The sequence below is a fragment of the Streptomyces sp. NPDC052016 genome (assembly GCF_044548445.1).
GTDB lineage: Bacteria > Actinomycetota > Actinomycetes > Streptomycetales > Streptomycetaceae > Streptomyces.
This window is the reverse complement of the sequence record NZ_JBIUBX010000011.1, coordinates 200,534-249,629: the sequence shown is the minus strand read 5'-3', so window position 1 is coordinate 249,629 and position 49,096 is coordinate 200,534. Positions and strand designations below refer to the sequence as shown.

Sequence of the window (49,096 nt, the reverse complement as noted above, 5' to 3'; positions counted from 1 at the left end):
GGATACCCGCCCGGCTCACCCAACTTCTCCACCGGATCCCAGCCCTCCAGGGCGGCAGGACCGTACACCGGCTCGATGGGCAATCCGGACTCCGACTCGCGTGCCATGGTGTGATGCCTCCTGCTTCGTGGATCGTCGAGTTGTTCGCCGGACACTTTCGTGCTCGTCCCGTTGCTCCTCCTGCTCGTCCAACGATGCCCGCCCGTTCGGGAGCCGTCATCCGCGGGGAACATCTCGGGCATGACCAGCTTGCGAAGATCATTCGCCGCCGTGACGGGTGCGGCGGCCCTGGTGACGGCGTGCGGCTGCACCGTGCAGACCACCGGCCCGGAGGGCAAGGGACGCCCGCCCGTCCACATCGACGTCGGTCCCACGGCTACCCGGGGGAAGCCGGCGTCTCCCGCCTCCACGGCCTCCGCGACTCCCGCCGACGGCAAGCCGCCGAGCACCGCCCCCACCACTCCCGAGCCGGCCGGGCCGCCCCCCGTCGTCCTCTGGTCGCGCGGCGACAGCGGGCGGGACGTCCGCGAACTCCAGGCGCGGCTGCGGCAGGTGGCCTGGCTGTTCGACGGGCCGACGGGGACGTACGACGAGCGCACCGAGCAGGCGGTGAAGGGGTTCCAGGGCAAGCGCGGGCTGCCCAGGACCGGCCGGACGGACACCGTCACCTGGGAACGGCTGCTGGGGATGACGCGCGAACCCGGCGAGTGGGAGCTGTATCTGATGGGCGGTCAGCCGGCCGCCGCGCCGGACCCCCGCTGTCTGACCGGGCGGGTGCTGTGCATCGACAAGACGAGCCGGACGCTGCGCTGGATGATGGACGGGCAGACGGTGTCGACGATGGCGGTCCGCTTCGGCTCGCAGTACACGCCCACGCGGGAGGGTGTGTTCCACGTCTACTGGAAGTCCCGCCACCACGTGTCCACGCTCTACGACTCGCCGATGCCGTACGCCATGTTCTTCAGCGGTGGACAGGCGGTGCACTACTCGTCGGACTTCGCGGCCCGCGGGTACGCCGGGGCCTCGCACGGCTGTGTGAACGTACGGGACGAGACGGCGATCGCGAACCTCTTCGCACAGGTGAGGAACGGCGACAAGGTCGTCGTCTCCTGGTGAGGCGGAGTGAGGGCGTTCGGGGCGCGGGCGGGACCGGGGGAACGTGTCCCGCCCGCGCCAGGTGCACGAGCCACGGGTACGGGGGGAACCCCGGCTCAGTGCGAGGGCCGATGACCAGTCGGCTCACTAGTTACTGCGTCGCGGCCGCCGAAAACGTCACACCCACCGCCAAAAAAATTTGGCGGCTTACGAAGTCGCAGGTCAGCGGGGGTCGGCGGACGGGCTGAGCGGTGCGCCCACGACTCCGCTCGAGCGGTGGACGCTTCGGCCGGAGGTGGTGGACGCCGAGTCGCCGCGTCCGGTGCCACCGCCGGAGACGGCGCCCTTGTCGCCGCTGTCACCCCCCTTGCCGGTGTTTCCACCTCTTCCACCCTTGTCGCCCCCTTCGCCCTTGCCGCCGCCTTTGCCGCCCTCGTCGCCCTTGCCGCCGTCGTCGCCCTTGCCGTCCTTGCCGCCGTTGCCGTCCTGCGCGTCCGTGCCGCCCTGTCCGCTCCCGCCGTCGGAGCCCTGGCCGGTGGACGAGCCGAGGAGCCGGGTGCAGTACGACGGCACGCGCGAACGGCCGCCCGCCGCGCCCTCCAGGGTGCGGCGGCGCTCGGTCTCCAGCGTCTTGCCGTCGAGGACGTCACGACAGGCCGAGGTGACGCCGCTCGGCCGGCCGCCGGAGTCGCGGGCGGCCGGGTCGTCGGCGCCTTTCGCGCTGCCCTCGGTGTTCGGGGCCGGGGTGCCGCTCTCGCCGCCGGGGGTCGCCTTTCCCGCTCCTCCTCCGCCCGGGGTCGTGCCGGTCGGGGGCGAGGCGAGCGGGCGGTCCGGGCCGGGCGTCGCGGCGGCGGAGACGGAGGCGGCGGGGCCCGGCTCGGCGTTGTCGAAGGGGGTCGGAAGGACGCCCGTACCGGCGGCGACGGCGACTCCGCCGGTGATGCCGACGGCCAGCGCGGCGGCCAGGGCCAGCCGGGCGGGGCGGTGCCGGCGGGGGCGGCCGGCCGCCGTACCCCGCCCACCACCGATGCGCACCAGCCCGGCGTCGGCGGACCGCGCCGTCCCGGGGCCGGCGGACGTCGCCGCCACGGCCGTACGGTCCCCGGGCTCGTCACGCTCGGCGGGGGCCAGGGGGAACGCGGACGGGGCGGCCGTGTCGCCGAAGCGCGTCTCGCTGAGGTCCGCCGAAGCCGTCGGCTCGACCGCGCGCTCGGCGCGGGCCTTGCGGAACGCGGCGAGGGCGGCGGCTTCGCCGGGGAGTTCCTCGTCGGCCGGGGCCGGTTCGGCGGAGAGCGCGGCGAGGGCGCCGAGGGTGCGGGTGAGGCGTTCGGCCTCGTCACGGTGGGAGGAGTCGACAGCGTTGTCGGGTGTCTCTCCGCTCAGCAGGCGCTCCGCCGTCCTCCGGTCCAGCCAGTGGCCGGGCCGGCGGCCGGGGCCGCGGCCTCCGGCGGAACCGCGGGGGGATTCCGCATCCCCCGGGAAGACACAGCGCTCGTCGGCCATCACATGTCCTTCTGCGTCCGCGCGCACGCATGCGTCACACCGGCGGACGTCACCGCGCGCGAGCGCGGTCCTGGCTGGGGCGGCAGGGCGTCGAGCACGCCGGTCGTCTCCGGATCGTCGCCGAGCAGCTCGGCGAGCTTCTTCAGTCCGCGGTGCGCCGCCGTGCGTACGGCACCCGGCCGTTTGCCGAGCGTCTCGGCGGCGGTCTTGGCGTCGAGGCCCACGACGACCCGCAGGACGACGGCTTCGGCCTGGTCCTGCGGCAGCCGGGCGATGAGGTCGAGGGTGCGTCCGGTGGCGAGCGCCTCGATGGCCTCGCCGGCGGTGTCGGACTCGGCGGCCCGGCCGGTCAGCTCCGTCTCGTCCCCGCCGATCGCGGGCCGGCGTCCCCGCATCCGGACGTGGTCCAGCGCGCGGTTGCGGGCGATTCGGGCGGCCCAGCCGCGGAAGCGGTCGGCGTCGCCGCTGAACCGCTCCAGGTCGCGGGCGATCTGGAGCCAGGCCTCGGAGGCCACGTCCTCGGCGTCGGGATCGCCGACGAGCGTGCGGACATACCCGAGCAGCCGCGGGTGCACCGCGCGGTACACAGCCCGGAACGCCGTCTCGTCCCCGTCCTGTGCCGCGAGCACCGCGGCTGTCAGCTCCGCGTCGTCCCCCACGTCGTGGTCCTCGGTTGATGGTTGCGGTGTCACCGACCGCAGTCGGTCGCGGCCCACGGGAGGTCACGGTGGTCCAGCCGCTCCGCCGTCCGGCGCGAAAGGCACGTTACGACCTGAAACCACAGGTCGTCCACGTCCGTACAAGATGCAACTAACTCGTGACGCGGTATGCGGGCGCGGGGTGTGACAGAAAACGCCCCCATGGCGCTGTAGGAAGCACGGGCCGCCGCGCGGCCCGTGCCGCGCGACGGCCGGGGCCTCTCCTGTGGGGGGTGGCGGCCCCGGCCGTTGCCTCGGCGAGCGCCCCCACCGGGCTCCTACTCGTTCCTGCCCTGGTCCTTGGAGGGCTTCTCCGCCGTCTGCGGGGCGTTCTCCGTGGCTCGCGGCGCCCTCTCGGCACCCTCCGGGGCCCTCTCGGTGACCTCCGGAGCCTTCTGCGTGGCCTGCGGGGCCTTCTCGGCGGACTGCTCCTCGCCCTTCCTCGCCGCGCAGTAGGCGGCTACGTTCCTCTCACCTCCCGCGGCGGTGACGAGCCGCTGCCACGCCGTGGCGTCCATCGCCTTGCCCCGGCCCTCGACGTCTTCGTACGCGCGGCACCGGGCCTCGGTGTCCGCGGCGGTCACCGGCCGGTCCCGGTCGGCCGGGGAGGCGGAGGGAGCCGACGCGGCCGGGGACGTCGGCACGGAGGGCGCGGCCTCCCGCTTCCCGCCCGGGCTCGCCGCCTGCCGCGGCCGCGCGTCGGCGGCGGAACCGGAGGAGGAACCGCCGGAACCGATCGCGGCGACCGCGACCCCGCCCAGGGTGAGGCTCGCGGCCAGCACCGACAGCGTGGCCTTCAGCGAGAGCGAGGCGTGCCGCCGGCCGCGCGGCCGCCAGTCGTCCCGCCGCCGGGTACGGCCGGATCGGTGCGCGCCGGCGTCCCGCGCGGCCCGGAAGGCGGCGACGGCCCGCCGCTCGCCCTCGTCGGCGTCCGCGGAGACGCCGGCCCCCAGGGCGGCCGCGAGCAGCGCCTCCACGCCGGTGTCGGCGCCGTGCGGTCCCGCGGTCGTGCGGGCAGGGTGCGCGCGCCGACGGCCACTGTCCGCGCCGCCGCTCATCCGTTCACCCATGTGCGTGTCCGCCTGTCGCTTCGTTCATGCCGTGGCCCCGGCGACGCCCGTTCGCCGCCCCTTGTTCATACGGAGCGCGGCCGTTTCCGTTCATTTCGACTCCCCCAGCGTCCGGGAGCCGTCATCCGTCACACTTTCGACGCCGAGCCGCCGGGCGAGCCGCTTCAGCCCGCGGTGGGCCGCGGTGCGCACCGCTCCGGGCCGCTTGCCGAGGACGCGCGCGGCGGCGGGGCCGTCCAGCCCGACCACGACCCGCAGCAGCACCGCCTCAGCTTGGTCCCGGGGCAGCTCGCGCACCAGTTCCAGGGCCCGTTCGGTGGAGAGCGCCTCCATGGCCTGGTCGGCGGTGCTGTGCGGGCCGGGCAGGTCGAGTACGTCCTGTTCCAGGGCCGTCGACCGGGGCCGTACCCGGAGCCTGCGCAGGTGGTCGAGGGCCCGGTGCCGGGCGATGGTGGCGGTCCACCCCCGGAACCCCGCGCCGTCCCCCTTGAACCGCCCGAGGTCCCGGGCGATCTCCAGCCAGGCCTCGGAGGCGACGTCCTCGGCGTCGTCACCGACGATCCCGCGCAGGTAGCCGAGCAGTCCCGGTTGCACGATCCGGTAGGCGGTCGCGAACGCGGCCTCGTCGCCGTCCTGGGCCCGTGCCACGGCCGCACCCAGTTCGCCGTCGTACGCGTGCGCGCGCCGCGGCTCCCCTCCCTGGCCCAAGACATTCCTCGTTCGTACGGAGTTCCTGGCAGGTGCGTGACTCCCGCCGCGTGCACACGTCCGTCAGGGTCCACGCCCCCATGGTCATCAGCGTCACGCCTCACAGATCTGTCACAGGGCGGCGGGACGACGCCCGGCCGACGGCCCGCGCCACGGCGGGCGACGTCCTCGCCGCCGGCCTCGGCAGGCCCGGCGCCCGGGCTTCGCACGGTCGCCCGGCTCCGCCAGACCGTCCGGCGCAGGCGGAGGGGCAGGCGGCAGGCGGACGAAGAGTGAGGCACCGCGAAGGAGGCGGCCGGGCAGCCGGCCGGCATCGGCCGGCGCCGAGCTGGACGCCTCCCGAGCGGCGGCACCGGCCTCGGCTACACCCAGACGCTGTCGATGACCCGGACCGCTCTGGGCACCCCAGCGTCGGCCCGGCTGGGCCAGCTGCTGACGCCGTAACCCCCGGCACCGGACACGGAGAGGGCCCCCGCGCATCCCGCGCGGGGGCCCTCCGCTCATCTCCGTCCCGGGCCGGTCGCGTCCCGGCACAGCAGCCGCAGCGAGCCGTGGCCGGTGAAGCAGCGGCGGGCCTCCTCGACCGGGTCCCACAGACGGCCGTCGGGCGTGCGGACCCAGTGGTCGCCGCCCGTCGCCCACCACTCCCCGCCGCTGTGCCGGACGATCACCTCACCGGCGTACGCGCCGAGCCCCCGCAGCACGGTGTCCACGGCGGCGGGCGGGGTGTCCTCGCGCCGCAGGTCCTCGATGAGCCGGTCGACGCGCCACAGGCTCTGCGCCGAGTAGTCGAGGCGCAGGCGCGCGCCCTCGCGCAGGGTGGTCACGGCGTCCGTGGCCCATCGCACCGGCTTCGCGGCGGCTTGGGGCCGCCCCTCCTCGGTCTGCCGGGTCTGCTGGATTCGGGTCCTCGCACTGGTGGTCATGTAAGGAAGAGCGGCGTGCGCCCGTCATCCATCACGCCTGCTGCGGGTGCTTCCCGGGAACGGTGCAGGACCGCCCCACCTCCCCCGCACCCCGGGCACAGGAAGGACACCCTCCGGGGATCGCGCCGGCGCGTCTCACCCGCGTCCGCGGGCCCGCCGTGACACCACCGCCCGCAGCACCCGCCGCCCTTCCGTGGAGACCTCCAGGGCCCGGCGCAGCCCGCCCGCGCCGTGCCCGGCGAGGATCTCCAGGACGGTGACCTGACGGCGCAGCTCGGCCGCGACCAGCGGTGGCATGCCCTCCGTGCGGCCGGCCCGGCGGGAGTCGAGCGGGGAGGGGTCTTCGGCGGGGTCGAGGAGCCGGTGGATCTGCAGCGAGGCGACCGAGCAGGCGTCGGCCCAGACCCGTAGCTCCGCGGCGGACCACTGGGCGGGTACCGCCCCGAGCATGCGCCGGGCCAGCACGACGGCCTCGTCACCGTCCTCGGAGCCGTCCCCGGCGGACGGCAGCTTGCCGCGCACCTGTTCCAGGAGTTCGCCCCAGGCGGCCGTGTCGAAGCCGTCCGTGAGGTTCCCCCACAACGGGCGCAGGATCTCGTCGTCGCCTCCGAGGAGCGGCACGCACCGATCCAAACAAGCCAGTCCGCTCGCAGCCAGTCCGCGTTCGTCGGCCTTGGCGATGAGGTCCACCAGGCTCATTCACGCCTCCCTGTCCGGGGCGCCATCCTTACGGAGCCCGCACTTCCCCTTACTGCGTGCGACAGCCGGGGAGTGTCACAGGGTGCACGGTGCCGGAGGCGAGCGCAAGATTCCGGCCAACATCCCGACGTCAGTCCAACCGGTCCGCGAGCGCCCTGAACTGCGCCCAGGACAGTGACGGCGTGCCCGGGTCCCACAGCTTCTGCACGGTCGCCCGCAGCGGCATCCGGATGCCGGCCGCCACTTGGCCCTGGGTCTGGGAGTTGGCGAGGTCGCACCAGACCGCGAAGGTCCCGCCGAGGATCTGGGCGTCGTACCGCGCCGGGACGGCGGTCGTGCCGCGCAGGACCCGCGGGGTCCACTGCTCGTAGATGCGCTGACCGGTCGGGTAGACGAAGGTCTGCGGTTCGCCGAGGACGTAGTACAGGAACTCGTCGTTGTAGTTGATCACCTTGCGGCCCGCGCTCAGGTACTCCGCCGGCGGGCGGGCGCCGATCTCCTTGCCCGTCCAGTAGGCGACCACCAGGTCGGCGGCGGGTTTCACCGACGTCCCCCGGAAGAAGCCGTCGTTCCAGGCCCGCATGGTGCGGTCGTGGGCGCGGACGGTGTCGGCGCGGTCGTTGATCCAGCCGGTGGCCAGGTCGGCGACGGTGGCGCCGGAGCCGTGGGCCTCGCGGGCGGCGGTGGCGAGCTGCGGGTAGGAGGCCTCCGGGTCGGACACGGTCAGGGCCTGGTACTCGTCGCCGCCGAGATGCCACTGGCTGCCGGGGAACAGTCCGGCGAACTCGTCCAGCAGGTCGTCCAGGAGGGCCGCGGAGGCGTCCTTGGAGATGTCGACCGCGCCCCGCGTCGCCACCCCCTGGGCGTTGCGCAGCTGCAGCTCGGGGTGGGCGGCGAGCACGGAGCCCAGGTGCCCCGGCGAGTCGATCTCGGGCACGACGGTGATGTGCCGGCTGGCCGCCAGCGCGACGATCTCCTTCACCTGCGCCTTGGTCAGGTGCGGCGAGGAGACGATCTCCGGGTGGGTGTCGGACTCGATCCGGAAGGCCTGGTCGTCGGAGAAGTGCAGTCCGAGCTGGTTGAACTTCAGGTCCCCGAGCTCGCGCACGCGGTCCTGTATCCAGTCGGCCGTGAAGTGCTTGCGCGCGATGTCGAGCATGAAGCCGCGCTGCGGCTTGGCCGGCTCGTCCCGCACCACGCCCTCCGGCGCCGTGCCCCCGCCGTGCACCTCCTGCTTCAGGGTGCGGGTCCCGTAGAACACCCCCGCGTCGGACGGCCCGCTGACGGTGACCCGGCCGCCGCGCACGGTCATGGTGTACGACTCCGGGTTCGCGCCCTCGTCGTCGTTCAGCGCGAGCCGCAGGTCCCCGGCCCGCACGTCGTCCTTCTCGCCCGCGTAGGACATCCCGAGCTCACCGGCGATCAGCCGCCCCTCGTCGGCGAGCCCGGCATCGCTCACGACCACCCGGTGACCGTCGGCCGGGCGCCACCCGGGACCACGGGCGGGGGTGTGGGAGCGGACGGCCGGAATGGTCCGCGGGGTCTGTGAGAGGGCGTACGAGCGGGTGGGTGTCGGACTGGCCGCCGTGCCGGTGCCCGCGGCGTCGCCCCGTGCGGCGGCGGAACCCGCCTCGCCGCTCCGCCACGTCGCCGATCCGGCCGGCGCTCCGTCGCCCCCGGACGCCCACACGCCGACGCCCGCGCCGAGAACCACGACGAGACCGCCGGCCAGCAGGGCCCTCCGCACCACCTTCTGCTGCGGGTTCCTCTCCGGCGCCCGGCGCCGGTGCCTGTGCCTGCTCACCCCGCCAACCTACGACCCCCGCCTGGTCGAAGCGCGCGGAAGGGGTCCACCGCGTCCTGCGAAACTCTCTCTTTCGAGTGAAATTCGGGCAAGCGTCGGACACGTCATGACCACTCTCGATAACGTGGCGTCACACATTTCACTGCATCCCCTGCCACATCACACGTGACGCGAGGATCCACGCTGCCTGCGCACCGTCTCTCCCACCTCTCCGGCCGAGTCGCCATACCGACACTCCCGGAGCAGACCCGGAACACTCCCTCCGCGCCCTGGCTGGAGGGGTTCAACACCGCATCCGCCGAAGAGGCGCACGCCACCCTTCTCGCCTGCCTCAGCAGCCGCCGCTGGGCCCACCGCGTCACGGCCCACCGCCCCTACCCCACCCCGGACGCCCTCCTCGCCGCCTCCGACGAGGCGGCCTACGACCTCTCCGCGGGCGACCTGGCGGAGGCCCTGGCCGGGGAGCCCCTCCCGGCACTACCGGCGGACGCGTACGGCGCGGCCCACATGGCCCTGGACGCCGCCCACGCCGCCTACGAGGCCCGCTTCGGCCACGCCTTCGTCCTCTACCTCGGCGACACGCCCCGCGAAGAGACCCTCGACCACATCCTGGAAGCCATCCGGTCACGATTGACGAACGATCCGGACAAGGAGCGGGAGGTCGTGGCGGAGGAACTCCGGCGCCTGGCGAGGGAACGCCTGATGACCTACTTCAGGGGCGCGGGCAACGGCGCGACCAGGCACGACGCACCCGCCGACGGCACATAACCGGACAGACCACCACGGTCCCCTCCGGCGCTCACCCGAACGCGTGCCACTTTGATCACACCGCGAGACCCCCGCTGAGCCCAGCGGCGGCGCGTCGCTACGATGCTGGGGGCCGGTGGACCGTACCCGGCCGGGCCCGTCCGACACCGAAGCCGGCAGGCCCCAGTCCCCGCTCCCGGAGGGTTCTTCCGTGCCGGCTGGAACGCTGTACCGCGGCCGGGAAGGAATGTGGTCCTGGGTGGCTCACCGAGTCACCGGCGTCCTCATCTTCTTCTTCCTGTTCGTACACGTGCTGGACACCGCACTCGTGCGTGTCTCCCCCGAGGACTACGACAAGGTCGTAGCCACGTACAAGACCCCGATCGTCGCCGTGCTGGAGTACGGCCTCGTCGCCGCCATCCTCTTCCACGCGCTCAACGGCCTGCGCGTCATCGCCGTCGACTTCTGGTCGCAGGGCCCGCGCTACCAGAAGCAGATGTTCTGGGCCGTGGCCGGCATCTGGGTCGTGCTGATGCTCGGGGCGATCTACCCCGTGCTCGGCCACGCCGCTCGTGAACTGTTCGGGAGCTGAGACAGATGGCCACCACTGAAACCACCGCGTCCGGGATCGGCCCCGTCGAGGGCGGTTCCGTCTACAGCGCCGACAACCCGGCGCCCGTCATCGAGGCCCCGCGCAAGCGCACCAAGAAGTCCCCGAAGTCCACCCGGGGCAACTTCGAGATGGCCGCCTGGCTGTTCATGCGCCTGTCGGGCATCGTGCTGGTCGTCCTGGTCATCGGCCACCTGCTGATCCAGCTCGTCCTGGACGGCGGCGTCTCCAAGATCGGCTTCGCCTTCGTGGCCGGCCGCTGGGCGTCCCCGTTCTGGCAGGTCTGGGACCTGCTGATGCTGTGGCTCGCGATGCTGCACGGCGCCAACGGCCTGCGCACGGTCATCAACGACTACGCGGAGCGCGCGAACACCCGGCTGTGGCTGAAGGGCCTGCTCTACACCGCCACGGTGTTCACCATCCTCTTGGGCACGCTGGTGATCTTCACCTTCGACCCGAACATCCGCTAGGCACGGGGCTGCGAGAATCATGAAGATCCACAAGTACGACACCGTCATCGTCGGCGCCGGTGGCGCCGGTATGCGCGCCGCCATCGAGTCGACGAAGCGCAGCCGCACCGCCGTGCTGACCAAGCTGTACCCCACCCGCTCCCACACGGGCGCCGCGCAGGGCGGCATGGCCGCCGCGCTGGCCAACGTGGAGGAGGACAACTGGGAGTGGCACACCTTCGACACGGTCAAGGGCGGTGACTACCTGGTCGACCAGGACGCCGCCGAGATCCTGGCGAAGGAGGCCATCGACTCCGTCCTCGACCTGGAGAAGATGGGCCTGCCGTTCAACCGGACGCCCGACGGGACGATCGACCAGCGCCGCTTCGGCGGTCACTCCCGCAACCACGGCGAGGCCCCGGTCCGCCGCTCCTGCTACGCGGCCGACCGCACCGGCCACATGATCCTCCAGACGCTGTACCAGAACTGCGTCAAGGAGGGCGTGGAGTTCTTCAACGAGTTCTACGTCCTCGACCAGCTGATCACCGAGGTGGACGGCGTCAAGAAGTCCGCCGGTGTGGTCGCCTACGAGCTGGCCACCGGTGAGATCCACGTCTTCCAGGCGAAGGCCGTGATCTACGCCTCCGGCGGCTGCGGCAAGTTCTTCAAGGTGACGTCCAACGCGCACACGCTCACCGGTGACGGCCAGGCGGCCGTGTACCGGCGCGGGCTGCCGCTGGAGGACATGGAGTTCTTCCAGTTCCACCCGACCGGCATCTGGCGCATGGGCATCCTGCTGACGGAGGGCGCCCGCGGTGAGGGCGGCATCCTCCGCAACAAGGACGGCGAGCGCTTCATGGAGAAGTACGCGCCGGTCATGAAGGACCTCGCCTCGCGTGACGTCGTCTCCCGCTCCATCTACACGGAGATCCGCGAGGGCCGCGGCTGCGGTCCCGAGGGCGACCACGTCTACCTGGACCTGACCCACCTGCCGCCGGAGCAGCTGGACGCCAAGCTCCCGGACATCACCGAGTTCGCCCGCACCTACCTGGGCATCGAGCCGTACACCGACCCGATCCCGATCCAGCCCACCGCGCACTACGCGATGGGCGGCATCCCGACGAACGTCGAGGGTGAGGTGCTCGCCGACAACACCACGGTCGTCCCGGGCCTGTACGCGGCCGGCGAGGTCGCCTGCGTGTCCGTGCACGGCGCCAACCGTCTGGGCACCAACTCGCTGCTGGACATCAACGTGTTCGGCCGCCGCGCGGGCATCGCCGCCGCCGAGTACTCCCAGAAGGCCGACTTCGTCGAGCTGCCGGAGAACCCGGCGTCCCTCGTGGAGGAGCAGATCGAGCGTCTGCGCAGCTCGACGGGGACCGAGCGGGTGTCGACGCTCCGTCGCGAGCTGCAGGAGACCATGGACGCGAACGTCATGGTGTTCCGCACCGAGCAGACGATCAAGACGGCCGTCGAGAAGATCGCCGAGCTGCGCGAGCGCTACCGGAACGTGGCGATCCAGGACAAGGGCAAGCGGTTCAACACCGACCTGCTGGAGGCCATCGAGCTGGGCAACCTGCTCGACCTGGCCGAGGTCATGGCCGTGTCGGCGCTCGCCCGCAAGGAGTCCCGCGGCGGTCACTACCGCGAGGACTACCCGAACCGCGACGACGTCAACTTCATGCGCCACACCATGGCGTACCGCGAGGTCGGCGACGACGGCACCGAGACCGTCCGCCTCGACTACAAGCCGGTCGTCCAGACCCGCTACCAGCCGATGGAGCGTAAGTACTGATGGCAACTCCCGTTCTGGACAAGGCGGAGACCCCCGACTCGGCGTCTGCGGCCTCTCCGTACATCACCGTCACCTTCCGGGTCCGCCGGTTCAACCCGGAGGTCTCGGCGGAGGCGACCTGGGAAGACTTCCAGCTGGAGATCGACCCCAAGGAGCGCGTCCTCGACGGCCTCCACAAGATCAAGTGGGACGTCGACGGCACGCTGACCTTCCGCCGCTCCTGCGCCCACGGCATCTGCGGCTCCGACGCGATGCGGATCAACGGCAAGAACCGCCTCGCCTGCAAGACGCTGATCAAGGACATCAACCCTGAGAAGCCGATCACGATCGAGCCCATCAAGGGCCTCACGGTCCTGAAGGACCTGGTCGTGGACATGGAGCCGTTCTTCCAGGCGTACCGCGACGTCATGCCCTTCCTCATCACGAAGGACACCAACGAGCCGACGCGCGAGCGTCTGCAGTCCGCCGAGGACCGCGAGCGCTTCGACGACACCACCAAGTGCATCCTCTGCGCCGCCTGCACGTCCTCGTGCCCGGTCTTCTGGAACGACGGCCAGTACTTCGGCCCGGCGGCCATCGTCAACGCGCACCGCTTCATCTTCGACTCGCGCGACGAGGCCGGCGAGCAGCGCCTGGAGATCCTGAACGACCGTGACGGCGTGTGGCGTTGCCGCACGACCTTCAACTGCACGGACGCCTGCCCGCGCGGTATCGAGGTCACGAAGGCGATCCAGGAGGTGAAGCGGGCGCTGATCACGCGCCGCTTCTGAGATCCGGCAGCTTCGGAACACGCCGAGGGCCCCGCTCCGTGACGGAGTGGGGCCCTCGGCGTGTGTGACGGGCGCTCAGCCGCGGAGGACGCGGCCCTGCTTGTCGGTGCGGTCGTTGCTCGTCAGGAACAGGATGCCGTCGATCAGCGCCCAGAAGCCGAGGCCACCGCAGGTGAGGAGCTGCGCGACGCCCACGCCGACGGAGCCGACGTAGAAGCGGCCGATGCCGAGGGTGCCGAGGAAGAGCTGGAGGATGCCCGCGACGATCTTCGACTTGTCGGAGTACGGGCGGCCCTGCGGGTCGTAGCCGAAGGGTGCGTCAGGGGTGGGGACGGTCATGTGAACTGCTCCTGGTTACTTCGAATGGGGAGTCCAGGAGGGATGCGTCGAGTGGATCACATACGTCCGACCGTGCATGGACATGTCGGAACGCCCCCCTGTGAGCCGTGAGCCTAGAGAGGCAAGGGGGGTGAAAGGGAGTGGGAACGAACGATCGTTCCTATTCCGTGATCAAATCCCGCCAGGGCAAGGGACCTTTCGGACGGGTGTGCGGGCCTAGAAGAGGTTGCGCGCGACGGTCCAGGTGACGGCGAGGCCGAGGACGAGGGCCTGGGCGGGGCGGCTCAGGCGCGGCTGCCAGCGCCTGCCGTGCAGCCCTTCCCAGATCCACCGCCCCAGCAGGGCGAGGGCCCACGGCGCGGCGAGCAGCAGGGCACGGTTGTCGAGCCAGGCCTCGGCGACGTGACCGTGCATCAGGTCGTAGACCATGCGGGTGCCGCCGCAGGCGGGGCAGAGCAGGCCGGTGACGAGCCGGAAGGGGCACTGGGGCAGAAGGTGCCCGGGCTGGTGCGGGTCGGTGACGTAGAGGTAGGCGGAGCCGGCCGCGCCGGCGGCGAGCACCGCGAGGGGTGCCGCCGCCGGGTGCCGCAGCAGGGATGCGCGTTCCCCGCCCACCGTGTCAGCCACGCAGGATCCGGCCCTGGCCGTCGGTCTTGTCGTTGCTCGTCAGCAGGATGATGCCGTCGACGAGCGCCCAGATGCCGAGGCCGCCACAGGTGAACAGCTGGGCGAGGCCCATCCCGACGTTGCCGATGTAGAAGCGGCCGACGCCGAAGCTGCCGAGGAAGAGCTGGAGGATGCCCGCGACGATCTTCGACTTGTCGGAGTAGGGACGCCCGTAGGGGTCGTAGCCGTAAGGGGCGTTGGGGTCCCCGGCGTAGCCGGGCGGCGGGTAGCCGGCCTGCTGGTAGCCCGGCTGCTGGTAGGCCTGCTGCTGATAGCCGTCCTGGGGGTAGCCGTAGGGGCCGGCCTGGCCGCCCGCGTACGGCCCTTGCCCGGCGTTCGGATACCCGTACCCCGGCTGAGGGGGCTGCTGCGGCTGCTGCGGCTGTTCGGACACGGTGACTTCTCTCCCCGAGGCCAGATGATCGGATGGGACGTACAAGTGAGTTCAGGTCATCTTGCACGAAGAATCCGGTGCCGGAGAAGTCAGGGTCCGGACGCACGGGTTTCGGCGCTCCGCCGGTGCGCCGACGGCAATCCCGGCTCGACGGCTGCCGCGGACCTATTCTGACGACATGTCAGATGACCTGTTGTCCTACGACCTGCTCGGGTTCGACAACGTGCTGCTGCCCGTGGGGAACCTCGGGCAGGCCGTGGGTTTCTACGAGCGGGCCGGGTTCGCGGTGAAGTTCCGTTTCGACGAGGCCGGGATCGCCCTGCTGGAGTGCGGCGGCGAGACGCCCGGGATCCTGCTGCGGGAGGAGGAGGCGCTGGGCCACCGGCCGCCGCCGTGGGGCTCCCCGCGCCTCTGGCTGGAGGTGCCCGACGCCCGTGCGACGGCCCGCCGGCTGGCGTCCGCCGGCATCCCGCCGCTCGACGAACCGTTCGCGGTGGCCACCGGCTGGACCGTCGAGGTCGCCGACCCCTGGGGGAACGTCCTGGGCTTCACCGACTACTCCAAACGACCGGAGCTGGGCCGCGCCCCGGGCGCCGCCACCGGGCGCCCGGCCCGCCGCGCCAGGTGACACCCGCGTCAGGTGCCCCCCCCCCGAAGCGAGTTGAACGCGTTCAAAAGGAGGTCTACAGTCGCCTCACGACAGCGTTTTGAACGCGTTCAGAAAGGGTGGGGAGCATGGACCGCACGGTCATCGCCTACGTCATCTACCTGGTCGTCAGCATCGGGCTGACCGTCTGGGTGGCCCGGACCCTCAGCCGCAACGGGCGGGTCTTCCTCGCCGACGTCCTGCACGGCAACGAGAAGCTCGCCGACGCCGTCAACCACCTCCTGGTGGTCGGCTTCTACCTCGTCAACCTCGGCTTCGTCGCGCTGTACCTGAGCGGGGACGGGACGATCCACGACACCCGTGGCGTCTTCGAGGCCCTGTCGACCAAGCTGGGCGTGGTGCTGCTGGTGCTCGGCGTGATGCACCTGGCCAACGTGTACCTGCTCAACCGGATCCGGCGGCGCGGCGTCATGGAGCGGGAGCAGGTCCCGCCGGTCGCCCCGCAGGGCTGGGCCGCCCCGACGGCCGGGGCGTGAGCGGCGTGCGGGCCGACCGGGTGGCCCCGGCCACCGCCGCCGACCGGGACGCCGCCCGCGTCCCGGTCCGCCGGCTCACCGTCCTCTACGACGGCGACTGCTCCCTGTGCGTCTTCCTCAGCGACTGGCTGCGCCGCCGGCCGCAACTGGTGCCGCTGGAGACGGTCCCCGCGGGCTCCGCCGAGGCGGCCGCCCGCTTCCCCGGCCTCGACCACCGCGCCACGCTCGACGAGATCACCGTCGTCGGCGACGCGGGCCAGGTCTACCGCGGCGCGGCCGCCTGGATCGTCATCCTGTGGGCGCTGCGCGAGCACCGCCCCCTCGCCCACCGCCTGAGCACCCCCGCCGGGGCGCGGCTCGCCAGGGGCGCCGTTCTCGCCGCCGCCAAGTGGCGCGGGACGCAGGGGAGCGGAGACCGGGGGCAGGGGGCGTACCGGCGCGACGACCGGGGGCGGGGCGCGCAGTGGGGCGGACGCGCGTACCGCCGCGCCGACGGATGGTCGTACGACCCGGCGCGGGGATGGAGCCACACCCCGCCCGCGTGTGACGGCGGCGCCTGCGGCACTGGTTAGGCTCTGTTCCCGTGTCCGCGAACCACGACGGCCCCGCCGAGGCCGATTCCCCGACCGAGTCCCACGGGGCCGCTGCGCGCTCCAAGTCCGAGCAGACCCGGGCGCTGATCCTGGAGACGGCGATGCGGCTGTTCCAGGAGCGCGGGTACGACAAGACCACCATGCGGGCCATCGCCCAGGAGGCCGGTGTCTCCGTCGGCAACGCCTACTACTACTTCGCCGGCAAGGAGCACCTGATCCAGGGCTTCTACGACCGCCTCGCCGCCGAGCACCGGCAGGCGGTCCGGGCCGTCCTGGACCGGGAGACCGACCTGGAGGCGCGGCTGTCGGGGGTCCTGCGGACCTGGCTGGACGTGGCCGCGCCGTACCACGAGTTCGCCGTCCAGTTCTTCAAGAACGCCGCCGACCCCGACAGCCCGCTCAGCCCCTTCTCCCCCGAGTCGGAGCACGCGCGCCTGGAGGCGATCTCCGTCCAGCGCGAGGTCCTGGCCGGATCGAAGGCGAAGGTCCCGGAGGAACTGCGGGACGTGCTGCCCGAGCTGATGTGGCTCGCCCAGATGGGTCTCGTCCTGTACTGGATCTTCGACCGGACCGAGGGCCGTGAGCGCAGCTACCGGCTCGCCGAGCGGGGTGCACGGCTGACCGCGCGGGGCGTGGCCCTGGCCCGCTTCCGGGTGCTGCGGCCGCTCGTCCACGAGGTGCACGAGCTGTTCACGGACTTCCTGCCCGGTATGACGAGGGCCCTGCCGGACCCGGGCAGGAAGCGCAGCGCGCCGGATCCGGCGGACCGACAGGAGCGGTCCTGACGCCAGGGGCTCCCCCTGGCGTCAGGAGACCCAGGGCTCTCCCCCTAGTTGACCGCGTCCACCTCGTCCCCCGAGAGCTCCGTCAGCTCCACGTCGTGGACCAGCGCCTCGTCGGCGACCATCACCTGGCGCGCCGCGGAGGCGTACGAGCGGGCCGTCGTCGCCAGCAGGTACGTCCCCGGCGCCGGGACCGAGAGGATGTAGGAGCCGTCGGCGAGGGAGACGACGCGGTCCAGCTGGCGTCCGCCCTTGGACATCAGGGTGACCGCCGCGCCCTCGACGGGGTCGCCGGCCGCGTCCCGCACGAAGCCGTGCACCGCCGAGGCGGGGCCGTCCGACGCGGGCGTCCGCACGGGTGCCGCCGCCTCTTCCCTCGGCTCCACCGCCAGGTGCGGCAGCCGCTTCTCCAGCCACCGCGGCAGCCACCAGTTGGAGGTGCCGAGCAGGTGCATCGCGGCCGGGACCAGGGCCGTACGCAGGACGAAGGCGTCCAGGGCGACCGCGGCCGCCAGACCCACGCCCGCCATCGCCGCGCCCGAGTCGCCGCTCAGCACGAACGCCAGGAACACGCAGACCATGATCAGCGCCGCCGAGTTGATGACACGGCTGGTCTCGGCCAGGCCCACGCGGACCGCTCGCGCGTTGTCCTTCGTGTGCACCCACTCCTCGTGCATCCGGCTGACCAGGAACACCTGGTAGTCCATCGACAGGCCGAACAGCAGGGACAGCATGATGACCGGCAGGAAGGCGTTGATCGGGCCCTCCTTGCCGAGGCCGAGCAGCTCCAGGCCCCAGCCCCACTGGAAGATCGCGACGAGGACGCCGAAGGAGGCCGCCGCCGCGATCAGGTTCATCACCGCGGCGGTCAGCGGCACCACCAGGGAGCGGAAGGCGACCAGCAGGAGCAGGAAGCCCAGGCCGATGATCGTCGCGACGAACAGGGGCAGCCGGTCGCCGGTGACCGTCGCGAAGTCCTTGGAGACGGCGGTGACCCCGCCGACGTGCGCCTCCGTCCCGGCCTGCGGGATGACGTCCTCACGGAGGCGGTCGATGAGGGTGTCGGTCTCCTCGGACTGGGGCGAGGTCGTGGGGATCACCTGGACGACGGTGACGCCCTGGGCGGGGGGCATGGCGGCGACCCGGGCGACCCCCGGGGTGTCCTCGATGCCCGTGACGAGGGCTGCCGCGTCACCGTTCGCCACGACCACCTGGAGGGGGCCGTTGAAGCCCGGCCCGAAGCCCTCGGCGAGCAGGTCGTAGGCCTGCCGGGTGGTCGTCGTGGTGTCGTCGTTGCCCTGGTCGGTGGCGCCGAGGCGCAGGGAGAGCACGGGCAGGGCCAGCACGGCCATCACGGCCAGGGCGAGCGCGGCCACCGTGCGGGGCCGGCGCTGCACGCCCGTGGACCAGCGGGCCGCGAGACCGCTCGCCGTCTCCTCCTCCGCTCCCCGCTCGGCGAGCCTGCGCCGCTGCCTGCGGCTGAGCACGCGCGGGCCGAGGAGGCCGAGCAGCGCGGGCAGCAGCGTCGTGGCCGCCAGGACGCTCAGCACCACCGTCAGGGAGGTGCCGATGACCACCCCGTCCAGGAAGCGCAGGTTCGTCACCAGCATCCCGGCGAGCGCGATGCACACCGTGCCGCCGGCGAACAGCACGGCCCGGCCCGAGGTGTTGAGCGCCGTGACCGCCGACTCCTCGGGATCCATGCCGCGCAGGACGCCCTTGCGGTGCCGGGTGACGATGAACAGGGCGTAGTCGATGCCGACGCCGAGGCCGATCAGGGAGGCGAGCAGCGGCGCCAGGTCGGGGATGTCGGTGACGTGGCCGAGCAACTGGGTGCCGAACAGGCCCATGCCCACGCCGAAGATCGCAACGGCGATGGGCAGCAGCATCGCGAAGAGCGAGCCGAAGGCGAGGAACAGCACGATCGCGGCGGCCGCCAGGCCGACCATCTCGGCCAGTCCGGTCGGCGGCTCCTGCACGCGCTGGATCGCCTGACCGCCCAGCTCGACGCGCAGACCGTCGCGTTCGGCGCCCTGCGCGGTGTCGACGACGTCCTCGACGAGCTCCTTCGGGACGGCGTTCGCCTGGTCGGCGAAGGTGACCTGGGCGTACGCGATCCGCCCGTCGCGGCTGATCTGCGCCGCGCCCTCCGGCCCGGCGTAGGGGCCGACGACGCCGCCGACGCCCTTCATCCCCGCGATCTCGTCGAGCGCGGGCTGGATGCGGGACCGTACGTCCTCGTCCCGTACCGAGCCCTCGTCGACCTTCCACACCACCGTGTCGGTGTCGCCCGCGCGGGCGGGGAACGCCTTCTCCATCAGGTCGTACGCCTTCTTGGAGTCCGTGTTCGGAAGGGAGAAGACGTTCGCGTAGTCCGTGCCCGCCGTCGAGGCCGTGAAGCCCAGGCCGAACAACGCCCCCACCCACAGCAACAGGACCACCAGCCGGTGCCGATAGCACCACCGCGCCAATGCCGTCACGCTCAAGCTCCTTCGTCGGACGTCGACCGTCGCAGCCGGACGGTCGGATCGGTCGGTCGGTCCCCCAGGTCCTGGGCACCAGAATTGGCGGCGGCACGCGCGCGTGGGGCCGAACGGCCCTGACTCTCAAGGAACTCCAAAGCGGGAACCGGCCCCGCGGCCGGCGCCCGCGCCGATACTGGGGGCATGACGACGGCTCCCGGCACCGTGCTGGTCGTGGAGGACGAGCCGAGCATCGCGGACGTCCTCGCCATCGCCCTGCGCTTCCACCGCTTCGAGGTCATGATCGCGGGCACCGTCCGCGAGGCCCTCGCCCTGACCGCGCGCACCCGGCCCGACGTGGCCCTGCTGGACGTGATGCTGCCGGACGGGGACGGGCGGGTGCTCGGCAGGCAACTGCGGGAGCGGCAGCCGCAGTTGGCGCTGGTCTTCCTCACCGCGCGGGACGCGCCCGCCGAGATCGTCGGCGCCCTCGGCTTCGGCGACGACTACATCACCAAGCCGTTCGACATCGAGGTGGTCGTCGCCCGCATCACGGCGGTTCTGCGCCGTACCCGCCCGGCCGACGTCCTCCCGCAGCGGCCGCCGCTCAGATACGGCGACCTGGAGCTGGACGAGACGACGTACAGCGTGCACCGCGCGGGCCGCTCGGTCGAGCTCACCCCCACCGAGTACGCGCTGCTGCGCTTCCTGGTGCGCAACGGCGGCCGGATCGTGCCGAAGGAGCAACTGCTGCGCCACGTCTGGCAGTACGAGCACACCCCGCCCGAGTCGACCGTCGTCGAGACCTACATCAGCTATCTGCGGCGCAAGCTGGACGCGCTGGGCCCGCCGGTGATCACCACACGGCGGGGCGTCGGGTACGGGCTGGCATGAGGTCCCCGCACGGCCGGCGCGGCATCCACTCGCTGCGGGTGAAGCTGACCCTGGCGAACGTGGTGCTGCTCGCCCTCGGCATCGTCGCCACCACCGCCGTCAGCCTCATGGGCATGCGCTACTACCTGCTCGACCAGGTCGACACCGAGCTGGTCAGGACGCGCGCCTCGCTGGGCGGCGCGGAGCTCACCATGCGGCAGATCGACTCGCTGAGCGTCCTCGGCTTCGTCCGTGACCGGGTCGTCCCGCAGGCCGCGGACGAACGCCCGGCACCGGACACCATCTTCGCCGCCGTCGACGGCGAGGGGGACGCCGTCGGCATCCTCGGCGTCCCGCCGACCGTCGCCCAGCGCGGCCTCGCCGGGGCGGTCGGACACCCCGGCCCGCTGGCCCGGGACACCGAACCGCACGACGTGCGGGTGCACGGCACCGCCTACCGGGTGACCGCCACCAGGCTCTCCGACGGCACGCACATCCTCATGGCGACCTCGACGGAGGCCCTCCACGCGGGCATGGCCAAGGCCCTCAAGCTCGACCTCGCCGTCGGCACGCTGCTGCTGGCACTGCTCGCCTGCCTGACCCTGTTCAGCGTGCGGCGGCGGATGCGGCCGCTGGAGGACATGGTGGAGACCTCGTCGGCGATCGCCGAGGGAGACCTCACCCGGCGCGTGCCCTCCAGCCACCACCCCACCCAGGAGGTCGAACAGCTGCGGCTCTCCCTGAACTCCATGCTCCACCAGGTCGAGACCGCGTACCGCACGCGCGAGCGCAGCGCGGCCCAGCTGCGCCGCTTCGTCGCCGACGCCTCGCACGAGCTGCGCACCCCGCTCTCCGCGATCCGCGGCTACCTCCAGCTGTACGACCAGGGCATGCTGCGCGATCCCGCCGAGCGGCGGCGGGCCTGGGACCGGATGAACGGCGAGGTGGACCGCATGGGCCGGCTCGTCGACGAGCTGCTCACACTGGCCCGCCTCGACCAGCGGCCCGAACTGCGGCTGCGCAACGTCGACGTGAGCCGGCTGGTGCGGGACGCGGCCGAGGATCTGCGCGCCCAGCAGCCCGGCCGGCCCGTCACCGTCGACGCCGACGGCGCCGTCCTCGTGCGGGCCGGCGAGTCGGGCCTGCGCCAGGTCCTCGCCAACCTCCTGGCCAACGTCCGCACCCACACACCCGCCGACGTACCGGTACGACTCGGTGCCGGACGCGCCGACGGCGTCGTACGCCTGACCGTCGCGGACAAGGGGCCGGGCCTGCCGCCCGAGGACGCGGCACGCGTCTTCGACCGCTTCTTCCGGGCCGGCGGCGGCGCCGGAAGCGGACTGGGCCTGGCGATCGTCCAGGGCGTGGTCCACGCCCACGGCGGCGAGGTGACGGTCCGGACAGCCCCGGGCGAGGGAATGACGGTGACGGTCGAACTGCCGGTACGGGCGGAGGAGTGCGGCTAGGTGTGCTGTCCCTAGGACAGGAGGCGGGGTCGGGGACCGGGCGGGGGGCCGGCCGGTGTGGCCACCAGGGCCCACACCGTCTTGCCGTGGCGTCCCCGGGTCCACACGCCCCACGCCGCGGCGACGGCCTCCACCAGGTGCGGGCCGCGACCGTCCTCGTCGCGGTCGCCCACGGCTCGCGGGCGCGGTTCGGGGCGCCCCTCGTCGGAGACCTCGACGAGGCAGGATCCGTTGGCCAGGGCCGTGACGGCGACCTCGAACTCGTGCTCGCGCAGCGGGCCGTGGCGTACGACGTCGGTGGCCAGCTCGGAGACGAGCAGGACCGAGTCCTCGAGGGCCGGGTCGTGCGGGCCGTGGCCCCAGGCGGCCAGATGGTCACGCACCCGGCGCCGGGCGATGCCCACGGACGCCGGGTGCCGGGGCAGCCGGAAGGAGTCGCGTCTCACCACGTCTCCTCCTCACCCCGCACACACCTCCGCCACATGGTGTCCCGTCGGGTGACTGCCCGGTGGCGCGCGGTCGCATGCCCGTTCCGGCTCGGCCGGGTTCCGTTCCGGCTCGGTCGGGTTCCGTTCCGCCCCGGCCGGGTTCCGTTCCGGCTCGGTCGGGTTCGGCTTCCCCGTGGCGACGTGGGCGCGGGCGCGGTCGGCGTACCGGCGGCCGTCCCGGCTCCGGGGGCCGGTCGCCGGACCTGGACGACGCCCCTGCCCACTCCGCCCGGCGCGGCGGCCGGCGGGCCGGGCGCGGGTGGTGCGGGGGCCGGGGCGCGCAGGGACGCGCCCGGTCGCCGTACCGCTCGGGCCTCGTCCTACGCCTGCCGGGAGGCCAGTTCGATCACCGTTATGTCCGACGGGGCTCCCACGCGCGTGGGCGGGCCCCAGGCGCCGGCACCGCGGGAGACGTAGAGCTGCGTGTCGCCGTAGCGCTCCAGGCCCGCCAGGGTCGGGTTCGCGGCCGCGGCGAGGAGGTTGCCGGGCCAGAGCTGACCGCCGTGCGTGTGGCCGGAGAGCTGGAGGTCGACGCCGTGGTCGACGGCGTCGTGGATCTGGACGGGCTGGTGGGCCAGGAGCACGCACGCGCGCGTGGTGTCCCGGTCGCCGAGCGCCTTGGCGTGGTCGGGGCCCTGACCCTCGCTCTCCCCGGCGATGTCGTTGACGCCCGCGAGGTCGAACCAGGGCAGTTCCGTGCGCGCGTTCTCCAGGGGGCGCAGGCCGAGCCGGCGCACCTCCTCGACCCACTGCTCGGCGCCGGAGAAGTACTCGTGGTTGCCGGTGACGAAGAAGGCTCCGTGCCGTGCCTTCAGCTGTGCGAGCGGGGCCGCCGCCGGGCCCAGGTCCTTCACGCTGCCGTCGACCAGGTCGCCGACGACCGCGATCAGGTCCGGCTGGGTGCCGTTGATCGTGTCGACGACCCGCTGCGCGAAGCTCCGGCCCAGGACCGGGCCCAGGTGGACGTCGCTGACGACGGCGATGCGGTAGCCGTGGGCCGCGCGCGGCAGCTTGGCCAGCGGGACCGTGACCCGCTTCACCTTCGGACCGCTGAGGACGCCGTAGGTGCCGTGGCCGACCGTCCCGACGGCCGCCGCGGCGGCGGCGCCGCCGATGACGCGGGAGACGAAGAGACGGCGGGAGGGGGCGGCGGCGAGCCGGGGGGAGTCGGCGGGACCGGTGGAGGAGGCGGGGGTGCTCGCGGTGCCGGCGCCGTCCGGCCCCTCGGGGTCCTCCGGGGCGGCGCCCGTGGATTCCGGGGCGTCGGACGGTGCGTCCGGCGCCGGGGACTCCTGGGGCGTGGGGCCCGCGGCAGCGGTTCCCTCGTGCGCCGCGCCCGCCGGCACCCGCTCCGGGGGCGACACGGCGGTCCCGGCGGGCGTGCGCCGCTCCAGGTACCGCCGCAGCAACGGCCGTACGACCTCCCCGGCGGCCACCGCCAGCAGCAGGTAGATCGACAGGGCCAGCCACAGGAAGCCCGGCCAGGCCAGGACGCGCTGGAGCCAGAAGGGGGCGCCCGTGCGCTCGGCTACCAGGGCGCCGACGGCCAGGGCCCAGCCGCCCGCGATCAGCACCGCGCCGCCGCGGCGGGTCCACCCCGGGGCGCGCGTGGTGTCGCGGAACAGGCGACGCCACAGGTACCAGTTGGCCGTCACCAGGACGGCCAGGACGAGCAGCACGAAAAGGATGGCCACGGTGTCGTAATCCCCGCTGTCGGCTTGGGCGTCCGGCGATGAGTCCGGCGGTCCGGTGATGAGGTTCGGCGGTCGGTTCCGGCGGTCCGCCTATGAATTTCGGCGCAGGGCGCGCAGCCCGCGCAACCCGAGGACCCCGATGGCCGTCCCCAATACGAAGGAGACGACGGCGAGGGTCAGGTGGACCCAGAAGTACGCGGTGGGATCGCCGTCCTCGAAGGCGAGACCGCTGCTGTCCTTGATCAGGTTTTTGACGAAAGTGACCCAGATGACCCAGCTCCACACCCCGAAGGCGAGCAGGAACCAGGAGACCGGGCGGCTGAGCTTCATGCGTTCAGTATCGCCGCCCGGTGTCCGGTTCCATGACGGGGGTGGGGAGGGGGATGCCAAGCGCCGTGCCCTGCCAGGTACTTTCTCCGTCGTGCCCGCACCCTTCAAGCAGACCGCCAGGCGCGCCCTGCTGGTCACCTCCGCGACGCTCGCGTCCCTCGCGTTGACCGCGCCCGTGTCCGTGGCGGCCCCGAGCCCGTCCCCCTCGGCCACCCCCTCCGCCTCGGCTTCGTCCAAGCCGTCGGCCACTCCCCCGGCGAACATGTCGACCGTCGGCGGCGCCCGCCTCGGGCAGGCCGGGACGCAGGTGGAGCTCGCGGACGGTGCTCCGGTGCTGCCGAAGAACCTGACCGCCCGGTCGTGGATCGTCGCGGACGCGGAGTCGGGCGACGTGCTCGCCGCGCACAACGCGCACTGGCGGCTGCCCCCGGCGAGCACCTTGAAGATGCTCTTCGCCGACACCGTGCTGCCGCGTTTCCCGAAGACCACGCAGTACAAGGTCCAGCCGAAGGACCTGGAGGGCGTCGGCTCCGGCTCCAGCATGGTCGGGATAAAGGAGGGCGAGACCTACACCGTCCACGACCTGTGGCTCGGCGTCTTCCTGCGCTCCGGCAACGACGCCGTGCACGTGCTGTCGTCGATGAACGGCGGCATCGGCAACACGGTCAAGGAGATGAACGAGCACGCCGAGGAACTCCAGGCCCTCGACACCAGCGTGGTCTCCCCCGACGGCTACGATGCCTCCGGCCAGGTCTCGTCGGCGTACGACCTGACGCTGATCGCCCGCTCGGGGCTGCAGAAGGCGGACTTCCGGGAGTACTGCTCGACGCTGACGGCGAAGTTCCCGGGTGTGACGAAGAAGAACAAGAAGGGCAAGACGGTCCGCGAGACCTTCGAGATCCAGAACACCAACCGGCTGCTGACCGGCGACTACGACATACGTCAGTACCAGGGCATCGCGGGCGTCAAGAACGGCAACACCACCAACGCGGGCGCCACCTTCACCGGCGTCGCCGAGCGCGACGGCCGGGTGCTGCTGGTCACGGTGATGAACCCGGAGAAGACGGACCACAACGAGGTCTACAAGGAGACCGCCGCCCTGTTCGACTGGGGTTTCCAGGCCGCCGGCAAGGTGCGTCCGGTGGGCGAGCTCGTCCCGCCGAAGGGCACCGTGCAGGCCAGTGCCCAGCCGGGCGCGAACGACTCCACCGGCGGGTCCGGGAAGTCCGGGGAGGCCGGGGCCGCCGGGAACGTGTCCCAGAAGCCCGTCGCGAGCGCCGTGACCGGGAACGGCTCCCGTGGCATGGGAGTCGCGCTGGCGATCACGGGCGGGGCGCTGGTGCTGCTCGCGGGGGCGGCGTTCCTGGTCAACCGCCGCTGGCCGCTGCCGGATCTGGTGCGCCGTCGTCGCTGACGTCCGGGTCGGACGCCTCGTCCGCGGCACTGCCCGTCGCCGTCCAGGCGGCGCAGAACAGCACCAGCTTCGCGGTGAAGTTGATCCACAGCAGCAGGGCGATGGGCACGCCGAAGGCGCCGTACATGCTCTTCGTGGCCACGCCCTGCATATAGCCGCTGAGCAGCAGCTTCAGCAGTTCGAAGCCGACGGCGCCGGTCAGCGCGGCCACGATGAGGCGGCGGCGCTTCGGTTCGACGCCGGGCAGCAGGGTCAGGACGTAGAGGAGCAGCAGGAAGTCGGCGAGGACGGCGACGAGGAAGGCGGCGGTCCGCAGCAGGACGCTTCCCCAGCCGGCCTTGTCGATGCCGAGCTGCCCGGTGATCCAGCCGACCATCGCGGAGGCCACGGTGGAGGCGACCAGGGTGACGAGGACGGCGCCGCCGAGCCCGAGGAGGATGCCGAGGTCCTTGGCCTTGTGCAGGACCGGGTTCTCCTCCTCGTCGGGCAGCTCCCACACCGCGCGCAGGCACTCGCGTGTGGAGCCCGCCCAGCTGACGCCGGTGAACAGCAGGACGGCGGCGGAGATGAGGCCGACGGTGCCGGCGTTCTGCACCAGGCCTTCGATGTTCAAACGGTCGGAGATGCCGGGAACCTGCTCGGCGACCTTGTCCTCGAGGGCCTGCTGCCGCTCGGTTCCGAGCGTGGCGGCGGCGATCGCGGCGGCCAGGGTGAGCAGCGGGAAGAGGGCGATGAAACTGGTGAACGTCATCGCGGCGGCCAGCCGCGTCCACTTCACCCGGTCCAGCCGCTCGAACGACCGCCACGCGTGCGTGGCCATCAGTCGCGTGGCGAACGGCCCGATTCCGGGGAGCTTTTTCAGCCAGTCCATGATCCGACCCTGCCCTCCTGGCGGCGCGTGACGCCGAACACCAGGGTGCGGGTACCCCAGAACCGCACGAGGGTGGCGAGCGCCATGCCGATCCCGGCGCCGGAGAGGGTGTCCGCGCGCTGCGAGGTGTAGCCGAGGCCGTAGTGGCTGACGGCGAGACAGAGCAACTGGACGAGGGATCCCGCGAGGTTGACGACGAGGAACGCGGCACAGGAGCGCGGTCCCCGCACGCGCGCGTGCCGGTAGGTGCCCAGCGCGTTGCCCGCGTAGGCGACCGTGCAGCCGGCGAGGAAGGAGAGGGACTTGGCGGTGAGCGGGCCGACGCCCGCCGGGCCGCGCAGGCAGGTGAAGAGGGCGAGGTCCACGGCGTAGGCGAGGGAGCCGACGGCTGCGAAGCCCAGCAGTTCGCCGCGACGGGGCGCCCACGCGCGCGGGTTCACCAATTGGCCACCGCCAGGCCGTACATGGCCAGCCAGACCACTCCGATCAGGGCGAGGGCCCGGTCGCCGAGGACGACCTCCTCGGGTTCGCCGGCGGTGCCGCGGTCGGCGAAGACGGCGTAGCGCAGGACCGCCAGGACGAAGGCGACCACGGACAACTGGCGCCAGGGCAGCACGCTGGTGTGCGGCACGCCGCCCTCCTCCAGCGCCCACAGGCAGTAGCCGAGCACGGCGACCCCGGCGGCCAGCTGCCAGACGAAGCGCAGGTAGCCGGGGGTGTACTCGGTGAGCAGCGCGCGGGTGGCGCCCTGCGCGCCGGCCATCTGCACGGCCTCGGAGTAGCGCTTGGCCGCCACCATGAACAGCGCCCCGAAGCCGGTGGTGATCAGGAACCAGCGCGACAGCGGGATGCCGAGCGCGAGCCCGCCGACCATGGCCCGCATCAGGAACCCGGTCGTGACGACGGCGAGGTCGACGACCAGGACGTGCTTCAGGCTGACGCAGTACGCCAGTTGCATGCCGACGTACGCGGTCAGGAGGGCCGGGACGGCCGGGGAGGTCAGCCAGGCCGCGGCGGCGGGCCCGAGGACCGCCAGGGCGCCTCCCACGGCGTACGCGACCGGGACGGGGACCTGTCCGGCGGCGACCGGGCGGTGCCGCTTGGTGGGGTGGGCGCGGTCGGCGTCGGCGTCCCGGGCGTCGTTGATGAGGTAGACGGCGGCGGCGCAGGCGGTGAACAGCGCGAAGACCAGGGCGAGTTCGGTGAGGGTGGCCCAGGAGAAGAGCCGTCCGGCGGCCGCGGGTGCGGCGATGACGAGGGTGTTCTTGACCCATTGTTTGGGGCGGGCGGTGCGCAGGAGGCCGGTGAGGAGGGAGCCGGTGCGGGCGGCGGGTGCGCGGCCGGGGCCGTCGCCGGTGCGGGGCGGTCCGGGGCGGGGCGGTCCGGGGCGCGGCGGTCCGGGGCGGGTCGGCGTCTGCTGGGGGTGAGGCGGCGTCGGCTGGGAGTGAGGTGGAGCCGGCTGGGGGGCGGGGGTTCGCCGTTCGGGGAGGGAGCGTTCGGTGGGGCGTTGGGCGCTGGTGAGGGGCGCGGCCTCAGTCATGCACGCTCCCCCGTACGCTCTGTGCGCCCGTCCGGATCCAGCGCGCCCCTACGCGCGCCGTCAGTGCCCCCAGGGCCGCGCCCGCCGCCACGTCGGAGGGGTAGTGGACGCCGACGACCAGGCGCGAGAGGCACATCGCGGCGGCGAGCGGGGCGACCGCGTACGCCCCGAGGGCTCCGTAGGCGACGGCGGCCGCCGCCGCGGACGTCGCGTGCGAGCTGGGGAAGGAGTGCCGGCCGGCGGTGCGCACCAGGGGCTCGGCCTGTGCGGGACGGGGGCGGCGCACGATCCTCTTGACACCCATGCTGGCGATGTGCGCGCCCGCGGTGAGCGCCGTCGCGCGGAGCCAGGCGTCGCGCCGCGGGCCGTCCACGGCGGCCCCCACGAGCCCCGCCGCGAGCCACAGGGCGGCGTGCTCGCCGGCCCGGGACAGGGTGCGCGCGGCTCCCGCCACGCGTGGATCCGCACCACGCGCGCGGAGCGCCGCAAGGATGCGGTGGTCGATGTCAACCGAGTGGTGGTCCATGTGGACTCACTGTTCACGGCAACCCCACCGGAACTCCGGCAATATTGGGCGACATCCCATTAATCACCCATTTCGGGGAGACCAGGAATGTTTCCGAACTGGTCGCTAGCAAAGGGGCGATACGGTCACCGACATGCCTGCCGAGACCGCCTCCGGGAACGTCTGCGTCACGGGGTGGGGCCGCACCGCCCCCTCCGCCGCCCGTCTGATCCGCCCGCGGACGTACGAGGACGCCGTGGCCGCGGTCCGGGACTGCGGAGCACGCGGAGGCATCCCCCGGGGCCTGGGACGCGCGTACGGGGACGCGGCGCAGAACGCCGGCGGCGCCGTGTTCGACATGACGGGCCTCGACCGGATCCACGCCGTCGACGCCGCCGGCGGCACCGTCCTGTGCGACGCGGGAGTCTCCCTGCACCGCCTCATGGAGGTCCTGCTGCCCCTGGGCTGGTTCGTCCCGGTGACCCCCGGCACCCGCTACGTGACCGTGGGCGGCGCGATCGCCGCCGACATCCACGGCAAGAACCACCACGTGTCCGGCTCCTTCTCCCGCCACGTCCTGTCGCTGGAGCTGCTCACCGCCGACGGCTCGGTCCGCACGGCGGGCCACGGCACCGCCCTGTTCGACGCGACCGCCGGCGGCATGGGCCTGACCGGCGTGATCCTCGCGGCCACCGTGCGCCTCCAACCGGTCGAGACGGCGTTCGTCGCGGTCGACACCGAGCGCGCGAGCGATCTCGACGACCTGATGGCCCGGCTGACGGCCGCCGACCACCGCTACCGCTACTCGGTCGCCTGGATCGACCTCCTCGCGCGCAGGGCGGCCACCGGACGCGCCGTCCTGACCCGCGGCGACCACGCCCCTCTCGCCGCGCTTCCCGCACGCGCGCGCAGGTCCCCGCTCGCCTTCCGGCCCTCCCGGCTCCCGCCCGCCCCCGCCTTCCTCCCGGAGGGCCTGCTCACCCGCCGGACCGTGGGCCTGTTCAACGAACTCTGGTACCGCAGGGCCCCACGCGCGCGTACCGGCGAACTCCAGAAGCTCTCCGCCTTCTTCCACCCCCTGGACGGCGTCCCCCACTGGAACCGCGTCTACGGCCGCGGCGGCTTCGTCCAGTACCAGTTCGTCGTCGGATACGGCCAGGAGGACGCCCTGCGCCGGATCGTGCAGCGCGTCTCGCGGCGCGGGTGCCCGTCCTTCCTCGCCGTCCTCAAGCGCTTCGGCGAGGCCGACCCCGGCTGGCTCTCCTTCCCCCGCCCCGGCTGGACGCTGGCTCTGGACATCCCGGCCGGACTGCCCGGCCTCGCCGCCTTCCTCGACGAACTCGACGAGGAGGTCGCCACGGCCGGCGGACGCGTCTACCTCGCCAAGGACTCCCGGCTGCGGCCCGAACTGCTCGACGCGATGTACCCGCGGCTGGCCGCCTTCCGCGCCCTGCGCGCGGAGCTGGACCCCCGCGGGGTGTTCACCTCGGACCTCGCCCGCCGTCTCTCCCTCTAGGCACACCCCAGGAGCTGTCGTGAAGGACGCCTTCGGCCTCCCCCAGTCCCTCCTCGTCCTCGGCGGCACGTCCGGGATCGCGCTGGCCACCGCGCGCCGGCTGATCGCCCGCCGCACCCGTACGGTCTGGCTGGCGGGCCGGCCGTCGCCCGCGCTGGAGCGGTCCGCGGCCGAGCTGCGCGCCCTCGGCGCCGACGTGCGCACCGTCGCCTTCGACGCCCTCGACCCCGCGTCCCACGAGACCGTGCTCGGCAAGGTCTTCGCCGAGGGCGACATCGACATGGTGTTGCTCGCCTTCGGCGTGCTCGGCCACCAGGCCCACGACGAACGCGAGCCGGTGGCCGCCGTCCGCGTCGCACAGACCAACTACACGGGAGCGGTCTCCTCGGGGCTGGTCGCCGCGCGCGCCTTGCAGGCCCAGGGCCACGGCTCGCTGGTCGTCCTCTCCTCCGTCGCCGGCGAACGCGCCCGCCGCGCCAACTTCATCTACGGCTCCAGCAAGGCCGGCCTGGACGTCTTCGCCCAGGGCCTCGGTGACGCGCTGCACGGAACCGGCGTCCACGTCATGGTCGTACGCCCCGGGTTCGTGCGCTCGCGGATGACCGCGGGGCTGGAGGAGGCGCCGCTGGCGACCACTCCCGAGGCGGTCGCCACGGCCATCGAGCTGGGGCTCCGGCGCCGCTCGGAGACGGTGTGGGTGCCGGGAGTGCTGCGCGTGGTGATGTCGGCGCTGCGGCACGTCCCGCGCGGCGTCTTCCGCAGGCTGCCGCTCTAAGGTGCGGCGAGAGTGCGTGCCAGGCGTCGCGGGCCGGGCGAGACTTCGCTGACGCCCCTGAGGGGGTCGGTCTAGGACCGGGCGCCCTGGCGGGTGGGCAGGGAGTCGTGGCCCACGTGGGCGGACTGCGGGGGCACCATCGGACCTCCGAAGGCGTACTCGCGCAGCTTGCGCCACACGCCGTCGGCGCCCTGCTCGTAGAGGGCGAAGCCGGTGCAGGGCCACTCGGCCTGGTAGTCGGCGAGCTCCTCGAAGGCGCGGTCCATCGCCGCGTCGTCGATGCCGTGCGCCACCGTGACGTGCGGGTGGTAGGGGAACTGGAGCTCGCGGGCGACGGGCCCGGAGGCGTCGCGGATCTGCTGCTGCAGCCGGGCGCAGGCCTCTGCGCCCTCGACGACCTGGACGTACACCACCGGCGACAGGGGCCGGAAGGTGCCCGTGCCGGACAGGCGCATCGGGAACGGGCGGCCCGCCGCGGCGACCGCGGTGAGGTGCGCCTCGACGGCCGGCAGCTCCGCGTCGTCGATCTCGGTCGGCGGAAGCAGGGTGACGTGGGTGGGGATGCCGTGAGCCGCGGCGTCGCCGAAGCCCGCGCGCCGCTCCTGGAGCAGGCGGCCGTGAGGCTCCGGGACCGCGATCGACACGCCGATCGTTACGGTCCCCACGTCGTCTCCTGTCGTCGTGCCGGATGTGCTGCCGGGCGCGTGCCCGGTCGTGCCCCGTCGTACCGAGTCGTACGGCTATCGACTGTACGGCCACGGCTGTGCTGTGGGCAGGCGCAGCGGAAGTGATGTGCAGCGCTCTGCCCCGTGTACATGTGTGCGGTGGTGCGCCCTAGTGCTTCGCGGGCAGGAAGCCGACCCTCTCGTACGCCTGGGAGAGCGTCTCCGCGGCGACGGCACGCGCCTTCTCGGCCCCCTTGGCCAGGATCGAGTCCAGCGTCTCGGGGTCGTCCAGGTACTGCTGGGTGCGGTCCCGGAACGGCGTCACGAAGTCGACGACGATCTCGGCGAGGTCCGTCTTGAGCGCGCCGTAGAGCTTGCCCTCGTACTGCTGCTCCAGCTGCGGGATGCTCGTGCCGGTCAGGGTCGAGTAGATGGTGAGCAGGTTGCTGACGCCCGGCTTGTTCTCGGTGTCGTAGCGGATGACCGTGTCGGTGTCGGTGACCGCGCTCTTCACCTTCTTCGCGGTGGCCTTCGGCTCGTCGAGCAGGTTGATGAGGCCCTTCGGCGTGGACGCCGACTTGCTCATCTTGATCGACGGTTCCTGCAGGTCGTAGATCTTCGCCGTCTCCTTGAGGATGTACGGCTTCGGGATCGTGAAGGTCTGGCCGAAGCGGCCGTTGAAGCGCTCGGCGAGGTCGCGGGTGAGCTCGATGTGCTGGCGCTGGTCCTCGCCGACCGGCACCTCGTTGGCCTGGTACAGCAGGATGTCGGCGACCTGGAGGATCGGGTACGTGAACAGGCCGACGCTCGCGCGGTCGGCGCCCTGCTTGGCGGACTTGTCCTTGAACTGCGTCATGCGGGACGCCTCGCCGAAGCCGGTGAGGCAGTTCATGACCCAGGCGAGCTGCGCGTGCTCGGGGACGTGGCTCTGCACGAACAGCGTGCAGCGGTCCGGGTCGAGCCCGGCCGCCAGGAGCTGCGCGGCGGCCAGCCGGGTGTTGGCGCTGAGCTCCTTCGGGTCCTGCGGGACCGTGATCGCGTGCAGGTCGACGACCATGTAGAACGCGTCGTGGGACTCCTGCAGGGCCACCCACTGGCGGACGGCGCCGAGGTAGTTGCCGAGGTGGAACGAGCCTGCGGTGGGCTGGATTCCGGAGAGCACGCGAGGTCGATCTGAGGCCATGCCCACCATTGTCTCAGGTCGCGGCGGGCGGTCCGGAACCTGTCGGAAACAGGTGGGAACCGATCGCCCTCCGGCGGTGTAACAAGAGTGTGAGGACGCGGGAGGGGGGCCGCATCGTCGATGAGGCCGTGGTGATCGCTCGCGTACGCGCCGGGGATCCGGAGGCGTACGCGGACCTGGTGCGGGCCCATACGGGCATCGCGCTCAGGGCGGCCGCCGCGCTAGGGGCGGGTGCGGACGCGGAGGACGTGGTGCAACAGGCCTTCGTCAAGGCGTATCGCGCGCTGGGCCGGTTCAAGGACGGCATGGCGTTCAAGCCGTGGCTGCTGGCCATCGTCGCCAATGAGACGAGGAACACGGTGCGGACGGCGGCGCGCCAGCGCACGCTCGCCGGCCGCGAGGCGGCGTTCGTGGAGGCGGAGCCGCTGATACCGGAATCGGCGGACCCGGCGGTCGCGACGCTGGAGACGGAGCGGCGCGCGGCGCTCGTGGCCGCCCTGGAGAAGCTGAGCGAGGAGCACCGTCTGGTCGTCACCTATCGCTATCTGCTGGAGATGGACGAGCCGGAGACTGCCCAGGCCCTCGGCTGGCCCCGGGGGACGGTCAAGTCCCGGCTCAACCGCGCCCTGCGGAAGCTCGCCCGTCTCCTGCCCGATTTCCAGCCTCGGGAAGGGGGTGAGGAGCGTGAGTGAGCCGTACGGCGGTGACGACTCCGGGGGGCGTCGTCGACGCGCGGAGGCGGCCCGGCTGCGGGAGGAGCTGAAGGCGCTCGGGCGGTCGCTGGACACGCCCGGCGGGGCCTCGCCCGAGACGATGGCCGAGCGGGTGCTGCGGCAGGTACTGGCGGAGCGGTTGCCGGTGCCGGTGGCCGAGCCGTCGGGTCCCCGTGCCCGGCTGCGGGCCGCCCGGCGCTGGGCGCGGGCGCGCCGGCGGTCGATGACGGCGGTGCTGTGCGGGCTGCTGGCCGTGCTCGCGCTCACGCCCCCGGTGCGGGCGGCGGTGTCCGACTGGTTCGGCTTCGGCGGGGTCGAGGTGCGGTACGACCCGTCGGCCGTGCCCTCCGCGGATGCCGTGGTGCCCGGCTGCGGCCGGTCGGTGTCCCTGCGCGAGGCCGAGTGGCGGGCCGGGTTCGCCCCGCTGGTGCCGAAGACGTTGGGGACGCCGGACGCGGTGACGGTGAGCGGGCTGCCGCAGGGGCGGTTCCTGGTGAGTCTGTGCTGGCGGGAGGCGGGAGGGACGGTCCGGCTGGACGAGTTCCGGGCGCGCCTGGACCCCAGTTTCGTCAAGTCCGTCCCGGAGCTGCCGGAGTTCGTTCCGCTGGGCGGCTCCTCGGCGGACGACCTGTCCGACTCGGCCCTGTGGTTCGCGCGCCCGCACCGTCTGCGCTTCCCCCTGGTGGACGCCGACGGCGAGCGATGGACGCGCGAGACGCGCACGGCCGGTCCGACCCTGCTGTGGACCTCCTCGGACGGCGACAATTCCGTCACGCTCCGGCTGGAGGGGGTGAAGTCGAAGGAGCGGGCGGTGGAGATCGCGGCATCGACGGCATCGGCGGTGTCGGACGGCCGGAACAGGGCGGGCGGGGTGGGAACCCCGACGGGTCGGGCGGTGTACCAGAAGTGACGGGCGGCTCGCGGGCGGGCCGCAGGAATCAGTTGCTTCGGGGGTTCGGATGCACCGATGGAGGGACAGGGCCCGTGGACTGACCGCTTGGGCGGCGGCGTGGGCAGGGGCGTTGGCGGCGAGTGTGGCTCTGGTGCTGTGGGGAGCCTCGATCGCCGCGGCCGGAGGGCCGACGAGCGCCCTCGTGGTCGCGCCGGCGCTCGGTGAGACGGCCGGCCTCTACAACGGCGACAGGGAGTACGGGGAGCTGGAAAGGCTGCTGGGCCCGGTGGACGGCGCCGGGGACACACGCGCCGAACCGGCGGACACCGTGCTGGACGCCTCGCACCGGATCAACGTGACCTGGCTGGTCCACGACGTGACGCCCTGGCGGACCGACCAGGTGTATCTGGCGAGCGACGGCGGGTCGGTCTGGATACGGACCTCGGGGGACCCGTCCGAGGCGGTCCACGGCCGCTGGCATCGCGCCGAGCAGCCGGCACAGCTCCGGGCTTTGCTGCGGCAGCTGGGTGTGACGGACGAGACCCCGCGCGAGGGCTCCTCCGGCAGCGGGCCGGCCCCGGCACGCACGGACGGCGCCGAGCCCGCCGCAACCGACGTGGCGGGCCCGGTGGCCTCGGAGGCGGACGCCCGGCCGGCGGAGGCGGGCGGCGGGACGGACCGATGGTGGGCGCTGCCGGGTGCGGCGGCCGGGGCGGTGCTCGCGCTGCTGTTGCGGCCGTTCGCCGTGCGGGCGCCGCTTCGCCGCCTGGCGGCCCGGCGTGAGTCCGGACCGCCACGGGAGGAGGGACGACAGAAGCTCATTGATCTGTGAGCCCTCGCCGGGGGTCTGCGGCGACCGCCAGAGACTGCGGCGACCGCAGGCCGGTGGATCTCCGCGGAGGCGTCAGCCGAGGTCGATCTCCGGGTAGAGCGGGAAGCCCGCCACCAGGTCGGTCGCCCGGCGGGAGATCTCGTCGGCGATCTTCGCATCGAGGACGTGCTGGGCCTTGGAGGGAGCACCCGACTTGGTGGTGCCGGCCTCGGCGGTGGTGAGGACGCGGTCGATGAGACCGGCGACCTCGTCCATCTCGGCGGTCCCGAGGCCCCGGGTGGTCAGGGCTGGGGTGCCGATGCGGATGCCGGAGGTGTACCAGGCGCCGTTGGGGTCGGCGGGGATGGCGTTGCGGTTGGTGACGATGCCGGATTCCAGCAGGGCCGCCTCGGCCTGGCGGCCGGTGAGACCGTACGACGTGGCCACGTCGATCAGGTTGAGGTGGTTGTCCGTGCCGCCGGTCACCAGCGTGGCGCCCCGGCGCATCAGGCCCTCGGCCAGGGCGCGGGAGTTGTCGACGATGCGCTGGGCGTAGTCCTGGAAGGCGGGCTGACGGGCCTCGGCGAGGGCGACGGCCTTGGCGGCCATGACGTGCGGGAGCGGGCCGCCGAGGACCATGGGGCAGCCCCGGTCGACCTGGTCCCTGAGGGAGTCGTCGCACAGGACCATGCCGCCGCGCGGGCCGCGCAGGGACTTGTGGGTGGTGGTGGTGACGATCTGGGCGTGCGGGACCGGGTCGAAGTCGCCCGTCAGGACCTTGCCCGCGACCAGACCGGCGAAGTGCGCCATGTCGACCATGAGGGTGGCGCCGACCTCGTCGGCGATCTCCCGCATGATGCGGAAGTTCACCAGGCGGGGGTAGGCGGAGTAGCCGGCGACGATGATCAGCGGCTTGAAGTCGTGGGCCGACGCGCGCAGGGCCTCGTAGTCGATCAGGCCGGTGGCCGGGTCGGTGCCGTAGGAGCGCTGGTCGAACATCTTGCCGGAGATGTTCGGGCGGAAGCCGTGGGTGAGGTGGCCGCCGGCGTCCAGGGACATGCCGAGCATGCGCTGGTTGCCGAAGGCCTGGCGGAGCTCGGCCCAGTCGGCCTCGGAGAGCTCGTTGACCTGGCGGACGCCGGCCTTCTCCAGGGCGGGGGCCTCGACGCGCTGGGCGAGGACGGCCCAGAAGGCGACGAGGTTGGCGTCGATGCCGGAGTGCGGCTGGACGTAGGCGTGACGGGCGCCGAAGAGCTCGCGGGCGTGCTCGGCGGCGAGGGACTCGACGGTGTCGACGTTGCGGCAGCCGGCGTAGAAGCGGCGGCCGACGGTGCCCTCGGCGTACTTGTCGCTGAACCAGTTGCCCATCGCGAGCAGGGTGGCCGGGGAGGCGTAGTTCTCGGAGGCGATCAGCTTGAGCATCTCGCGCTGGTCGGCGACCTCCTGGCCGATGGCGTCCGCGACGCGCGGCTCGACCGCGCGGATGACGTCGAGGGCGGCGCGGAAGGCGGTGGACTCGGTGGAGAGGGACTGCTGCTCTGACATGTCGTCGGCCTCCGGTGGCGTGGCGTGGGAGCGGTCACGGTTCTCGGTCTGGCCCAGGCGCACGGCACTCGTCACTCAGGCCGCTCCCCGATGGTCCGTCCCATCCCAGCGCGCCAGTCACGGCCTGCCGAAAGCCTACCGGTCGGGTCGGAGGGCGACGGTGCGACGTCCACCATGCGAGCGACGTCAGGAGGGGGCGGCCGGGCCGCATCCCCCACGGCGCTGGGGTCTGGATCGTGCGCTGCCGCTTCAGAGCGTCGGGGTCGAATCGCGCCCAGCCGCTCTGGAGGAGTGCGGTCGGGCTCGCGCGCCTCAACCGCTGCAGAGCGGCGCGGTCGAATTGCGCCCCCGCCGCTCTGGAAGCTTGCGGTCGGGATCGCGCCGCAGGCGCCTTGAGGATCGCGGTCGGGATCGTCCCCAGCGCCTCTCAGAGGATCACGTGGGGCAGGAAGCGGGCGTACTCGTCCGTGATCAGGCCGGAGGACTCGCGGATGCCGAGGCCGGCGGACTCGTTCCCGACGACCCAGGCGCCGAGGACGACGTGGTTGCCGTCGAAGGCGGGGAGCGGGGCCAGCTCCTGGTAGCAGCAGGGGTCCGCACGGACGACAGGGTCGGACGAGGTGCCGTCGCCGGGCTCGTGGACCGTGACGCCCGCGCCCTCGCGGCCGAGCAGCGGCTTGGCGACGTAGCCCGTCGTCCTCGCCAGGCCCCGGGGACCGTCCAGGTAGGCGGGGAGGAGGTTGGGGTGGCCGGGGTACAGCTCCCAGAGGATCGCCAGCAGTGCCTTGTTGCTCAGGAGCATCTTCCAGGCGGGCTCGATCCACAGCGTGGTGCCGGTGCCGCCGCCGTTGTCGAGGGTGTCGAGGACGTGGCCGGCGAAACGGTCGGTGGTGAGCCACTCCCAGGGGTAGAGCTTGAAGCAGCTGCGGATGAAGCGCAGCCGGTTGTCGACGAAGCGGCCGGACAGGCGGTCCCAGCCGATGTCCTCCACGGGGATCCAGGCGGTCTCCAGACCGGCCTGCTCGGCGGTCTCCTTGAGGTAGGCGACCGTCATCAGGTCCTCGCCGAGTGCGTCGGCGGTGGAGTGCGCGAAGTACAGGGGGCTGCCGGGCGGGAGGAGCGGGGCCTGCTTCCTCCAGGCGTCGACGAGGCGTTCATGGAGGGAGTTCCACTGGTCGGCGCCGGGGAAGCGTTCCTCCATCCAGAACCACTGGGGGCTCGCCGCCTCGACCAGGGAGGTGGGGGTGTCGGCGTTGTACTCCAGGAGCTTGGCCGGCCCGGTGCCGTCGTAGCGCAGGTCGAAGCGGCCGTAGACGGTGGGGAGTTCGGCGCGGCGGTGCCAGGCCTCGGTGACCGCCCGGGCGACGCGCGGGTCGGTGATGCCGAGGTCGGCGAGGCGGTCGGTCTCGACGATGTGGGCGGCCGCGGCGAGGCACATGCGGTGGAGTTCCTCGACGGTCTCCTCCAGCGCCTCGACCTCGTCGAGGGTGAAGACGTAGTAGGCGCTCTCGTCCCAGTAGGGGCGCAGTGTGTCGTCGGGGTGGCGGGTGAGCGGGTAGACGAGGCCCTGTTCCTCGACGGTCCGCTGCCAGCCGGGGCGCGGTTCGATGGTGTGGCGTCGCACGGTGTCCTGCTCAGCCGCCGCTGCTGCCGCCGTCGCCGCTGCCGAAGCCGCCGCGGTCGACGCCACCGCCCCCGCTGCTCGATCCGCCGGAGCCCTTGCCCGGCTTGGTGAAGGAGCCGCCCTCGACGTAGGAGCCGTTCTTCTTGCCGCCGTAGTACCAGGCGCTGCCGGAGGAAGAGCTCTTGGTGGACTTGCAGTTCTTGTCGGAGACGACCTTGTAGCCCTTGGAGAGGGTGTAGCTGTCGCGGTCGACACACCGCTTGTCGGGGTCCGAGGAGCAGGCGGTGAGGGCCGCGGCGAGCACGCCCATTCCGCCGAGTACGACCGTGCCCGAGCGCAGCCGTCGTCGTGTGTCCGCCATGGTGGTGACTCCCCCGTCGATGATGCCCGGCGATCATGGTTCGCCTGATGTCCGGCGGCCAGCCTAGAGATCGGTGGGAGGCCGTGTGCACGGGCCCCCGGGTCGGCCGCTCCCTGCGGTCCGTTTCCGCTGTTTGCGCTGTTTTCGCTGTTTGTGAAGGGCGCGCCGGCCCTCGCCCGTTCGCGGGTCGGTAGGGGGCCGTCAGGGCAGGACCCGGCACAGGGCGTCCAGCGCTCCCGTCCAGGCGTGGTCCGGTGGGGTCGCGTACCCCACGACCAGGGCGTCCTGCGGGTCGGCGATGGCGTCCTGGTGGCGGAAGAAGGACAGGCCGTGGACGGCCAGGCCCTGCCAGGCGGCCGCCCGGACCACCGACTGCTCGGTGCCGGGCGGGAGGTTGACGACGGCGTGCAGTCCGGCCGCGATGCCGGTGACGTGGGCGTCGGGGGCCCGGTCGGCGAGCGCCTCGACCAGGGCGTCCCTGCGGCGGCGGTAGCGCAGGCGGGCGGAGCGCACCTGACGGTCGTAGGCCCCGGAGGTGAGGAACTCGGCCAGGGTCAGCTGGTCCAGCACGCCGCAGGTGTCGATCTCGCCCTTCGCCGCCGCGGCCTCCTCGGCGAGACCGGGCGGCAGCACCATCCAGGCCAGCCGCAGACCGGGGGCGAGGGACTTGCTGGCGGTGCCCAGGTAGACGACGTGGTCGGGGTCGAGCCCCTGGAGGGCGCCGACGGGCTGGCGGTCGTAGCGGAACTCGCCGTCGTAGTCGTCCTCCAGGACCAGCCCGCCGGTGTGCCGCGCCCAGTCCACGACGGCCGCCCGGCGGTCGTGGTGCAGGGGCACGCCCATCGGGAACTGGTGGGCGGGCGTGAGGAGGACGGCGCCCTCGTCCGTCAACGGCGAAGGGTCCGTGCCGAGTCGGTCGAAGGGAAGCGGCCGGGTCCGCAGGCCGGCGGTGGTCAGCCGCTTCTCGTGGACGTCGAGGCGGTAGGACTCGACGGCGACCGTGCGCGCTCCGCGTGCCCGCAGGACCGTGCCGAGCACCTGCAGTCCGTGCGCGAACCCGGCGACGACGAGGATGCGTTCGGGGTCGGTGCGCACGCCCCGGGAGCGGGCGAGGTAGACGGCGAGCGCGGTGCGCAGTTCGACGCGGCCCCGGGAGTCGCCGTAGCCGAGGGCGTCGTTGGGTGCGGCGGTGACGGCGCGGCGGGCGGCCTTGAGCCATTCCGTGCGCGGGAAGGAGGCGAGGTCGGGAGAGCCGGGGCGCAGGTCGTAGACGGGCCGGTGGCGCTCCCTGCGCTGGGGTGGGGCGCCGCTGGGCGGGACGACCGCACGCTCCGCGACCCGGGTGCCCGAGCCCTGGCGGGCGGTGAGCCAGCCTTCGGCGACCAGGTCGGCGTAGGCGTCGGCGACCGTGTTGCGGGCGATGCCGAGGTCGGCGGCGAGCGTGCGGGAGGAGGGCAGCCGGGTGCCGGGGGCCAGCCGGCCGCTGCGGACCGCCTCGCGCAGGGCGTCGGTCAGGCCCCGGCGCAGACCGTGCCCCGTCGGTTCCAGGTGCAGGTCGACGCCCAGAGTGGCCCATGGTTTCTCCATCGGAATGGACCATACTCGTGGGCTGCCTCGCTCCTAGGGTCGACGGCATGACGACGCACCGCAACGACAGCACGACGACGCCCGAGACCGCGACGACCGTGGAGTACGCCCCCGAGCACACCCCCCGCCTGGCCTGGGCCGAGCTGGCCCCCGACGTCTTCAAGGCGATGATCCGGCTCGACGCCGCCGCCCGTAAGGGACTCGACCCGACGCTGCTGGAGCTCGTGAAGATCCGCGCCTCGCAGATCAACCGCTGCGCGCTCTGCGTCGACATGCACAGCAAGGACGCGCTCGCGGCGGGCGAGCGCGTGGAGCGGATCATCCAGCTCAGCGCGTGGGAGGAGTCGGAGCACTTCTACACCGAGAAGGAGCTGGCGGCGCTGGCGCTGACGGAGGCGGTGACCGTCCTGACGGACGGGTTCGTGCCGGACGCGGTGTACGAGAAGGCGGCGAAGCACTTCGAGGAGGCGGAGCTGGCGCAGCTGATCGCCGCGATCACGGTGATCAACGCGTGGAACCGGTTCGGGGTGACCTGCCGGCTGGTGCCGGGGCACTACGAGGTCGGCCAGTACAAGTGACGGTGCCGCGCACCGCGGTGCTGGACCGGGCCGTCGCGCAGTCCCTGTCCGCGCTCAGCGCCGCCGCGAAGAAGGGGCTCGGCGACCCCGCGCTCGCCGAGCTCGTCATGGTCCGGGCCTCGCAGGTCAACCACTGCGCGTTCTGCCTCGACATGCACCTCCGCCTCGCCCGCGAGCAGGGCGTCGGCGAGAAGCAGCTCGATCTGCTGAGCGCCTGGGAGGAGGCGGGGGACGTCTACGACGAGCGGGAGCGGGCCGCGCTCGCGCTGACGGAGGCGGTGACGGTCCTCACCGGGGGCAGCTCCCGGACCGGGCCCGGTGCGGGGTTCGTGCCGGACGAGGTGTTCCGGAGGGCGGAGCGGCACTTCGCCCCCGTGCGACTGGCCCATCTCATCGCCCTGATCACGGCCATCAACAACTGGAACCGGGTGATGGTGAGCCGCCGTGTCCCGCCGGGGGGTTACACGCCATGAGGGGGATCGACCTCTTCCGCGCGCTGCACAGCCGCCGCTCACCGGCCGACCCGCTGGTGCTGCCCGGCCCCTGGGACGCGGCAAGCGCCCGCGTCCTGGTGGACGCCGGCTTTCCCGCGCTGGCCACGCCGAGCGCCGGGGTGGCCGCCTCCCTCGGTCACGAGGACGGCCGGACCCCGGCGGGCGAGATGTTCGCGGCGGTGGCGCGGATCGCCCGTGCCGTGGACGTGCCGGTGTCGGCGGACGTCGAGGGCGGGTACGGCCTGCGGCCGAAGGAGCTGGTCGAGCGGCTGCTGGAGGCCGGCGTCGTGGGCTGCAACCTCGAGGACTCCGACGGGGGTGTCCTCAAGGACGCGCGGGCCCACGCCGACTGGCTGGCCGAGGTGTGCTCGGCGGCGGCCGGCCGGCTCTTCGTCAACGCGCGCATCGACACCTTCGTCCGTGGTGTCCCCGACCCCGAGCGGGCCGTCGAGCGGGCGGCGCTGTACGTCGCCGCCGGCGCCGACTGCGTGTACCCGATCGGCGCCCCGACGGAGGTGCTGCCGCTGCTGCGGTCCGGGATCCAGGGGCCGGTCAACGTCTTGGCCCGGCTGGACGGCGAGGGCCCCTCGCCCACCCGGCTCGGTGAACTCGGGGCCACGCGCGTCACGTTCGGGCCGGGACTGCAGCGCTCGGCGGCACGGGCGCTGCGGGAGACGGCCGACCGCCTCGCCCGGTGACGGGGGTCAGGGCAGCCACGCCTTCCAGGTGGAGGCGTGGCTGTCCACCCACTTCTTCGCCGCCTCCTCGGGCGTCAGCTTCTGGTCGGCGATCATCAGGGAGACCTCGTTCTGGTCCTCGGTGGTCCACCGGAACTTCTTCAGGAAGGCGGCCGCCTTGCCGCCCGTCCGCGCGAAGTCGGCGTTGAGGTACTTCTCCAGCGGGGTGTGCGGGTAGCCGCAGGCCACCTTCTCGGGGTCGGCGTCGCAGCCCTCCTTGTAGGGCGGGAGCTTCACCTCCGTCATCGGGACCTTCTCGAACAGCCACTGGGGGGCGTACCAGTACGTCAGGAAGGGCTTCCTCTCCTTGGCGAACTGCCGGATCTGGGTGATCTGCGCGGCCTCCGAACCGGCGAACACCACCTGGTAGTCCAGCTCGAGGTTCTTCACCAGGGCCTTGTCGTTGGTGACGTACGACGGGGAGCCGTCCATCAGCTGGCCCTTGCCGCCGCTCTCGGCGGTGCGGAACTGCGAGGCGTACTTGTTCAGGTTCTTCCAGTCGGTGACGTCGGGGTGCCGCTCGGCGAAGTACGTCGGGACGTACCAGCCGATGTGCCCGGTGACCCCGAGGTCGCCGCCGCGCGCGATGGTCTTCTTGTCGTCGACGTAGCGCTGTTCCTGCTCCGGGTGGCCCCAGTCCTCCAGGATCGCGTCGACGCGGCCCTGGCTGAGGGCGTCCCAGGCGGGGACCTCGTCCACCTGGACGGTGTCGACGCGGTAGCCCAGCTCGTGTTCGAGCAGGTACTGCGCGACGGCGACGTTGGCCTGCGCGCCCACCCAGGACTGGACGGACAGGGTCACCGTCCTGGAGCCCTGGGCGTTGGCGAAGGGCGAAGCCTGCCGGGTCATGTCGGCGGCGCCGCAGCCGGTCAGCAGCAGTGCCGACCCGGCCGCCACCGCGGCGGTCGTACGGATGCGTGGGCGAAGGCGCATGTCACGCTCCCTTCTGCGCGCGCCGGTCGGCCGGCTGGGTCACCCGGTCGAGCATCAGGCCGAGGCAGACGATCGCGGCGCCGGCGACGAGACCGGTCGCGAGGTCGCCCTGGGCGAGGCCGAAGACGACGTCGTAGCCGAGGGCGCCGCCGCCGACCAGGCCGCCGATGATGACGACGGCGAGGACCAGCACCACGCCCTGGTTCACGGCGAGCAGCAGCGCGGGGCGCGCGAGCGGGAGCTGGACCTGGCGCAGTTGCTGGCCGCCGGTCGCGCCGAGCGAGCGCGCCGACTCCAGGGCGGCCGCGTCGACCTGGCGCAGGCCCTGGGTGGTGATGCGGACGACGGCGGGCAGGGCGTAGACGACGGCCGCGGCGACGGCGGGGGCGCGGCCCACGCCGAACAGGGCGACGACCGGGATCAGGTAGACGAACTGCGGCATCGTCTGGAGGACGTCCAGGACGGGGCGGAGCAGCCGCTCGAAGCGGTCGTTGCGGGCCGCCGCGATGCCGGTGGCGAAGCCCAGGACGAGGGTGACGGCGACGGCGGCGAGCACCTGGGACAGCGTGTCGAGGGACGGCTGCCACACGCCGAGCACGCCGATCGCGGCCATGGCGAGGACGGCGGTCAGCGCGGTGCGCCAGGTGCCGATCAGCCAGGCGAGGGCGGCGACGAGGAGCAGGACCGACCACCAGGGCAGCCACTGGAGGCCGTCGCGCAGGGGGTCCAGGACCCAGGTGGTGAAGTGGGCGGCCCAGTCGGCGGTGCCGCCGACGACGGGGACGCCGGAGTAGAGGTGGTCGGTCATCCAGTCGACGGCGCGGTTGACCGGCTCGGCGATGGCGACCGTCCAGGTGCCGGGCCAGTCCAGGCGGCCCGTCAGGCGGCCCGCGAGGGCCACGGCGGCGGTGGCGAGCAGGGCGTACAGCCAGTACGCGGGCCGCCGGGTTCCGGAGTCGCCGAGCCGTCCGGCCGCGGCCGTCACCCGGTCCAGGACGACCGCGAGCAGCACGATCGGGATGCCGGCCGCGAGGGCGGCGCCCACGTCGACCGAGGCCAGGGCCTGGTAGACGCGGTCGCCCAGGCCGCCGGCGCCGATCACCGACGCGATGACCGCCATCCCCAGCGCCATCATGATCGTCTGGTTGAGGCCGAGGAGGAGTTCCCTGCGGGCCAGCGGGATGCGGGCGGTCAGCAGGCGCTGGCGCGCGGTGGCGCCGAGCGACTCGACCGCCTCCAGGACCTCCGGGTCGGCGCCGCGCAGGCCGAGGGCGGTGAGGCGGGCCATGGGCGGGGCGGCGTAGACGACGGTGGCCAGGACGGCCGCCGGGACGCCGATGCCGAAGACCAGCACGACGGGCAGGAGGTAGGCGAACGCGGGCAGCACCTGCATGGTGTCCAGGACCGGGCGCAGGGCGCGGTCCATGCGCGCGGAGAGGCCGGCGGCGAGGCCGAGGATCGCGCCCACGACGACGGAGGCCAGGACGGCCACCACCATCAGGGCGAGCGTCTGCATCGTCGGCACCCACATGCCGAGCAGGCCGCAGGTCAGGAACGCGGCCGCCGTGCCCAGCGCGAGCCTCGCCCCGGCCACCCGCCAGGCGACGAGTGCGCCGAGCACGGTGACGCCGGCCCAGCCCGCGGCGAGCAGGACGAGGTAGACGGCGCGGACGGAGAGGACGACGGCGTTGCTGACGTGGCCGAGGAAGTAGAGGAACAGGGGGTGGCTGTCCCGGTTGTCGATGATCCAGTCGCTGGCCCGGCTGAGGGGGCCGGAGAGGTCGACGGTGAGCGCCTCGGGCCAGGCGGCGCCCGCCCAGCGGGCGTGGGCCAGGGGGGCGAGGACCGCCGCGGCCAGGGCCAGCACGAGAAGTTTGCGGACGGCCCGGTGTCTGAGGACGCGGGGCATGGAGACACGGGGGGCGGTCGCGGTGATCGTCGCCATCAGACCACCTCCGCGCCGGCATCGCGGGGCGGGGTCGCTCGGCCGCGTGGGCCGGGTACCGCCGCCGCGCCGGCGGCGTGACGGTCCGCGGCCGCGGGGTCCGGGGCGGGCGCGCCGGCCGGTGCGGATGTGCTCGCCGCGGGTGTGGTGGTGCCCGCCACCACGCCCAGGAGCGTCTCCGAGTCCACCACGCCGACGCAGCGGCCCTCGTCCACCACGCGGGCCGGGGCGCCCGTCCTGGCGACCGCTTCGATCGCCTCGGAGACGGTGGCGTCGGGGGAGACCGCCGGGCCGGTGGCCGTCTCCTCGGCGGTGGGGAGGCGCATGGCCGTACGGACGCTCATGACCTGTTCGCGGGGGACGTCGCGGACGAACGCGCGGACGTAGTCGTCGGCCGGGGAGCCGACGATCTCCTCCGGGGTGCCGAGCTGGACGACGCGGCCGTCGCGCATCAGGGCGATGCGGTCGCCGAGCTTGAGGGCCTCGTTGAGGTCGTGGGTGATGAAGACCATCGTGCGGCCCTCCTCGCGGTGCAGGCGGACCACCTCCTCCTGCATGTCCCGCCGGATGAGCGGGTCGAGTGCGCTGAACGGCTCGTCGAAGAGGAGGACCTCGGGATCGACGGCCAGCGCCCGTGCCAGACCGACCCGTTGCCGCTGGCCGCCGGACAGCTGGCCGGGCCTGCGCTGTTCCATGCCCTCCAGGCCGACCTTGGCGACGACCTCGCGGGCGCGTTCCCGGCGTTCGGACCTGCCGACGCCCTGGATCTCCAGTCCGTAGGCGACGTTGTCGAGGACCGTGCGGTGCGGGAGGAGGCCGAAGTGCTGGAAGACCATGGCGGCCCGGTGGCGGCGCAGTTCGCGCAGGCGGGTGCGGTCCATGGCGCGGACGTCCTCGCCGTCCACGGCGATGGTGCCGGCCGTCGGCTCGATCAGCCGGGTCAGACAGCGCACCAGCGTGGACTTGCCGGAGCCGGACAGGCCCATGACGACGAAGACCTCGCCCCTGCGGACGTCGAAGGAGACGTCCCGGACGGCGGCCGTGCAGCCGGTGCGGGAGCGCAGTTCGGCGGCCGGCAGGCCGGCCAGCTCGGGGTCCACCGGCACGCGTTCGGGCTTGGGTCCGAAGACCTTCCACAGTCCCTCGACGGAGAAGACAGGGGTGTTGGGGAGCGTGGTCATCGGGCACCACCCCCGACGAGGCCGGCGGGTCGTGCGCCGATCAGGTCGACCGCCTTCTCCCCCACCATCAGCACCCCGATCATCGGGTTCACGGCGGGCATGGTCGGGAACACGGAGGCGTCGGCGACGCGGATGCCCTCCAGGCCCCGGATCCGCAGCTCGGGGTCCACCACGGCCCGTTCGTCCGACGCGGCGCCCATGCGGCAGGTCCCCGCCGGGTGGTAGACGGTGTGCGCGACCTTGCGGGCGTACTCGCCGAGCTCCTCGTCACCGGTGATGTCGGGGCCCGGGCACACCTCGCGCTTCAGCCAGCCCGCCAGCGGCTCGGTCTTCGCTATCTCGCGGGCGATGCGGATGCCGTCGACGAGGGTGCGGCCGTCGTAGTCGTCCTCGTCGGTGAAGTAGCGGAAGTCGAGGGCGGGCTTGACGGACGGGTCCGCGCTGGTCAGGTACAGGCGGCCGCGGCTCTTCGGCTTGGGGATGTTCGGGGTCATCGAGACGCCGTACGGCGGCCGTTCGTAGCCGAGGCGCTCCGGATTGTCCGTGAACGGGATCTGGTAGAAGTGGAACATCAGGTCGGGGCCCGCGCGTTCGGGGTCGCGGCGCACGAACAGGCCCGCGTCGGAGTCCATCGCCGAGTTCTCCGGGATGGGGCCGTGGGTCTCCCAGACGATGACCGACTCGGGGTGGTCGAGCAGGTTCTCGCCGACGCCGGGGAGGTCGTGCACGACGGGTATCCCGAGCGCCTCCAGGTCCTGGCGGGGGCCGATGCCCGAGTGGAGCAGGAGGCGGGGCGAGTCGACCGCGCCCGCGCACAGGAGGACTTCGTCGCGGGCTCTGACGAGGATCTCCTCGCCGTGCTTCGTGCGCACGTGCACGCCCTCGGCGCGCGTCCCGTTCAGCTCGAGCCGGTACGCCCAGGTCTCCAGCAGGATCGTCAGGTTGGCGCGCTCGTCCATCACCGGGTGCAGGTACGCCACCGAGGCGCTCGACCGCTTGTTGTCCTCGGGGTGGTAGGCGAGGTCGAAGAAGCCGACGCCGTCGTCGAACGGCCGGCGGTTGAAGCCCTCCACGCGCGGCACGCCCAGCGCCTTCTGCGCCGCGTCGACGAAGTCACGGGCGATGGCGTTCCGGTCCTTCTCGTCGACCGGGACGATGTTGTTGAGGAGGCGGGCGTAGTACGCCTCCATGGGGACCGCGCCCCAGCCCTTGGCGCCGGCCGCCTCCCACTCGTCCCAGTCGGACGGCAGCGGTTTGAAGGCGATCAGGGTGTTGTGGGAGGAGCAGCCGCCGAGGACCCGGGCCCGGCTGTGCCGGATGTGGGAGTTGCCGCGGGGCTGTTCTGTGGTCGGGTAGTCGTAGTCCAGTTCGCCGCCGAGCAGGCCCATCCAGCGGCGCAGGGTCAGGACGTCGTCGCGGCCGACGTCGCTGGGGCCGCCCTCGATGACGGCGACCGTGACGTCGGGGTTCTCGGTGAGGCGGGAGGCGATGACGGAGCCGGCGGTGCCGCCGCCGACCACGACATAGTCGTAGACGTGACTGTTCTGGGACATGGGGGACTCCAGGTGGGGCTGGGCGCGGGGGCTTCCGGGGGGAGGCGGGGATCAGCCGGCGAACCAGCGGACGGGTTTCGGGGCGAGGTTCTGGTAGACGTGCTTGGTCTCGCGGTACTCGGCGAGTCCGGCCGGGCCGAGTTCGCGGCCCACTCCGCTCTTGCCGAAGCCGCCCCACTCCGCCTGCGGGAGGTAGGGGTGGAAGTCGTTGATCCACACGGTGCCGTGGCGCAGCCGGCCGGCGACCCGGCGGGCGCGGCCCGCGTCGGCGGTCCAGACGGCGCCGGCGAGTCCGTACTCGGTGTCGTTGGCCAGCGCCACGGCCTCGTCCTCGGTGCGGAAGGTCTCGACGGTGAGGACGGGTCCGAAGACCTCCTCCCGTACGACCTTCATCGCGCGATGGCAGCGGTCCAGGACGGTCGGCTCGTAGAAGTAGCCGTTCTCCGGCCGCTGCGGCGACGGCTCGGGGCGCCTGCCGCCGCAGCGCAGCACCGCTCCTTCGGACAGCGCGGACGCGACGTACGCCTCGACCTTGGCGCGCTGCTGGTCGGAGACGAGCGGGCCGCACTCGACGCCGTCCTCCGTGCCGCGTCCGATGCGGATACGGCCGGCCCGGCGGGCGAGTTCGGCGACGAAGCGGTCCCGCACGGACTCCTCGACGATGAGGCGGGCGCCCGCCGAGCAGACCTGGCCGCTGTGGATGAAGGCCGCGTTGAGGGCCTGGTCGACGGCGGTGTCGAAGCCCTCGTCCGTGGCGCAGGCGTCGGCGAAGACGACGTTGGGGTTCTTGCCGCCGAGTTCGAGGGCGACCTTCTTGACGGTGGGGGCGGCGGCCTGGGCGACCTTGGTGCCGCTGACCAGGCCGCCGGTGAAGGAGACGAGGTCGACGTCGGGGTGCTCGGCGAGGCGGGCGCCGACCGAGTGGCCGGGCCCGGTGACGATGCCCGCGACTCCGGCGGGCAGCCCGGCCTCGGCCAGCAGGTCGATGAGCGCGACCGTCGTCAGCGGGGTGATCTCGCTGGGCTTGACGACGAAGGTGTTGCCGGCGGCGAGGGCGGGCGCGATCTTCCAACTCGCCTGGAGGAGGGGGTAGTTCCAGGGAGTGATCAGCGCGCAGACGCCGACCGGCTCGTGGACGACGACGCTGTGGACGTCGGGCGAGCCCGCGTCCACGATCCGGCCCGGGGCCTCGGCGGCGACCAGGTCGGCGAAGTAGCGGAAGGCGTCGGCGACACAGTCGATGTCGACGCGGCCCTCCTCGACGGTCTTCCCGGCGTCCCGGCTCTCCAGCAGGCCCAGTTCTTCACGATCGCGTACGAGGAGATCGGCGACGCGGCGCAGCAGGGCCGCGCGCTCGCCGGCGGGGGTGCGGGGCCACGGGCCGTGGTCGAAGGCCCGGCGGGCCGCCGCGACCACCAGGTCGGTGTCCTTCTCGTCGCCCTCCGCGACCACGGCGAACGGCAGGGCGTCCGCGGGGTCGAGGATCTCGCGCGTGGCGCCGGAGACGGCTTCGCGCCATTCCCCGTCCACGTGGATGGTCTTCCGCGCCTGGAGTTCTGGGGTGTCCGC

50 protein-coding genes and 1 riboswitch (1 of these 51 only partly in view) are annotated in these 49,096 nt (G+C 72.9%); of the genes, 21 read left to right on the top strand and 29 right to left on the bottom strand.

Annotated features, from left to right (window positions below; translation table 11 throughout):
* The first annotated feature begins 240 nt into the window (after positions 1-240).
* Entirely contained in the window at positions 241-1,116 is an 876-nt protein-coding gene (locus tag ACIHAR_RS16465; RefSeq protein WP_400019910.1) for a L,D-transpeptidase family protein, read from the top strand.
* A gap of 201 nt (positions 1,117-1,317) precedes the next feature.
* Here ACIHAR_RS16465 and ACIHAR_RS16460 read toward each other — a convergent pair whose 3' ends face one another.
* From ACIHAR_RS16460 to ACIHAR_RS16430, 7 genes are all read right to left on the bottom strand, one after another.
* On the bottom strand, positions 1,318-2,598 hold the full coding sequence (locus ACIHAR_RS16460; protein WP_400019908.1) for a hypothetical protein: 1,281 nt from the start codon (positions 2,596-2,598) through the stop codon (positions 1,318-1,320).
* Positions 2,598-3,257 (bottom strand): RNA polymerase sigma factor, encoded by a 660-nt coding sequence (locus tag ACIHAR_RS16455; protein WP_365461712.1) that lies wholly within the window; start codon positions 3,255-3,257, stop codon positions 2,598-2,600. Before ACIHAR_RS16455 ends, ACIHAR_RS16460 begins: the two co-directional genes overlap by 1 nt.
* 317 nt (positions 3,258-3,574) lie before the next feature.
* Positions 3,575-4,366 carry a hypothetical protein gene (locus ACIHAR_RS16450; RefSeq protein WP_400019905.1) on the bottom strand — a complete coding sequence of 264 codons (792 nt, stop codon included), beginning with the start codon at positions 4,364-4,366 and terminating at the stop codon, positions 3,575-3,577.
* 90 nt (positions 4,367-4,456) lie between these two features.
* A complete protein-coding gene (locus ACIHAR_RS16445) occupies positions 4,457-5,074 on the bottom strand; it encodes an RNA polymerase sigma factor (RefSeq protein WP_365461716.1) in 618 nt (205 codons plus the stop codon).
* A gap of 500 nt (positions 5,075-5,574) precedes the next feature.
* A complete protein-coding gene (locus ACIHAR_RS16440; RefSeq protein ID WP_365461720.1) occupies positions 5,575-6,000 on the bottom strand; it encodes a hypothetical protein in 426 nt (141 codons plus the stop codon).
* A gap of 135 nt (positions 6,001-6,135) precedes the next feature.
* Entirely contained in the window at positions 6,136-6,699 is a 564-nt protein-coding gene (locus ACIHAR_RS16435; RefSeq protein WP_365461722.1) for a hypothetical protein, read from the bottom strand.
* Positions 6,700-6,829: 130 nt separating this feature from the next.
* Positions 6,830-8,449: a glycoside hydrolase family 20 protein gene (locus ACIHAR_RS16430; protein ID WP_400019925.1), complete on the bottom strand. Its 1,620-nt coding sequence runs from the start codon at positions 8,447-8,449 to the stop codon at positions 6,830-6,832.
* A 219-nt stretch (positions 8,450-8,668) separates the two neighbouring features.
* Here ACIHAR_RS16430 and ACIHAR_RS16425 point away from each other — a divergent pair, with 219 nt between their 5' ends.
* From ACIHAR_RS16425 to ACIHAR_RS16405, 5 genes are all read left to right on the top strand, one after another.
* On the top strand, positions 8,669-9,271 hold the full coding sequence (locus ACIHAR_RS16425; protein ID WP_365461724.1) for a 2-oxo-4-hydroxy-4-carboxy-5-ureidoimidazoline decarboxylase: 603 nt from the start codon (positions 8,669-8,671) through the stop codon (positions 9,269-9,271).
* 190 nt (positions 9,272-9,461) lie between these two features.
* Positions 9,462-9,842: a succinate dehydrogenase, cytochrome b556 subunit gene (gene sdhC, locus ACIHAR_RS16420; RefSeq protein WP_365461725.1), complete on the top strand. Its 381-nt coding sequence runs from the start codon at positions 9,462-9,464 to the stop codon at positions 9,840-9,842.
* Between the two features lie 5 nt (positions 9,843-9,847).
* Positions 9,848-10,330 (top strand): succinate dehydrogenase hydrophobic membrane anchor subunit, encoded by a 483-nt coding sequence (locus ACIHAR_RS16415; protein WP_365461727.1) that lies wholly within the window; start codon positions 9,848-9,850, stop codon positions 10,328-10,330.
* Positions 10,331-10,349: 19 nt separating this feature from the next.
* Positions 10,350-12,104 (top strand): succinate dehydrogenase flavoprotein subunit, encoded by a 1,755-nt coding sequence (gene sdhA, locus ACIHAR_RS16410; RefSeq protein WP_365461729.1) that lies wholly within the window; start codon positions 10,350-10,352, stop codon positions 12,102-12,104.
* The gene (locus ACIHAR_RS16405) at positions 12,104-12,874 is read left to right on the top strand and encodes a succinate dehydrogenase iron-sulfur subunit (protein ID WP_365461731.1); all 771 of its coding nucleotides are present in this window, start codon (positions 12,104-12,106) and stop codon (positions 12,872-12,874) included. Before sdhA ends, ACIHAR_RS16405 begins: the two co-directional genes overlap by 1 nt.
* A 75-nt stretch (positions 12,875-12,949) precedes the next feature.
* On the opposite strand, the gene ACIHAR_RS16400 is transcribed toward ACIHAR_RS16405, so the two are convergent.
* The 3 genes from ACIHAR_RS16400 to ACIHAR_RS16390 form a co-directional block, all read right to left on the bottom strand.
* Entirely contained in the window at positions 12,950-13,213 is a 264-nt protein-coding gene (locus tag ACIHAR_RS16400) for a TM2 domain-containing protein (RefSeq protein ID WP_365461733.1), read from the bottom strand.
* Between the two features lie 216 nt (positions 13,214-13,429).
* A complete protein-coding gene (locus ACIHAR_RS16395) occupies positions 13,430-13,840 on the bottom strand; it encodes a DUF2752 domain-containing protein (RefSeq protein ID WP_365461735.1) in 411 nt (136 codons plus the stop codon).
* Positions 13,833-14,273, bottom strand: a complete 441-nt coding sequence (locus ACIHAR_RS16390; protein ID WP_365461737.1) for an NINE protein — start codon at positions 14,271-14,273, stop codon at positions 13,833-13,835. The genes ACIHAR_RS16395 and ACIHAR_RS16390 overlap by 8 nt, the downstream gene beginning before the upstream one ends.
* Positions 14,274-14,451: 178 nt before the next feature.
* On the opposite strand from ACIHAR_RS16390, the gene ACIHAR_RS16385 reads away from it, so the two are divergent.
* The 4 genes from ACIHAR_RS16385 to ACIHAR_RS16370 all read left to right on the top strand — a co-directional run bounded on the left by ACIHAR_RS16385 (position 14,452) and on the right by ACIHAR_RS16370 (position 16,794).
* Positions 14,452-14,901 (top strand): VOC family protein, encoded by a 450-nt coding sequence (locus ACIHAR_RS16385; protein ID WP_365461739.1) that lies wholly within the window; start codon positions 14,452-14,454, stop codon positions 14,899-14,901.
* A 107-nt stretch (positions 14,902-15,008) separates the two neighbouring features.
* Positions 15,009-15,416 carry a hypothetical protein gene (locus ACIHAR_RS16380; protein WP_400019900.1) on the top strand — a complete coding sequence of 136 codons (408 nt, stop codon included), beginning with the start codon at positions 15,009-15,011 and terminating at the stop codon, positions 15,414-15,416.
* A 5-nt stretch (positions 15,417-15,421) separates the two neighbouring features.
* Positions 15,422-15,988 (top strand): DUF393 domain-containing protein, encoded by a 567-nt coding sequence (locus ACIHAR_RS16375; protein WP_365461912.1) that lies wholly within the window; start codon positions 15,422-15,424, stop codon positions 15,986-15,988.
* Positions 15,989-15,999: 11 nt separating this feature from the next.
* On the top strand, positions 16,000-16,794 hold the full coding sequence (locus ACIHAR_RS16370; RefSeq protein ID WP_365461743.1) for a TetR family transcriptional regulator: 795 nt from the start codon (positions 16,000-16,002) through the stop codon (positions 16,792-16,794).
* 44 nt (positions 16,795-16,838) lie between these two features.
* Here ACIHAR_RS16370 and ACIHAR_RS16365 read toward each other — a convergent pair whose 3' ends face one another.
* Positions 16,839-19,262 (bottom strand): MMPL family transporter, encoded by a 2,424-nt coding sequence (locus ACIHAR_RS16365; RefSeq protein WP_400019923.1) that lies wholly within the window; start codon positions 19,260-19,262, stop codon positions 16,839-16,841.
* A 195-nt stretch (positions 19,263-19,457) separates the two neighbouring features.
* Here ACIHAR_RS16365 and ACIHAR_RS16360 point away from each other — a divergent pair, with 195 nt between their 5' ends.
* On the top strand, positions 19,458-20,147 hold the full coding sequence (locus ACIHAR_RS16360; protein ID WP_400019899.1) for a response regulator transcription factor: 690 nt from the start codon (positions 19,458-19,460) through the stop codon (positions 20,145-20,147).
* Positions 20,144-21,592 (top strand): ATP-binding protein, encoded by a 1,449-nt coding sequence (locus tag ACIHAR_RS16355; protein WP_400019897.1) that lies wholly within the window; start codon positions 20,144-20,146, stop codon positions 21,590-21,592. The genes ACIHAR_RS16360 and ACIHAR_RS16355 overlap by 4 nt, the downstream gene beginning before the upstream one ends.
* Positions 21,593-21,603: 11 nt before the next feature.
* Here the strand turns inward: ACIHAR_RS16355 and ACIHAR_RS16350 are convergent, their stop codons facing one another.
* The 3 genes from ACIHAR_RS16350 to ACIHAR_RS16340 form a co-directional block, all read right to left on the bottom strand.
* Complete coding sequence (locus tag ACIHAR_RS16350; protein WP_365461749.1) at positions 21,604-22,041, bottom strand: ATP-binding protein; 438 nt, start codon at positions 22,039-22,041, stop codon at positions 21,604-21,606.
* A 359-nt stretch (positions 22,042-22,400) separates the two neighbouring features.
* A complete protein-coding gene (locus ACIHAR_RS16345) occupies positions 22,401-23,774 on the bottom strand; it encodes a metallophosphoesterase (RefSeq protein ID WP_365461751.1) in 1,374 nt (457 codons plus the stop codon).
* A gap of 90 nt (positions 23,775-23,864) precedes the next feature.
* Complete coding sequence (locus tag ACIHAR_RS16340; RefSeq protein ID WP_365461753.1) at positions 23,865-24,104, bottom strand: SCO4848 family membrane protein; 240 nt, start codon at positions 24,102-24,104, stop codon at positions 23,865-23,867.
* A 91-nt stretch (positions 24,105-24,195) separates the two neighbouring features.
* On the opposite strand from ACIHAR_RS16340, the gene ACIHAR_RS16335 reads away from it, so the two are divergent.
* Positions 24,196-25,518: a D-alanyl-D-alanine carboxypeptidase family protein gene (locus tag ACIHAR_RS16335; RefSeq protein WP_400019894.1), complete on the top strand. Its 1,323-nt coding sequence runs from the start codon at positions 24,196-24,198 to the stop codon at positions 25,516-25,518.
* On the opposite strand, the gene ACIHAR_RS16330 is transcribed toward ACIHAR_RS16335, so the two are convergent.
* From ACIHAR_RS16330 to ACIHAR_RS16315, 4 genes are read right to left on the bottom strand one after another with little or no spacing between them, the layout of a single operon-like run.
* Complete coding sequence (locus tag ACIHAR_RS16330; protein ID WP_365461757.1) at positions 25,472-26,389, bottom strand: YihY/virulence factor BrkB family protein; 918 nt, start codon at positions 26,387-26,389, stop codon at positions 25,472-25,474. The two genes, ACIHAR_RS16335 and ACIHAR_RS16330, sit on opposite strands and share 47 nt — an antisense overlap.
* Positions 26,377-26,829 carry a GtrA family protein gene (locus ACIHAR_RS16325; RefSeq protein ID WP_365461759.1) on the bottom strand — a complete coding sequence of 151 codons (453 nt, stop codon included), beginning with the start codon at positions 26,827-26,829 and terminating at the stop codon, positions 26,377-26,379. The genes ACIHAR_RS16330 and ACIHAR_RS16325 overlap by 13 nt, the downstream gene beginning before the upstream one ends.
* Positions 26,826-27,929: a decaprenyl-phosphate phosphoribosyltransferase gene (locus ACIHAR_RS16320; protein WP_400019891.1), complete on the bottom strand. Its 1,104-nt coding sequence runs from the start codon at positions 27,927-27,929 to the stop codon at positions 26,826-26,828. Before ACIHAR_RS16320 ends, ACIHAR_RS16325 begins: the two co-directional genes overlap by 4 nt.
* Entirely contained in the window at positions 27,922-28,455 is a 534-nt protein-coding gene (locus ACIHAR_RS16315) for a phosphatase PAP2 family protein (RefSeq protein WP_400019889.1), read from the bottom strand. Before ACIHAR_RS16315 ends, ACIHAR_RS16320 begins: the two co-directional genes overlap by 8 nt.
* Before the next feature lie 133 nt (positions 28,456-28,588).
* Between ACIHAR_RS16315 and ACIHAR_RS16310 the strand changes: the two genes are divergently transcribed.
* On the top strand, positions 28,589-29,950 hold the full coding sequence (locus ACIHAR_RS16310) for an FAD-binding protein (protein WP_388759801.1): 1,362 nt from the start codon (positions 28,589-28,591) through the stop codon (positions 29,948-29,950).
* A 19-nt stretch (positions 29,951-29,969) separates the two neighbouring features.
* Entirely contained in the window at positions 29,970-30,725 is a 756-nt protein-coding gene (locus ACIHAR_RS16305; RefSeq protein WP_365461767.1) for a decaprenylphospho-beta-D-erythro-pentofuranosid-2-ulose 2-reductase, read from the top strand.
* 71 nt (positions 30,726-30,796) lie between these two features.
* Here ACIHAR_RS16305 and ACIHAR_RS16300 read toward each other — a convergent pair whose 3' ends face one another.
* Positions 30,797-31,390, bottom strand: coding sequence for a 2'-5' RNA ligase family protein (locus tag ACIHAR_RS16300; RefSeq protein WP_365461769.1), 594 nt, complete (start codon positions 31,388-31,390; stop codon positions 30,797-30,799).
* Between the two features lie 169 nt (positions 31,391-31,559).
* Positions 31,560-32,573 carry a tryptophan--tRNA ligase gene (gene trpS, locus ACIHAR_RS16295; RefSeq protein WP_365461771.1) on the bottom strand — a complete coding sequence of 338 codons (1,014 nt, stop codon included), beginning with the start codon at positions 32,571-32,573 and terminating at the stop codon, positions 31,560-31,562.
* Positions 32,574-32,662: 89 nt separating this feature from the next.
* Between trpS and ACIHAR_RS16290 the strand changes: the two genes are divergently transcribed.
* The 3 genes from ACIHAR_RS16290 to ACIHAR_RS16280 all read left to right on the top strand — a co-directional run bounded on the left by ACIHAR_RS16290 (position 32,663) and on the right by ACIHAR_RS16280 (position 35,010).
* Positions 32,663-33,265, top strand: a complete 603-nt coding sequence (locus tag ACIHAR_RS16290) for an RNA polymerase sigma factor (protein ID WP_400019885.1) — start codon at positions 32,663-32,665, stop codon at positions 33,263-33,265.
* Positions 33,258-34,196, top strand: a complete 939-nt coding sequence (locus ACIHAR_RS16285) for a hypothetical protein (protein WP_400019883.1) — start codon at positions 33,258-33,260, stop codon at positions 34,194-34,196. Before ACIHAR_RS16290 ends, ACIHAR_RS16285 begins: the two co-directional genes overlap by 8 nt.
* Positions 34,197-34,329: 133 nt before the next feature.
* Positions 34,330-35,010, top strand: coding sequence for a hypothetical protein (locus tag ACIHAR_RS16280; protein WP_400019881.1), 681 nt, complete (start codon positions 34,330-34,332; stop codon positions 35,008-35,010).
* A gap of 72 nt (positions 35,011-35,082) precedes the next feature.
* Here the strand turns inward: ACIHAR_RS16280 and ACIHAR_RS16275 are convergent, their stop codons facing one another.
* The 4 genes from ACIHAR_RS16275 to ACIHAR_RS16260 all read right to left on the bottom strand — a co-directional run bounded on the left by ACIHAR_RS16275 (position 35,083) and on the right by ACIHAR_RS16260 (position 40,106).
* Positions 35,083-36,534, bottom strand: a complete 1,452-nt coding sequence (locus tag ACIHAR_RS16275; protein ID WP_400019921.1) for a glycine hydroxymethyltransferase — start codon at positions 36,532-36,534, stop codon at positions 35,083-35,085.
* 44 nt (positions 36,535-36,578) lie between these two features.
* A riboswitch (ZMP/ZTP riboswitch) is annotated at positions 36,579-36,665 on the bottom strand.
* A 296-nt stretch (positions 36,666-36,961) separates the two neighbouring features.
* Positions 36,962-38,158: a glutathionylspermidine synthase family protein gene (locus ACIHAR_RS16270; protein ID WP_400019879.1), complete on the bottom strand. Its 1,197-nt coding sequence runs from the start codon at positions 38,156-38,158 to the stop codon at positions 36,962-36,964.
* A gap of 10 nt (positions 38,159-38,168) precedes the next feature.
* Positions 38,169-38,519, bottom strand: coding sequence for a hypothetical protein (locus tag ACIHAR_RS16265; protein ID WP_400019877.1), 351 nt, complete (start codon positions 38,517-38,519; stop codon positions 38,169-38,171).
* Positions 38,520-38,720: 201 nt separating this feature from the next.
* Entirely contained in the window at positions 38,721-40,106 is a 1,386-nt protein-coding gene (locus tag ACIHAR_RS16260) for a PLP-dependent aminotransferase family protein (RefSeq protein ID WP_365461783.1), read from the bottom strand.
* A gap of 47 nt (positions 40,107-40,153) precedes the next feature.
* On the opposite strand from ACIHAR_RS16260, the gene ACIHAR_RS16255 reads away from it, so the two are divergent.
* Genes ACIHAR_RS16255 through ACIHAR_RS16245 form a run of 3 tightly spaced genes read left to right on the top strand, consistent with a single transcriptional unit; the run spans position 40,154 to position 41,876 of the window.
* A complete protein-coding gene (locus ACIHAR_RS16255) occupies positions 40,154-40,684 on the top strand; it encodes a carboxymuconolactone decarboxylase family protein (protein ID WP_365461785.1) in 531 nt (176 codons plus the stop codon).
* Positions 40,685-40,686: 2 nt separating this feature from the next.
* Complete coding sequence (locus ACIHAR_RS16250) at positions 40,687-41,157, top strand: carboxymuconolactone decarboxylase family protein (protein WP_400019919.1); 471 nt, start codon at positions 40,687-40,689, stop codon at positions 41,155-41,157.
* Positions 41,154-41,876 (top strand): isocitrate lyase/phosphoenolpyruvate mutase family protein, encoded by a 723-nt coding sequence (locus tag ACIHAR_RS16245; RefSeq protein ID WP_365461787.1) that lies wholly within the window; start codon positions 41,154-41,156, stop codon positions 41,874-41,876. Before ACIHAR_RS16250 ends, ACIHAR_RS16245 begins: the two co-directional genes overlap by 4 nt.
* 6 nt (positions 41,877-41,882) lie before the next feature.
* Here the strand turns inward: ACIHAR_RS16245 and ACIHAR_RS16240 are convergent, their stop codons facing one another.
* The 5 genes in view from ACIHAR_RS16240 to ACIHAR_RS16220 are tightly spaced (at most 51 nt apart) and all read right to left on the bottom strand, a layout consistent with a single transcriptional unit that may run on beyond the window.
* Positions 41,883-42,848, bottom strand: a complete 966-nt coding sequence (locus tag ACIHAR_RS16240) for an ABC transporter substrate-binding protein (RefSeq protein WP_400019874.1) — start codon at positions 42,846-42,848, stop codon at positions 41,883-41,885.
* A gap of 1 nt (position 42,849) precedes the next feature.
* Positions 42,850-44,793, bottom strand: a complete 1,944-nt coding sequence (locus ACIHAR_RS16235; protein WP_365461791.1) for an ABC transporter permease subunit — start codon at positions 44,791-44,793, stop codon at positions 42,850-42,852.
* Entirely contained in the window at positions 44,793-45,974 is a 1,182-nt protein-coding gene (locus tag ACIHAR_RS16230) for a glycine betaine/L-proline ABC transporter ATP-binding protein (protein ID WP_400019871.1), read from the bottom strand. Before ACIHAR_RS16230 ends, ACIHAR_RS16235 begins: the two co-directional genes overlap by 1 nt.
* Entirely contained in the window at positions 45,971-47,527 is a 1,557-nt protein-coding gene (locus ACIHAR_RS16225) for a GMC oxidoreductase (RefSeq protein WP_365461795.1), read from the bottom strand. Before ACIHAR_RS16225 ends, ACIHAR_RS16230 begins: the two co-directional genes overlap by 4 nt.
* Before the next feature lie 51 nt (positions 47,528-47,578).
* Positions 47,579-49,096, bottom strand: the 3' portion of a protein-coding gene (locus tag ACIHAR_RS16220) for an aldehyde dehydrogenase family protein (RefSeq protein ID WP_400019869.1). It continues 3 nt past the right edge of the window; the window shows 1,518 of its 1,521 coding nt (coding positions 4-1,521); its start codon lies off the right edge, out of view; its stop codon occupies positions 47,579-47,581.

What these genes read in the sequence shown, in the direction of transcription:
- ACIHAR_RS16450 (WP_400019905.1), bottom strand. Translation starts at nt 4,366, where the DNA reads ATGGGTGAACGGATGAGCGGCGGCGCGGACAGTGGCCGTCGGCGCGCG.
- ACIHAR_RS16440 (WP_365461720.1), bottom strand. Translation starts at nt 6,000, where the DNA reads ATGACCACCAGTGCGAGGACCCGAATCCAGCAGACCCGGCAGACCGAG.
- ACIHAR_RS16315 (WP_400019889.1), bottom strand. Translation starts at nt 28,455, where the DNA reads ATGGACCACCACTCGGTTGACATCGACCACCGCATCCTTGCGGCGCTC.
- ACIHAR_RS16460 (WP_400019908.1), bottom strand. Translation starts at nt 2,598, where the DNA reads ATGGCCGACGAGCGCTGTGTCTTCCCGGGGGATGCGGAATCCCCCCGC.
- ACIHAR_RS16380 (WP_400019900.1), top strand. Translation starts at nt 15,009, where the DNA reads ATGGACCGCACGGTCATCGCCTACGTCATCTACCTGGTCGTCAGCATC.
- ACIHAR_RS16415 (WP_365461727.1), top strand. Translation starts at nt 9,848, where the DNA reads ATGGCCACCACTGAAACCACCGCGTCCGGGATCGGCCCCGTCGAGGGC.
- ACIHAR_RS16310 (WP_388759801.1), top strand. Translation starts at nt 28,589, where the DNA reads ATGCCTGCCGAGACCGCCTCCGGGAACGTCTGCGTCACGGGGTGGGGC.
- ACIHAR_RS16320 (WP_400019891.1), bottom strand. Translation starts at nt 27,929, where the DNA reads ATGACTGAGGCCGCGCCCCTCACCAGCGCCCAACGCCCCACCGAACGC.
- ACIHAR_RS16230 (WP_400019871.1), bottom strand. Translation starts at nt 45,974, where the DNA reads ATGACCACGCTCCCCAACACCCCTGTCTTCTCCGTCGAGGGACTGTGG.
- ACIHAR_RS16360 (WP_400019899.1), top strand. Translation starts at nt 19,458, where the DNA reads ATGACGACGGCTCCCGGCACCGTGCTGGTCGTGGAGGACGAGCCGAGC.
- ACIHAR_RS16240 (WP_400019874.1), bottom strand. Translation starts at nt 42,848, where the DNA reads ATGCGCCTTCGCCCACGCATCCGTACGACCGCCGCGGTGGCGGCCGGG.
- ACIHAR_RS16465 (WP_400019910.1), top strand. Translation starts at nt 241, where the DNA reads ATGACCAGCTTGCGAAGATCATTCGCCGCCGTGACGGGTGCGGCGGCC.
- ACIHAR_RS16340 (WP_365461753.1), bottom strand. Translation starts at nt 24,104, where the DNA reads ATGAAGCTCAGCCGCCCGGTCTCCTGGTTCCTGCTCGCCTTCGGGGTG.
- ACIHAR_RS16400 (WP_365461733.1), bottom strand. Translation starts at nt 13,213, where the DNA reads ATGACCGTCCCCACCCCTGACGCACCCTTCGGCTACGACCCGCAGGGC.
- trpS (WP_365461771.1), bottom strand. Translation starts at nt 32,573, where the DNA reads ATGGCCTCAGATCGACCTCGCGTGCTCTCCGGAATCCAGCCCACCGCA.
- ACIHAR_RS16255 (WP_365461785.1), top strand. Translation starts at nt 40,154, where the DNA reads ATGACGACGCACCGCAACGACAGCACGACGACGCCCGAGACCGCGACG.
- ACIHAR_RS16355 (WP_400019897.1), top strand. Translation starts at nt 20,144, where the DNA reads ATGAGGTCCCCGCACGGCCGGCGCGGCATCCACTCGCTGCGGGTGAAG.
- ACIHAR_RS16245 (WP_365461787.1), top strand. Translation starts at nt 41,154, where the DNA reads ATGAGGGGGATCGACCTCTTCCGCGCGCTGCACAGCCGCCGCTCACCG.
- ACIHAR_RS16225 (WP_365461795.1), bottom strand. Translation starts at nt 47,527, where the DNA reads ATGTCCCAGAACAGTCACGTCTACGACTATGTCGTGGTCGGCGGCGGC.
- ACIHAR_RS16330 (WP_365461757.1), bottom strand. Translation starts at nt 26,389, where the DNA reads ATGGACTGGCTGAAAAAGCTCCCCGGAATCGGGCCGTTCGCCACGCGA.
- ACIHAR_RS16235 (WP_365461791.1), bottom strand. Translation starts at nt 44,793, where the DNA reads ATGGCGACGATCACCGCGACCGCCCCCCGTGTCTCCATGCCCCGCGTC.
- ACIHAR_RS16405 (WP_365461731.1), top strand. Translation starts at nt 12,104, where the DNA reads ATGGCAACTCCCGTTCTGGACAAGGCGGAGACCCCCGACTCGGCGTCT.
- ACIHAR_RS16385 (WP_365461739.1), top strand. Translation starts at nt 14,452, where the DNA reads ATGTCAGATGACCTGTTGTCCTACGACCTGCTCGGGTTCGACAACGTG.
- ACIHAR_RS16260 (WP_365461783.1), bottom strand. Translation starts at nt 40,106, where the DNA reads ATGGAGAAACCATGGGCCACTCTGGGCGTCGACCTGCACCTGGAACCG.
- ACIHAR_RS16435 (WP_365461722.1), bottom strand. Translation starts at nt 6,699, where the DNA reads ATGAGCCTGGTGGACCTCATCGCCAAGGCCGACGAACGCGGACTGGCT.
- ACIHAR_RS16275 (WP_400019921.1), bottom strand. Translation starts at nt 36,534, where the DNA reads ATGTCAGAGCAGCAGTCCCTCTCCACCGAGTCCACCGCCTTCCGCGCC.
- ACIHAR_RS16265 (WP_400019877.1), bottom strand. Translation starts at nt 38,519, where the DNA reads ATGGCGGACACACGACGACGGCTGCGCTCGGGCACGGTCGTACTCGGC.
- sdhA (WP_365461729.1), top strand. Translation starts at nt 10,350, where the DNA reads ATGAAGATCCACAAGTACGACACCGTCATCGTCGGCGCCGGTGGCGCC.